52 protein-coding genes (2 of these 52 running past the window's edge) are annotated in these 56,306 nt (G+C 68.8%); 28 read left to right on the top strand and 24 right to left on the bottom strand.

The window, feature by feature from the left end; all coding sequences use genetic code 11:
- Positions 1–319, bottom strand: partial view of an SDR family NAD(P)-dependent oxidoreductase gene (locus tag SGCZBJ_RS09600; RefSeq protein ID WP_101717774.1) — the start only. Its footprint begins 521 nt before the window's first position; only the first 319 of its 840 coding nucleotides appear in the window; its start codon is at positions 317–319; the stop codon falls past the left edge of the window.
- A gap of 2 nt (positions 320–321) precedes the next feature.
- Positions 322–636, bottom strand: a complete 315-nt coding sequence (locus SGCZBJ_RS09595; protein WP_101717773.1) for an REDY-like protein HapK — start codon at positions 634–636, stop codon at positions 322–324.
- 121 nt (positions 637–757) lie between these two features.
- Here SGCZBJ_RS09595 and SGCZBJ_RS09590 point away from each other — a divergent pair, with 121 nt between their 5' ends.
- From SGCZBJ_RS09590 to SGCZBJ_RS09545, 10 genes are all read left to right on the top strand, one after another.
- A complete protein-coding gene (locus SGCZBJ_RS09590; protein WP_101717772.1) occupies positions 758–1,642 on the top strand; it encodes a polysaccharide deacetylase family protein in 885 nt (294 codons plus the stop codon).
- A gap of 5 nt (positions 1,643–1,647) precedes the next feature.
- Complete coding sequence (locus SGCZBJ_RS09585) at positions 1,648–2,454, top strand: HpcH/HpaI aldolase/citrate lyase family protein (protein WP_101717771.1); 807 nt, start codon at positions 1,648–1,650, stop codon at positions 2,452–2,454.
- Positions 2,455–2,465: 11 nt separating this feature from the next.
- Positions 2,466–2,987, top strand: a complete 522-nt coding sequence (locus SGCZBJ_RS09580) for a MaoC family dehydratase (RefSeq protein ID WP_101717770.1) — start codon at positions 2,466–2,468, stop codon at positions 2,985–2,987.
- Between the two features lie 2 nt (positions 2,988–2,989).
- Complete coding sequence (locus SGCZBJ_RS09575; RefSeq protein ID WP_101717769.1) at positions 2,990–4,171, top strand: acyl-CoA dehydrogenase family protein; 1,182 nt, start codon at positions 2,990–2,992, stop codon at positions 4,169–4,171.
- Positions 4,171–5,337 carry a CaiB/BaiF CoA transferase family protein gene (locus SGCZBJ_RS09570; protein WP_240621464.1) on the top strand — a complete coding sequence of 389 codons (1,167 nt, stop codon included), beginning with the start codon at positions 4,171–4,173 and terminating at the stop codon, positions 5,335–5,337. Before SGCZBJ_RS09575 ends, SGCZBJ_RS09570 begins: the two co-directional genes overlap by 1 nt.
- On the top strand, positions 5,334–6,443 hold the full coding sequence (locus tag SGCZBJ_RS09565) for a CaiB/BaiF CoA transferase family protein (RefSeq protein WP_101717768.1): 1,110 nt from the start codon (positions 5,334–5,336) through the stop codon (positions 6,441–6,443). The genes SGCZBJ_RS09570 and SGCZBJ_RS09565 overlap by 4 nt, the downstream gene beginning before the upstream one ends.
- A 362-nt stretch (positions 6,444–6,805) precedes the next feature.
- Complete coding sequence (locus tag SGCZBJ_RS09560) at positions 6,806–8,164, top strand: MmgE/PrpD family protein (RefSeq protein ID WP_101717767.1); 1,359 nt, start codon at positions 6,806–6,808, stop codon at positions 8,162–8,164.
- Between the two features lie 17 nt (positions 8,165–8,181).
- Positions 8,182–9,579: a phenylacetate--CoA ligase family protein gene (locus SGCZBJ_RS09555; protein ID WP_101717766.1), complete on the top strand. Its 1,398-nt coding sequence runs from the start codon at positions 8,182–8,184 to the stop codon at positions 9,577–9,579.
- 1 nt (position 9,580) lies between these two features.
- The gene (locus SGCZBJ_RS09550) at positions 9,581–10,912 is read left to right on the top strand and encodes an amidase (RefSeq protein WP_101717765.1); all 1,332 of its coding nucleotides are present in this window, start codon (positions 9,581–9,583) and stop codon (positions 10,910–10,912) included.
- The gene (locus SGCZBJ_RS09545) at positions 10,909–11,691 is read left to right on the top strand and encodes an enoyl-CoA hydratase/isomerase family protein (RefSeq protein ID WP_101717764.1); all 783 of its coding nucleotides are present in this window, start codon (positions 10,909–10,911) and stop codon (positions 11,689–11,691) included. Before SGCZBJ_RS09550 ends, SGCZBJ_RS09545 begins: the two co-directional genes overlap by 4 nt.
- A gap of 50 nt (positions 11,692–11,741) precedes the next feature.
- On the opposite strand, the gene SGCZBJ_RS09540 is transcribed toward SGCZBJ_RS09545, so the two are convergent.
- A complete protein-coding gene (locus SGCZBJ_RS09540; protein WP_101717763.1) occupies positions 11,742–12,464 on the bottom strand; it encodes a DUF3108 domain-containing protein in 723 nt (240 codons plus the stop codon).
- A gap of 11 nt (positions 12,465–12,475) precedes the next feature.
- Complete coding sequence (locus SGCZBJ_RS09535; RefSeq protein WP_101717762.1) at positions 12,476–13,666, bottom strand: acyl-CoA dehydrogenase; 1,191 nt, start codon at positions 13,664–13,666, stop codon at positions 12,476–12,478.
- A gap of 123 nt (positions 13,667–13,789) precedes the next feature.
- On the opposite strand from SGCZBJ_RS09535, the gene SGCZBJ_RS09530 reads away from it, so the two are divergent.
- The 5 genes from SGCZBJ_RS09530 to SGCZBJ_RS09510 are packed head-to-tail and all read left to right on the top strand — an operon-like array spanning position 13,790 to position 18,261.
- Entirely contained in the window at positions 13,790–15,073 is a 1,284-nt protein-coding gene (locus SGCZBJ_RS09530) for an aconitase/3-isopropylmalate dehydratase large subunit family protein (protein ID WP_205685354.1), read from the top strand.
- Positions 15,073–15,561: a LeuD/DmdB family oxidoreductase small subunit gene (locus SGCZBJ_RS09525; RefSeq protein WP_240621463.1), complete on the top strand. Its 489-nt coding sequence runs from the start codon at positions 15,073–15,075 to the stop codon at positions 15,559–15,561. The genes SGCZBJ_RS09530 and SGCZBJ_RS09525 overlap by 1 nt, the downstream gene beginning before the upstream one ends.
- Positions 15,558–16,418, top strand: a complete 861-nt coding sequence (locus tag SGCZBJ_RS09520; protein ID WP_101717759.1) for an isocitrate lyase/PEP mutase family protein — start codon at positions 15,558–15,560, stop codon at positions 16,416–16,418. The genes SGCZBJ_RS09525 and SGCZBJ_RS09520 overlap by 4 nt, the downstream gene beginning before the upstream one ends.
- 12 nt (positions 16,419–16,430) lie before the next feature.
- Positions 16,431–17,375: a polysaccharide deacetylase family protein gene (locus SGCZBJ_RS09515; RefSeq protein WP_101717758.1), complete on the top strand. Its 945-nt coding sequence runs from the start codon at positions 16,431–16,433 to the stop codon at positions 17,373–17,375.
- Positions 17,362–18,261 (top strand): polysaccharide deacetylase family protein, encoded by a 900-nt coding sequence (locus SGCZBJ_RS09510; protein WP_101717757.1) that lies wholly within the window; start codon positions 17,362–17,364, stop codon positions 18,259–18,261. Before SGCZBJ_RS09515 ends, SGCZBJ_RS09510 begins: the two co-directional genes overlap by 14 nt.
- Here SGCZBJ_RS09510 and SGCZBJ_RS09505 read toward each other — a convergent pair.
- The 7 genes from SGCZBJ_RS09505 to SGCZBJ_RS09475 form a co-directional block, all read right to left on the bottom strand.
- Complete coding sequence (locus tag SGCZBJ_RS09505; RefSeq protein WP_101717756.1) at positions 18,258–18,791, bottom strand: GNAT family N-acetyltransferase; 534 nt, start codon at positions 18,789–18,791, stop codon at positions 18,258–18,260. The two genes, SGCZBJ_RS09510 and SGCZBJ_RS09505, sit on opposite strands and share 4 nt — an antisense overlap.
- On the bottom strand, positions 18,788–20,125 hold the full coding sequence (locus tag SGCZBJ_RS09500) for an N-succinylarginine dihydrolase (protein WP_101717755.1): 1,338 nt from the start codon (positions 20,123–20,125) through the stop codon (positions 18,788–18,790). The genes SGCZBJ_RS09505 and SGCZBJ_RS09500 overlap by 4 nt, the downstream gene beginning before the upstream one ends.
- Complete coding sequence (gene astD, locus SGCZBJ_RS09495) at positions 20,122–21,570, bottom strand: succinylglutamate-semialdehyde dehydrogenase (protein WP_101717754.1); 1,449 nt, start codon at positions 21,568–21,570, stop codon at positions 20,122–20,124. Before astD ends, SGCZBJ_RS09500 begins: the two co-directional genes overlap by 4 nt.
- The gene (locus SGCZBJ_RS09490; RefSeq protein ID WP_101717753.1) at positions 21,567–22,571 is read right to left on the bottom strand and encodes an arginine N-succinyltransferase; all 1,005 of its coding nucleotides are present in this window, start codon (positions 22,569–22,571) and stop codon (positions 21,567–21,569) included. The genes astD and SGCZBJ_RS09490 overlap by 4 nt, the downstream gene beginning before the upstream one ends.
- A complete protein-coding gene (locus SGCZBJ_RS09485) occupies positions 22,572–23,831 on the bottom strand; it encodes a hydrolase (RefSeq protein ID WP_101717752.1) in 1,260 nt (419 codons plus the stop codon).
- A 185-nt stretch (positions 23,832–24,016) separates the two neighbouring features.
- A complete protein-coding gene (locus tag SGCZBJ_RS09480; protein WP_101717751.1) occupies positions 24,017–28,189 on the bottom strand; it encodes a translocation/assembly module TamB domain-containing protein in 4,173 nt (1,390 codons plus the stop codon).
- On the bottom strand, positions 28,186–29,967 hold the full coding sequence (locus tag SGCZBJ_RS09475) for an autotransporter assembly complex protein TamA (RefSeq protein ID WP_476695736.1): 1,782 nt from the start codon (positions 29,965–29,967) through the stop codon (positions 28,186–28,188). The genes SGCZBJ_RS09480 and SGCZBJ_RS09475 overlap by 4 nt, the downstream gene beginning before the upstream one ends.
- A gap of 262 nt (positions 29,968–30,229) precedes the next feature.
- On the opposite strand from SGCZBJ_RS09475, the gene SGCZBJ_RS09470 reads away from it, so the two are divergent.
- From SGCZBJ_RS09470 to SGCZBJ_RS09460, 3 genes are read left to right on the top strand one after another with little or no spacing between them, the layout of a single operon-like run.
- On the top strand, positions 30,230–31,756 hold the full coding sequence (locus tag SGCZBJ_RS09470; RefSeq protein WP_101717927.1) for a circularly permuted type 2 ATP-grasp protein: 1,527 nt from the start codon (positions 30,230–30,232) through the stop codon (positions 31,754–31,756).
- Positions 31,753–32,694, top strand: coding sequence for an alpha-E domain-containing protein (locus SGCZBJ_RS09465; RefSeq protein ID WP_101717749.1), 942 nt, complete (start codon positions 31,753–31,755; stop codon positions 32,692–32,694). Before SGCZBJ_RS09470 ends, SGCZBJ_RS09465 begins: the two co-directional genes overlap by 4 nt.
- 2 nt (positions 32,695–32,696) lie before the next feature.
- Positions 32,697–33,686, top strand: a complete 990-nt coding sequence (locus tag SGCZBJ_RS09460; protein WP_101717748.1) for a transglutaminase family protein — start codon at positions 32,697–32,699, stop codon at positions 33,684–33,686.
- A 127-nt stretch (positions 33,687–33,813) separates the two neighbouring features.
- On the opposite strand, the gene SGCZBJ_RS09455 is transcribed toward SGCZBJ_RS09460, so the two are convergent.
- The 5 genes from SGCZBJ_RS09455 to cysT form a co-directional block, all read right to left on the bottom strand.
- Entirely contained in the window at positions 33,814–34,674 is an 861-nt protein-coding gene (locus tag SGCZBJ_RS09455) for an SPFH domain-containing protein (protein ID WP_101717747.1), read from the bottom strand.
- A gap of 10 nt (positions 34,675–34,684) precedes the next feature.
- The gene (locus tag SGCZBJ_RS09450; protein WP_101717746.1) at positions 34,685–34,876 is read right to left on the bottom strand and encodes a hypothetical protein; all 192 of its coding nucleotides are present in this window, start codon (positions 34,874–34,876) and stop codon (positions 34,685–34,687) included.
- A 159-nt stretch (positions 34,877–35,035) separates the two neighbouring features.
- Positions 35,036–36,055, bottom strand: a complete 1,020-nt coding sequence (locus SGCZBJ_RS09445; RefSeq protein ID WP_101717745.1) for a sulfate/molybdate ABC transporter ATP-binding protein — start codon at positions 36,053–36,055, stop codon at positions 35,036–35,038.
- A 12-nt stretch (positions 36,056–36,067) separates the two neighbouring features.
- Positions 36,068–36,910, bottom strand: coding sequence for a sulfate ABC transporter permease subunit CysW (gene cysW / locus SGCZBJ_RS09440; protein WP_101717744.1), 843 nt, complete (start codon positions 36,908–36,910; stop codon positions 36,068–36,070).
- Positions 36,910–37,779, bottom strand: coding sequence for a sulfate ABC transporter permease subunit CysT (gene cysT / locus SGCZBJ_RS09435; RefSeq protein ID WP_101717743.1), 870 nt, complete (start codon positions 37,777–37,779; stop codon positions 36,910–36,912). Before cysT ends, cysW begins: the two co-directional genes overlap by 1 nt.
- Positions 37,780–38,128: 349 nt before the next feature.
- On the opposite strand from cysT, the gene SGCZBJ_RS09430 reads away from it, so the two are divergent.
- Together SGCZBJ_RS09430 and SGCZBJ_RS09425 are read left to right on the top strand one after the other, a co-directional pair.
- On the top strand, positions 38,129–40,093 hold the full coding sequence (locus SGCZBJ_RS09430) for a rhamnogalacturonan lyase (RefSeq protein WP_165799286.1): 1,965 nt from the start codon (positions 38,129–38,131) through the stop codon (positions 40,091–40,093).
- The gene (locus SGCZBJ_RS09425) at positions 40,090–41,421 is read left to right on the top strand and encodes an oligogalacturonate lyase family protein (RefSeq protein WP_101717742.1); all 1,332 of its coding nucleotides are present in this window, start codon (positions 40,090–40,092) and stop codon (positions 41,419–41,421) included. The genes SGCZBJ_RS09430 and SGCZBJ_RS09425 overlap by 4 nt, the downstream gene beginning before the upstream one ends.
- 45 nt (positions 41,422–41,466) lie before the next feature.
- Here the strand turns inward: SGCZBJ_RS09425 and SGCZBJ_RS09420 are convergent, their stop codons facing one another.
- Positions 41,467–42,438, bottom strand: a complete 972-nt coding sequence (locus SGCZBJ_RS09420; protein WP_101717741.1) for a sterol desaturase family protein — start codon at positions 42,436–42,438, stop codon at positions 41,467–41,469.
- A complete protein-coding gene (locus SGCZBJ_RS09415) occupies positions 42,435–42,821 on the bottom strand; it encodes a hypothetical protein (protein ID WP_101717740.1) in 387 nt (128 codons plus the stop codon). The genes SGCZBJ_RS09420 and SGCZBJ_RS09415 overlap by 4 nt, the downstream gene beginning before the upstream one ends.
- 137 nt (positions 42,822–42,958) lie before the next feature.
- On the opposite strand from SGCZBJ_RS09415, the gene SGCZBJ_RS09410 reads away from it, so the two are divergent.
- Complete coding sequence (locus tag SGCZBJ_RS09410; protein ID WP_101717739.1) at positions 42,959–43,366, top strand: DUF805 domain-containing protein; 408 nt, start codon at positions 42,959–42,961, stop codon at positions 43,364–43,366.
- Positions 43,367–43,439: 73 nt separating this feature from the next.
- Here SGCZBJ_RS09410 and SGCZBJ_RS09405 read toward each other — a convergent pair whose 3' ends face one another.
- On the bottom strand, positions 43,440–43,976 hold the full coding sequence (locus tag SGCZBJ_RS09405; RefSeq protein WP_101717738.1) for a porin family protein: 537 nt from the start codon (positions 43,974–43,976) through the stop codon (positions 43,440–43,442).
- Between the two features lie 309 nt (positions 43,977–44,285).
- Between SGCZBJ_RS09405 and SGCZBJ_RS09400 the strand changes: the two genes are divergently transcribed.
- Positions 44,286–45,401, top strand: coding sequence for a beta-ketoacyl-ACP synthase III (locus tag SGCZBJ_RS09400; protein ID WP_101717737.1), 1,116 nt, complete (start codon positions 44,286–44,288; stop codon positions 45,399–45,401).
- A gap of 49 nt (positions 45,402–45,450) precedes the next feature.
- Here SGCZBJ_RS09400 and SGCZBJ_RS09395 read toward each other — a convergent pair whose 3' ends face one another.
- Positions 45,451–46,944 carry a M48 family metalloprotease gene (locus SGCZBJ_RS09395; protein WP_101717736.1) on the bottom strand — a complete coding sequence of 498 codons (1,494 nt, stop codon included), beginning with the start codon at positions 46,942–46,944 and terminating at the stop codon, positions 45,451–45,453.
- Positions 46,945–47,114: 170 nt separating this feature from the next.
- Here SGCZBJ_RS09395 and tcyJ point away from each other — a divergent pair, with 170 nt between their 5' ends.
- The 4 genes from tcyJ (at position 47,115) to SGCZBJ_RS09375 (ending at position 49,681) form a co-directional block, all read left to right on the top strand.
- Positions 47,115–47,912 carry a cystine ABC transporter substrate-binding protein gene (gene tcyJ / locus SGCZBJ_RS09390; RefSeq protein ID WP_101717735.1) on the top strand — a complete coding sequence of 266 codons (798 nt, stop codon included), beginning with the start codon at positions 47,115–47,117 and terminating at the stop codon, positions 47,910–47,912.
- A 3-nt stretch (positions 47,913–47,915) separates the two neighbouring features.
- Positions 47,916–48,569: a cystine ABC transporter permease gene (gene tcyL / locus SGCZBJ_RS09385; protein WP_101717734.1), complete on the top strand. Its 654-nt coding sequence runs from the start codon at positions 47,916–47,918 to the stop codon at positions 48,567–48,569.
- A complete protein-coding gene (locus SGCZBJ_RS09380; protein ID WP_101717733.1) occupies positions 48,566–49,306 on the top strand; it encodes an amino acid ABC transporter ATP-binding protein in 741 nt (246 codons plus the stop codon). Before tcyL ends, SGCZBJ_RS09380 begins: the two co-directional genes overlap by 4 nt.
- A gap of 63 nt (positions 49,307–49,369) precedes the next feature.
- Positions 49,370–49,681, top strand: coding sequence for a hypothetical protein (locus tag SGCZBJ_RS09375; protein WP_101717732.1), 312 nt, complete (start codon positions 49,370–49,372; stop codon positions 49,679–49,681).
- A gap of 5 nt (positions 49,682–49,686) precedes the next feature.
- Here the strand turns inward: SGCZBJ_RS09375 and SGCZBJ_RS09370 are convergent, their stop codons facing one another.
- Positions 49,687–50,415 carry an alpha/beta fold hydrolase gene (locus SGCZBJ_RS09370; RefSeq protein ID WP_101717731.1) on the bottom strand — a complete coding sequence of 243 codons (729 nt, stop codon included), beginning with the start codon at positions 50,413–50,415 and terminating at the stop codon, positions 49,687–49,689.
- A gap of 100 nt (positions 50,416–50,515) precedes the next feature.
- Here SGCZBJ_RS09370 and recG point away from each other — a divergent pair, with 100 nt between their 5' ends.
- Positions 50,516–52,591 (top strand): ATP-dependent DNA helicase RecG, encoded by a 2,076-nt coding sequence (recG, locus tag SGCZBJ_RS09365; RefSeq protein ID WP_101717730.1) that lies wholly within the window; start codon positions 50,516–50,518, stop codon positions 52,589–52,591.
- A 202-nt stretch (positions 52,592–52,793) separates the two neighbouring features.
- On the opposite strand, the gene clpX is transcribed toward recG, so the two are convergent.
- Positions 52,794–54,056 carry an ATP-dependent Clp protease ATP-binding subunit ClpX gene (gene clpX, locus SGCZBJ_RS09360; RefSeq protein ID WP_101715701.1) on the bottom strand — a complete coding sequence of 421 codons (1,263 nt, stop codon included), beginning with the start codon at positions 54,054–54,056 and terminating at the stop codon, positions 52,794–52,796.
- A gap of 345 nt (positions 54,057–54,401) precedes the next feature.
- Here clpX and SGCZBJ_RS09355 point away from each other — a divergent pair, with 345 nt between their 5' ends.
- The gene (locus SGCZBJ_RS09355) at positions 54,402–55,061 is read left to right on the top strand and encodes an HAD-IB family hydrolase (protein ID WP_101717729.1); all 660 of its coding nucleotides are present in this window, start codon (positions 54,402–54,404) and stop codon (positions 55,059–55,061) included.
- A gap of 27 nt (positions 55,062–55,088) precedes the next feature.
- Here SGCZBJ_RS09355 and SGCZBJ_RS09350 read toward each other — a convergent pair whose 3' ends face one another.
- Entirely contained in the window at positions 55,089–55,622 is a 534-nt protein-coding gene (locus SGCZBJ_RS09350) for a Spy/CpxP family protein refolding chaperone (RefSeq protein ID WP_165799285.1), read from the bottom strand.
- A gap of 178 nt (positions 55,623–55,800) precedes the next feature.
- On the bottom strand, positions 55,801–56,306 hold the 3' portion of the coding sequence (locus SGCZBJ_RS09345) for an ATP-dependent Clp protease proteolytic subunit (RefSeq protein ID WP_101717727.1). Its footprint extends 124 nt past the window's final position; 506 of the gene's 630 nt are visible here — the last part of the coding sequence; its start codon lies off the right edge, out of view; its stop codon occupies positions 55,801–55,803.

Genomic DNA, 56,306 nt, shown 5'->3' with positions numbered 1-56,306 from the left:
TGTTGACCCAGATGTCGAGCGAGCCGTGGGTTTCCTTGGCATGGTCGGCCAGCGCCCGGACCTCGTCCCAGCGACGCACGTCGCAGGGCCGGATGCTGGCCGACCCGCCGTACTGGCGCAGATCGGCGGCGATCGCTTCCATCTCCTCGGTCCCGCCGATCATGCCGGCGGGTGTCGAAGGATCGACGGAGCGACCGATGTCGGAGACGACCACCGCCGCTCCCTCCTGCGCCAGGCGTCGAGCGATGGCCTCCCCCAGGCCTCCGCGCCGACCGGACCCGGTGACGACCGCCGTCTTGCCTTCGAACCGTCCCGCCATGCTCAACCCACCTTCTCGGTAACGATGAAGGTGGTGTCGGCCAGGGCCTGGAACTCGGCGGCGATCGCCTGCATCGTTTCCGTCGCGACATCGGCCCCGAAGGCGTCCATGTCGGCGACGTCGATGATCTCCACGTACTGGTAGGGCGGCGCAGCGTCGGTCCCGAGCAGGGCGGCCGACCGGAAGACCTCGAACTTGTCGATCGACTTCAGGCCGTTGACGGTCGGCAGGTCGCGTTCCTTGGCCCAGGCCTCGTAGTCGGCGACCGAGACGCCGGGCTTCAGGTTGAACAGGGCGACAATCCGCGTGACGGCCATCGGGCGCTCCCTCCGTTGCGGCTCCCATGCCGCCGTGAAGATTTGGAGGCCGCACGCTGGAGCGCCGCACCGAAAGGCGCGAGCGCCGCGAGCGAAGTGACCGCCTACTGGAGAAAGCCCTATGCCCGCACCTGACGACTTCCGCTGGCCGGACGGTTCGCGCCTTGCACTGTCGATCGTCGTCAATGTCGAGGAAGGCGCCGAGCACAACATCCGCGACGGTGACAAAGGGCCCGAGCCGGTCGACGAGCTGGGTGCGGTTCCCAAAAAGCCGATGCGGATGCACGGCAGCGAGAGCAACTATCTCTACGGGATCAAGGCCGGCGCGCCGCGCATCCTGCGGATCCTCGACCAGCACGGGATCGAGGCCACCTGGACAGCCGCCGCGCTCGCCCTGGAACGCGCGCCCGAGCTGGCCGCCGCCATCCGCGCCCGCGGCGACGAGGTGGCCGCCCACGGCTATCGCTGGACCCACCAGTTCTGGATGGACGAGGCCAAGGAGCGCGAGTTCATCACCAATGCCGCCGACTCGATCGAGCGGACGATCGGCACGCGCCCATCGGGCTGGCTGTCGCGCTACCTGCACACCGACAACACCCGCCGCCTGATCACCGAGGCGGGCTTCAGCTATCACATGGACGATTATTCCGACGACTTCCCCTTCTGGGACCGCGTCGAGACGGCGGACGGGCAATCGAAGCCGATGGTCATCCTGCCCTACGCCATGGACTCCAACGACATGAAGTTCTGGCTGGCCCCGTCGCTGACCGCCAAGGACTGGCTGGACTACGCCGTGGCCACCTTCGACGAGTTGCACGCCGAGAGCCAGGAAGTCGGGGCGCGGATGATGAGCCTTGGCCTGCACCTGCGGATCATCGGCCGCCCGGGCCGCATCGGCGCCTTCCGCAAGTTCCTCGACCACGTGACCGCCCAGGAGGGCGTTTGGATCGCCTGTCGGAGAAAAATCGCCCAGGCGTTCGCTGAGGCCGTGCCGATAGGCGATTGACGCCTATGACCTTTCGCTCGCTGCTCTTCGTGCCCGGGACGCGCCCGGATCGCTTCGGCAAGGCGCTGGACGCTGGGGCCGACGCCGTCTGCATCGACATGGAGGACGCCGTGCCGCCGGCCGGCAAAGGCGAAGCACGCGCTTCCGCCCTCGCCTTCCTCGCCGTGCCACGCACTGCCGCCGTTGGCCTGCGGATCAACGGCGTGCGCACGCTGGAGGGCCTGAAGGATCTGGTCGCCCTGGCCGAAAGCCAGGCGCGGCCCGACTTCCTGATGATCCCCAAGGTGGCTGCTCCCGAAGACCTGCTGACCGCCGGCGAAGTGCTGCCGGGCCTGCCCCTGTGGCCGGTGGTCGAGTCGGCCGAGGGTCTGCGCCGCGCCTTCGAGATCTGCGCAGCCCCCGGCGTGGCCGGCGCGCTGTTCGGCGGCGCGGACCTGTCGGCCGACCTGGGCTCGACCATGGACTGGGACGCCCTGCTGCTGGGCCGCGGCACGCTGATCGCCGCCTGCGGCCGGGCGGGCGTGGCCTCACTGGACGTGCCGCACCTGAACATCGCCGATCCGGACGACCTGACCGCCTCGACCCTGCGGGCCAAGGCCCTGGGCTTCACCGGCCGGTCCTGCATCCACCCGGCCCAGGTGGCCGCGGTGAACGCCGCCTACACCCCCTCGCCCGCTGAGATCGAGCGCGCGCAGCGCGTAGTCGAGGCCTTCGACGCCGCCGGCGGGGCCGCCGCCCTGCTGGACGGCAAGCTGATCGAACTGCCGGTCATCCGCACCGCACGGCGCGTGCTCGACCGCGCGCAAGTCTAGGAGACTCCCCCATGTCGCAGAACTGGAAAGAGGTCGGTCCTCAGCGCTACCGCGAGACCTTCGGCCGCTATTTCGAGGACTTCATCGTCGGCGACGTCTACGAGCACCGCCCCGGCAAGACGGTGACCGAGTACGACAACCACCTGTTCACGCTGCTGACGCTGAACACCCACCCCATGCACTTCGACGCCGAGTTCGCCAAGGCCTCGGAGTTCAAGAAGAACCTGGTGGTCAGCCCCTACACCCTGGCCCTGCTGATCGGCATGAGCGTGACCGACGTCTCGCAGAAGGCGATCGCCAACCTCGGCATGGACGAGGTGAAGTTCAGCGCGCCGGTGTTCGCCGGCGACACGATCTATGGCGAGAGCGAAGTGCTGGCCAAGCGCGAGAGCAAGTCGCGCCCCGGCCAGGGCATCGTCACGATCCTGACCACCGGCAAGAACCAGGACGGCACGGTCGTCTGCACCTTCAAGCGCAACATGCTGATCCCGGCGCGCGGCCACGCCGTCGAGGACAAGGTCGGGAACTACTGACGATGAGCGAGATCTCGGAAGCCGACGAACGCGCCATCCTCGACGCCATCGACAAGTGGCTGGAGAAGAAGGTCGCCCCCGTGGCGATGCAGCTCGAGCACGACGACGAGTATCCCCATGCCCTGGTCGAGGACATGAAGGAACTGGGCCTGTTCGGCGCCCTGATCGATCCGGAGTACGGCGGTCTGGGCCTGTCGGCTCTGACCTATTCGCGGATCGTCACCAAGATCAGCGCCGAGTGGATGAGCCTGACGGGCGTCTTCAACTCGCACCTGATGATGGCCATGGTCGTGCAGAAGTTCGGCACGCAGAAGCAGAAGGACTTCTGGCTGCCCCGCTTCGCCAGCGGCGAGCTGCGTGGGTGTCTGGGCCTGACTGAACCAGACGCCGGCACCGACCTGCAAGGCATCCGCACGGTGGCAAGGCGAGACGGCGGCGACTACGTCGTCAACGGCGCCAAGACCTGGATCACCAACGCCATCGAGGGCCACGTCTCGGCCCTGCTGGTGAAGACCGATCCCGAGGCCCAGCCGCGCCACAAGGGAATGAGCATGCTCATCACCCCCAAGATCGATCCCGAGACGCGCGCCCCGATCCCCGGCGTCAGCAACGGCCGCAAGCTCGAGAAGCTGGGCTACAAGGGCATCGACAGCGGCGAGTTCATCTTCGAGGACTATCGCTGCGACGCCGAGCTGTGCCTCGTCGGCGGTGAAGAGGGCCAGGGCTTCGTCATGGCCACCGGCGGCCTGGAGATCGGCCGCATCAACGTCGCCGCCCGCTCGGTCGGCATCGCCAAGCGCGCGCTGGCCGAAAGCGTCAAGTACGCCCAGGTCCGCAAGACCATGGGCAAGCCGATCGCCCAGCACCAGGCGATCCAGCTGAAGCTGGGCGAGATGGGCGCCAAGACCCGCGCCTCGGAGCTCCTCGTGGAAGACGCCGCCAAGGCCTACGACCGCGGCGAGCGCGTCGACATGGAAGCCGGCATGGCCAAGTACTATGCGTCGGAGACGGCGCTGTACGTGGCCACGGAGGCCATGCGCATCCACGGCGCCTACGGCTATTCGAAGGAATATCCGATCGAGCGGCTGTTCCGCGACGCCCCGCTGATGTGCATCGGCGAAGGCACCAACGAGATGCAGCGGATCATCATCGCCCGCCAGCTCGTGGCCCGGAACCCGGTCTGATGCGCGTGCGTCGCCCCCTGGCGGGGATCAAGGTGCTGGCCGTCGAACAATACGGCGCCGGCCCCTACGCCACCCAGTTGATGGCCGAGCTGGGGGCCGAGGTCGTCAAGATCGAGGCTCCGGCCATGGGCGGCGACGTCAGCCGCGCCACCGGTCCGTTCTTTCTGGGACAGGCCGACAGCCAGTTCTTCCAGACCTTCTCGCGGTCGAAGAAGTCCATCGCGCTCGATATCAAGACCCCCGAGGGCCGCGCGGCCTTCGAGGACCTGGTGGCCCAGGCCGACATGGTGGTCGACAACCTGCGCGGCGATCAGCCGGGCAAACTTCGTCTTACCTACGACGACCTGAAGGGCGTCAATCCTGCCATCGTCTGCGGCCACCTTTCCGCTTACGGGCGCGGCAACAGCCGGGCCGGCTGGCCGGGCTACGACTACCTGATGCAGGCCGAGGCCGGGCTGATGAGCCTGACCGGCGAGCCGGACGCACCGCCTGCGCGGCTGGGCGTGTCGATGGTCGACTTCATGACCGGGACCATGCTGGCCTTCGGCGTGGTCAGCGCCCTGCTGTCGGCCCGTACGACCGGCGAAGGCTGCGACGTCGACGTCTCACTGTTCGACGTGGCCCTGCACCAGCTCTCCTATCCCGCCGTCTGGGCGATGAACGAGGGCTACAAGGTCCAGCGCCTGCCGCGCGGCGCCCACCCGTCGATCGCGCCGTCCCAGGCGGTCAAGACGGCCGACGGCTGGGGCCTGGTGATGTGCCAGACCCCCAAGTTCTGGGAAGCGCTGTGCGATCTCGCCGGCGCCGCCGAGCTGAAGGCCGATCCGCGCTTTGCCGACATCCCCAGCCGCCACGCCAACCGCCCGGCGCTGAGCGAGGCGATGGACGTGCTGTTCGGGACGAGGACCACTGCCGAGTGGACTGCTCTTCTAGGCGGCAAGGTGCCCTTCGCCCCGATCCTGGAAATGATGGACGCGCTCGACAATCCGTTCGTGGCCGAGGTCGGCATGCGTGACGTCGTCGACCATCCTGACCGAGCGGAAGGCTTGGCCATGCTGGCCTGCCCCGTGAAGATCGATGGTGAACGGATGCCGGGAGCGCGGGCGCCCAAGCTCGGCGAGCATACCGACGAAGTCTTGAATTCCATTGGGGGAGCAGCCTCGTGAAGCTGGAAGGCGTCCGCGTTCTCGACCTGTCGTTCTTCCTGCCGGGGCCGATGCTGACCCTGATGATGGCCGACCACGGCGCGGACGTGCTGAAGATCGAGCCGCCCGGCGAAGGCGATCCGGCCCGCGAGATCGGCTATCGCAAGAACGGCGCGAGCGTCTGGTTTCGCAACACCAGCCGCGGCAAGCGCAGCATCCAGGTCGACCTCAAGTCGGCCGAGGGCCGCGCCCTACTGCTCGACCTGGCCGCCGAGGCCGACGTGGTGGTCGAGGCCTTCCGGCCCGGCGTCATCCAGCGGCTGGGTTTCGACTACGAGGCCGTGAAGGCGCGCAATCCGGGCATCGTCTATGTGGCAATCTCGGCTTTCGGGCAAACAGGACCCTATCGCGACCGGCCCGCACACGACATCGCGGTGCAGGCCCTGGCCGGCATGGTTTCCTTGAGCGAAGGCTTCGACGGCAAGCCGACCCCGCCGAACATGCCGGTCGCCGACGCCCTGGCCAGCCTTACGGCGCTGTCGGGCGTGCTGATGGCCCTGCTCCGGCGCGAGAAGACCGGCCAAGGCGACTACCTGGACGTGGCCATGTACGACAGCCTGCTGGCCTGGACGCCCAACGTCACCGGCAAGATCTTCGCGACCGGCGAGGCCCACGTTCCGAAAGACGAGCGCTCGTGGGGCGGCAACGCCATGTACGGCCTCTATGAGTGCGCCGATGGCCAGTGGATCTGCCTGGGCGGGTCCGAGGTGAAGTTCGCCCGCAACCTTCTGGCTGGCCTCGACCGCCTCGACCTCCTCCCCTATGCCGAGCTGCAACCCGGCCCCGGCCAGGAGCCTCTGCGCGCTTTCCTGCGCGAAGCCTTCGTCACCAAGACGCGGGCCGAATGGGAGGCCTGGTTCGAGGGCCGCGACGTCTGCTTCGCGCCCGTGCGCACCTTGAAAGAAGCCTTCGAGGATCCAGCCATGGCCGCGCGGGGCATGCTGTCGCGCGACGTCGACGGCAACGAGATCGTCGGCACGCCGATCCTGTTCAGCCATGAACCGGCGATCATCGACCCGGTTCCGCCTGTCCTGGGCGCGGGTCCGGCGGGGTGGCGGGGCCGATAGCCTCCCCCTTCCAAAAGCTTGTCGTCCCAGCCAGAGCGCCAGGACGACGAGCAAGTTGGAAGAGGAAGACGTCAGGAACCCGTCCGCTCGCGCTCCATCTGGGCCAGCAGCATCGGCCCGGCCTCCATCAGCAAGAACGCGCTGGTCAGCAACAACAGAACACGCATCAGCATGGCGGCTCTCCTGCATCGCGGACCGTTCCCCCCGGAAGGTCCGCGAACGGAAGGCTGAACGCGTCCACGCGATGCGTGACGGGGATTTCGCGTTTGCTCGACTGGCGGACAGCCGCGCCGTTGTCCGCTGTGCGCGCAAACCCGAACGCCGCGCCAAAGAGCGGCGGGCGCCGCTGCTAGCGTCGCCGCATGATCGCCGCGCAAGCCCTTGTCGACCACGCCCTTTCCCTGCGCTGGGACGCCCTGCCCGACGCCGTGCAGGCCGACGCCCGCCGGCTGCTGCACGACGCGGTAGCCGTGGGCGCGGCCGGCGCCGGGGCCGCCTACTCCGACGCCATTCTAACGGCCGCGCGCGGCTGGGGAGGAGACATCGGGACCGGTCTCGTTCTCGGCCGCCCGGGCGTGCGCCTGCCGCCGGCCCAGGCGGCCTTCGTCAACGCCTTCCAGCTGCACGGCCAGGAATACGACTCCGTCCACGAGAAGGCCGTTCTGCACCCGCTGCCGACCATCGTGCCGGCCCTGATCGCCGAGCTGGACCGCTCGCCCCCCTACAGCGGCGAGGAAGTGCTGGCGGCCATGGTGGCCGGCGTGGACGTCGCCATCGCGCTGGGGGTCGCTGCAACGACGCCCTTGCGCTTCTTCCGGCCGGCGACCGCGGGAGTATTCGGGGCGACGGCGGCCCTGGCTCGGCTCAAGCGCCTGCCGCGCGAGACGGCGATGGACGCCATGGGCTATGCCCTGGCTTTCAGCAGCGGCACGATGCAGGCCCACACCGAAGGCAAGCCCGCCCTGCCCGTCCAGGTCGCCGCCGCCGCCCGCTCAGCCTTGCAGGCGATCGACGTCGCGCAGGCCGGCCTGCCCGGGCCACGCGACTGGCTGGAGGGACCGTTCGGCTACCTGCCGCTGTTCGAGGCCGGGTTCGACCTCGCGCCCGTGCTGGCCGATCTGAAGGACCGCCGCCGCATCGCCGAGGTCGCCTGCAAGCCCTTCCCCACCGGACGCGCCTGCCACGGCGGACTGGTGGCGGTGCGCACCTTGGCTAACGAGCATGGCGTGGGTCCCGGCGATCTCGACAGCCTGACCTATTCGGCCCCACCGCTGATCCGCCATCTGGTGGGGCGCGTCGCCAAGCCGGAGATGGACACCGCCTACGCCCGCCTGTGCCTGCCCTATCTGGCCGCCGTCATGCTGACCCGCGGCCGCGTCGGCTTGGACGACTACACCAGTGAGCGCCTGAACGAGCCGGACGTGCTGGCCCTGGCCGCCCGCATCGTCGTCGAGAGCGACGGCAATCCCGATCCCGCCGCGTTCGTGCCGGCCCGCGCCGTCGCCCGCCTGAAAGACGGCCGCGAGATCGTGCTCGACGTCACGTCCCAGCTCGGCTCGCCCGACTTCCCGATGAGCCGCGACGAGCACCTGGACAAGGCCCGCTCGTGCTTGGCCTTCGTCGGTATGGAGGCCGTCCACGCCCAGCTGACCGACCTCTTCGACCGCTTCGACACCCTGGCCGACGCCCGCGAGGCCTTCCTCCTCGCCAGCGGCGGCTGAGCTCCCCAAGGTTATCCATGTCCCACCAGACCTACTGGCAGTCGCTCGACTACCCGGCCATCGTCGCCGACCATCCGATCGGCGAGGCCTTCACGCGCTTCGCCACCACCACCAGCCGCGACGAGCTGCGCGCGCGGCAGAACCGCCTTTTCCTGCGCTGCGTCGACCGCGCCTGGAAGACGCCCTTCTACCAGCGCCTGTGGGGCGAGGCCGGGATCCAGCCCGGCGACATCCGCTCGCTGGATGACCTGTCGCGCCTGCCCAGCTTCGACAAATCCGACATCATGGCCTCGCTGGAGCGCAATCCGCCCTTTGGCGACTTCGCCGGCTTCGAGGGCTATCCGGACGGCCAGCGTCCGCCGGTGATGCTGCACACCACCTCGGGCACCACGGGGTCGCCCCAGGTGCTGCTGTTCGGGCCCAAGAGCCGCGAGGTGCAGAACCTGCTGCTGGCCCGCAACTACCAGTTTCAGGGGCTGGCTCCAGACGACGTGGTCCACTCAGTCTACGGCCACGGCATGATCAACGGCGGCCACTATGTGCGCGAGGCGGTCACCCGCTGGACCAGCGCCGTCTTCCTGTCGGCCGGCACCGGGGTCGAGACCCGCTCGGCCCAGCAGGTCGAGGTGATGAAACGCTTCGGCGCCACCGTATTGGTGGGCTTCGGCGACTACCTGAAGAAGCTGGCCGACACGGCCGTCGAGATGGGCATCGAGCCTGGCCGCGACATCCCCGTGCGGCTGATCTCGGCGCACCTGGGCCGCGAGGACCGGGCGGCGATGGAGAAGGCCTGGGGCGGCGCCAAGTGCTTCGACTGGTACGGCGTGGGCGACACCGGCCTGATCGCCGGCGAAGGCCCCGACCGGGACGGCCTCTACGTGCACGAGGACGCCCACTACCTGGAGATCTGCGACATAGACACCGGCGCGGCCGTCGCCCCAGGCGAACTGGGGGACATGGTCGTCACGTGCCTCTTCAAGGACGACCTCTATCCGCTGATCCGCTTCAACACCCACGACGTGACCCGGGCGATCCCCAGGCCGTCTTCGATCGACGTGGTGTTCCAGCGGGTCGAGGGCTTCCTCGGGCGCTCGGACAACATGGTCAAGATCCGCGGGATCAACATCTTCCCGCAGGGCGTGGGAGCGATGCTGGAGCACGCGCCGGCCTTCGCGGGCGAGTTCATCTGCCGCGCGCGCCGCGATGCGACGGGCCGCGACAGCTTCGCCGTCACCGCAGAGACCACGGCCGACACGGCCGAATGGCGCGATATCGCCGCCTTCTACGGCGAAGTCCTCAAGCGCAAGATCGGCATCGAGGTCGAGGTCGAGCTGGCCCCCAAGGGCGCAACGGCGGGCCTCACCCAGATCGACGTGCGCCAGAAGCCGATCCGCCTGATCGACGAGCGCTACTGAGGTGGCGGGCTTTTCCGACCCCATCGTCGCGGCGGGCGTGGCGGGCCTGCCGGCCCTCTATGCGGCCGGCGCCAGCCCGGTCGACGTGACCGAAGCCTACCTGGCCCGGATCGAGCGGCTGAACCCGGCCATCAACGCCGTGGTCGAACTCGATGCGGCCGGCGCCCGCGCCGAGGCCCGGGCCAGCGCCAGACGCTGGACCGCGGGCCAGCCGCTGTCGCCGATCGACGGCGCGCCGATCGCGGTGAAGGCCAACATCGCCGTCGAGGGCCTGGCCCATACCGCCGGGATCAAGGCCTACGCCCGCAACATCGCGCCGGCCGACGCCGCCTGCGTGGCCCGACTGCGGGCCGCCGGCGCGGTGATCCTGGGCACGCTGAACATGCACGAGGCCGCGCTGGGCGCGACCAACGACAACGCCTTCCTGGGCCGCTGCGAGAACCCGCACCGGGCCGGCTTCACCCCCGGCGGATCGTCGGGCGGCTCGGCGGCGGCCGTGGCGGCGGGGCTGTGCGCCGCTGCGCTGGGCACCGACACCATGGGCAGCGTGCGGCTGCCGTCATCCTACTGCGGTGTCGTGGGCTACAAGCCGGCGCTGGGCGCGATCCCGACCGACGGCGTCACGGCCCTGTCCTGGACGCTGGATCACGTCGGCGTCCACGCGCGCTCGGTCGAAGACGCGGCGCTGGTCGCCCAGGCCTGCGGCGTCGCGAACACCGCCGCGCCGGACCAGCGGGCGCTGGCCGTGCTCGATCTCGACGGCCTGGCCACGCTGGAACCGGCGGTGGCCGAGGGCTTCGCCCGAACGCTGGACGGTATGACTGCCGCGGGCTGGCGGCTCGAGCGGGTGCGGATCGACGACCTGGACCTGGGCGCCCTGCGCCGGGCGGGCCTGCTGATCAGCGAGGTCGAAGGCGGGAACGAGCACCGCCGCGCCCTGGCTCTGGATCCCGAAGGCTTCACGCGGGAGCTGCGCTCGCTGCTGGCCTGGGGCGCACGACAGACGCCCGCCAAGCTGGCCGAGGCCTATCGCCTGATTGATGAAACGAAGCGAAAAATCCACGCGTCGACAAATACATATGCCGGATTTCTTACGCCGACCACGCCTCAACAGGCCTTCGCCTTCGGCGCAGCCGTTCCGGCGGGCCAGGCCGACCTGACGGCGCTGGGCAACGTGCTGGGCGCACCGGCCTTCGCCCTGCCCAGCGGCGAGGCCGATGGCTTGCCGCTATCGCTGCAGGTGATCGGTATGACCGACGGCCCTACCCAGGCCCTGGCCAAGCGCCTGAGCGAAACCCTGTCGCCGCCGACCGTTCCCGAGGCCTTCCGATGACAGCCTTCGCCGACGGCGCACTGACCCTGGCCCTCAAGGGCGACATCGCCACCCTGACGTTCGACCGTCCGGCCAAGCGCAATGCGATCTCTCTGGCCGTTTGGCGCGCCTTGCCCGACGCTTGCGCCGCCTTCGCCGCCTCGGACGCCAAGGTCCTGATCGTGACTGGGCGCGGCGGACATTTCGCCGCCGGAGCCGACATCGGCGAGTTCGAGGCGGTCTATGCGACCCCGCAAAGCGCCGCCGACTACAACGCCGCCATCGCCGCTGGGATCGGTGCGATCGCGGGACTGGAAAAGCCGGTGCTGGCCGCCATCGAGGGCGCCTGTGTCGGGGGCGGCCTAGCTGTCGCCCTGGCCTGCGACCTGCGGATTGCCGCTTCGGACGCCCGCCTGGCCATTACGCCCGCCAAGCTCGGCCTGACCTACAGCCTGGAAGACACCAAGCGCCTCGTCGACGCCGTCGGCGCCTCGGCGGCCAAGGACATCCTGTTCACGGGGCGGCTGCTGGGCGCCGAAGAAGCGCTGCGGCTTGGTCTGATCGACGCGGTGGAAGTCGATGTTCCGGCGGCCGCGATCGCCAAGGCGGCCGAGATCGCGGCGGCGTCCCAGGTGACGGTCCGGGCGATCAAGGCGACGATCCGGGCGATCCTGGCCGGCGCCGTCGAGGACGACGCGACGACCCGCGCGGCCTTCGTGGCGTCGGTTTCGGGGCCGGACTTCATCGAGGGGCGCACGGCTTTCCTAGAGAAGCGGAAAGCCGTGTTTCCCGAGCGGTGAGCCCTCCTTCGCCCCTCTCTCATCGAGAGAGGGATTTGGTTTCCAGCCCCCTACCGCTCCAACTCCACCAGCTCGTACCAGGTCTGCATGTAGCCCCCGACACCGCCCTTGACGAACAGCGAGTGTTCGTCGGCTGTGACCCACATGTCGTAGGTCGGGTGCTCGCCGTCCTTGCTGACCATGCCGCCGTCCTCGCCGAGGAAGCGGAAGCGTCGGCAGGCGAAGGTTCCGGCCGGGGTCGTGGTCTCTTCCTCGCCGACATATTCCAGCGTGATGCTGCTCTCGACGATCTGCGGCGGGGTGGCGCCCCGGTGGTCGACGGACGGCAGGAAGATGCGAAGCTTGCGCTTGTGCGGCCCCTTGGCGACGTCCATCACCTTGCAGATATAGGCGTCGCCGATGATCGGGTGGGTGCCGAAACCGTCGAAGAAGCCATTGGTCGGCATCTTCTGTGACAGGCGGCCGATCGACGGGCCGTAGCTTTCGCACTCGATGAAGTCCTCGGTGAACCGGAACCAGCCCGAACCCATGAACCGGTCGCCGACCGTCAGGCGCAGGTGCAGGTCCATCGGCCGGCCGTGCTCGTCCAGCGAATAGATGGCGTCGCGCAGGACGGTGGGATCGGGCTCGTCGATCTCGCACTGGGCGCGGATCGTCACCTTGCCGTCGGTGTGTCGGGTCATGGCGAAGTGCTCGCGGCCCCGCTCCTGCCCTTCGCGACCAGGCTTGCGCGAGGTGTAGAGGATCTTGCCGCGGATGGTGTGGTGCTTCATCGCCCCGCTCCTCAGAAGGCCGCCAGGCCGGTGATCGCCCGGCCCAGGATCAGGGCGTGGACGTCGGCCGCGCCTTCGTAGGTGTTGACCGTCTCGAGGTTGGCGGCGTGGCGCATGACGTGGCTGGCGCCGGAGATGCCGGCTCCGCCGTGGATGTCGCGGGCCTCGCGGGCGATGACCAGGGCCTTGCCGCAGTTGTTGCGCTTCATCAGGCTGATGGCTTCCGGAACCCAGTCGCCGGCGTCGAGGCGACGGCCAAGCGCCAGGGCGCCTTCGAAGCCCAGCGCGATTTCGGTCTGCATGTCGGCCAGCTTCTTCTGGATCAGCTGGCGGGCGGCCAGCGGACGGCCGAAGACGACGCGGTCGGCGACATAGGTCGCGCTGGTCTCCAGGCAGAAGCGCGCCGCGCCCATCGCGCCCCAGGCGATGCCGTAGCGAGCCTTGTTGAGACAAGAGAACGGACCGCGCAGGCCCTTCACGTTCGGCAGGATGGCGTCTTCCGGCACCCGCACGTCCTGCAGCACGATCTCGCCGGTGATCGAGGCGCGCAAGCTGAGCTTGTCGTCGATCTTGGGGGTGGTGAAGCCCTCGGTCCCGCGCTCGACCAGGAAGCCGCGGATCTCGCCGTCGAGCTTGGCCCAGACCAGGGCCACGTCGGAGATCGGGCTGTTGGTGATCCACATCTTGGCGCCGTTGAGCACGTAGCCGCCGTCGACCTTGCGGGCCACGGTGCGCATCGAGCCCGGATCCGACCCCCCGTCGGCCTCTGTCAGACCAAAACAGCCGATCAGTTCGCCGCGGGCCATGCCCGGCAGCCACTCACGCTTCTGTTCTTCCGAGCCGAAGGCGTAGATCGGATACATCACCAGCGACGACTGGACGCTCATGGCCGAGCGATAGCCGCTATCGACGGCTTCGATCTCGGCGGCGATGAGGCCGTAGGCCACGTGGCTGACGGCCGCGCCGCCGTACTCTTCCGGCAGGGTCGAGCCCAGCAGGCCAAGCTCGCCCATTTCCTTCATGATCTCGCGGTCGAACCGGCCGTCGGCATAGGCCGAGACGACGCGCGGCAGAAGTTGTTCCTGAGCATAGGCACGGGCGGCGTCGCGGATCAGGCGCTCGTCCTCGGTCAGGCGGGCGTCGAGGGCGAGCGGGTCTTTCCAGTCAAAACCGGCGGTTTGAGGAGCGGCGTCGAGGGGCATGGAAGGCAAGTCCTCCGGCGGCCGGAAATGACCGCACAGCAATTGATCTGAACTTCCGCCTTTCTAGCCGGGGGCCCCGCGCCTACCCCGGTCGGCGCTGGATTTGACCGGGAGGCGATTAGGTTGGTTGGACGAACTCTCGTCGAGAAGGTGATCGCCAAGGCTGCGGGCCTGCCGGCGTTACGCGCCGGCCACCTCGTGACGGCCAAGGTGGATCTGGCCTTCGCGCACGACAGCAGCGGCCCGCGCCGCTGGCGTCCGCTGCTGGAAGAACTGGGCGTGGGCCTGTGGGACCCGGCCAAGGTGGCCATCGTCTCCGACCACTACGTACCGGCCGTCGATGCGGAATCGGCGGCGATCCTGAAGACCACCCGTGACTTCGCCCGCGATTACGGCGTTTCCAATTTCTTCGACATGGTCGGCATCTGTCACCTGGTGCTGCCCGAGCACGGCCTGATCCGCCCGGGCGCTTTCATCGCCGGCGGCGACAGCCACACGCCCACGGCCGGCGCCTTCGGCGCCTATGCAGCCGGCTACGGTGCCACCGACATGGCCGCCATCGCCGCCACCGGCGAAACCTGGCTGGCCGTGCCCGAGACGATCCGCGTGGAGTGGACCGGCGCCTTCCAGCCGGGTGTCACGGCCAAGGACGTCATGCTGTTCCTGTGCCGGGAACTGGGCATGGACAACGCCTTCAAGGCGGTGGAATTCGCCGGCCCGCTCGTGGAGGCCATGCCGATGGCCGAGCGCATGGTGCTGGCCAACATGGCCGCCGAACTGGGCGCCGAGACCGGCGTCGTGGCGCCGGACGCCGTGACCTTCGCCTATCTCGCAGCGCGCGGCGCACCGGTCGAAGATGAGGCGGGGGCCCTTGCCCTGCATTCAGACGCGGATGCGATCTACGCCACCGTGCACCGTTTCGACGCCGCCGATCTGGTCCCGCAGATCGCCGCCCCGCACTCGCCGGCCAACACCCGCGACGCGACCGAGTTTGGCGAGGTCCGTATCGACCAAGCCTATATCGGCGCCTGCGTCGGAGCCAAGATCGAGGACCTGCGCATGGCGGCCGACGTGCTGAAAGGCCGCCGCGTGGCGCCCGGCGTGCGGCTGCTGGTGGCGCCGGGTTCGGCCCGCACGGCGGAGCTGGCGGCGCGCGAAGGCGTGATGGAGACCCTGCTGGCGGCCGGCGCGGTGCTGATGCCGTCGGGCTGCGGGGCCTGCGCCGGCATGGGCGCCGGGATCCTCGCCGAGGGCGAGACCTGCATCTCGTCGACCAATCGCAACTTCCAGGGCCGCATGGGCCATGCGGGGGCCAACGTCTATCTCGGCTCGCCCTACGCCGTGGCCGCCGCGGCCGCGGCCGGCCACATCGTCGATCCCCGCCCCTTCCTGACGGGAGCCGCCTGATGTCCCGCGCCTTCGTCTTCGGCGACGCTGTCGACACCGACCTGCTGGCTCCCGGCAACCTGATGAAGCTGCCGCCGGCGGAGCTCGCGCAGCATTGCCTGCGGGCCATCGCGCCGGACTTCGCGTCTACCGTCCAGCCCGGCGACGTCGTGTTCGCCGGCGCCAATTTCGGCCTCGGCTCCTCGCGCGAGCAGGCGGCCGTCTCCCTACGACTTCTTGGCGTCTCCGCGGTGCTGGCGACCTCGTTCGCTCGCATCTTCTACCGCAACGCCATCAACCTCGGCTTGCCGGCCTTCGTGTTTCCCCAGGTCGGCGAGGTGAGCGACGGCGATCGGATCCAGTTGGATCCGGTCGCCGGACGTCTCGAGAACATCACCACGGGCAAGACCTATACCCTCACGCCGATACCGCCGCACCTGATGGCGATGATCGACGATGGCGGCCTTATCACCCACCTGAAACGACGCCTGAAAGGAGCCGCCGCATGAGCCTGCGCGACCGCCTCGCCCAAGACACGCCGCTGCTGGCCCCCGGCGCCTATGACGCCCTCTCGGCCTTGCTGATCGAGCAGGCCGGCTTCGAGGCGATCTACCTCTCGGGCGCCTCGATCGCCTACACCCAGCTTGGCCGGCCCGACATCGGCCTGGTGTCGTTCGACCACGTGGCCGACGTCGTGGGTCGCGTGGCCGAGCGCGTGAACCTGCCGCTGATCGTCGACGGCGACACGGGCTTTGGCAACGCCGTCAACGTGCAGCGCACCGTGCGGATCTTCGAGCGGATGGGCGCCAGCGCGATCCAGCTGGAAGACCAGACCTTCCCCAAGAAGTGCGGTCACCTGGCCGACAAGAGCCTGGTTTCGACCGCCGAGATGGCCGGCAAGATCCGCGCGGCGCTCGACGCCCGCGCCAGCGACCAGACCTTGATCATCGCCCGCACCGACGCCATCGGGGTGGAAGGCTTCGAGGCCGCCCTCGACCGCGCCCACGCCTATGTCGAGGCCGGCGCCGACGTGCTGTTCGTCGAGGCCCCGCGCACCATCGGCGAGATGAGCGCCATCGCCCACGCCTTCGCCGGGCGGGTTCCGCTGCTGGCCAACATGGTCGAGGGCGGCAAGACCCCGCTGCTGGACGTCAACGAACTGGGCCGCATCGGCTTCAAGCTGGTGATCTCGCCCGGGGCCCTGGTGCGCGCCCTGGTGCCGACCGCCGAGGCCTTCCTGGCCAGCCTGAAGGCCAATGGCGCCACCCGTCCGTTCGCAGAGCGGATGATCGACATGGGCGGTGTGAACGAGCGCATCGGCCTTGCTGATATGGCGGCGACCGGCGCGGCCTACGCCGCCGGCTGAGTGGAGCGTCAGATGCAGGCCGATCCCAACCTCTACGACCACTGGCCCTACAAGGACCGCCCGAAGATCGTCTGGCCGGGCGGCAAGAAGCTGGCCTTCTGGATCGCGCCGAACATCGAATACTACGAGTTCGATCCGCCCAAGAACCCGCAGCGCCCCGGCTGGCCCAAGCCCTCGCCGGACGTCGTGGGCTACTCGCAGCGCGACTGGGGCAACCGGGTCGGCCACTGGCGACTGATGGAGCTGCTCGACAAGTACGGCATGCGCGGCTCGATCTCGCTGTCGGTGGGCCTCTTGGACCACCACCCGGAGATCATCGAGGCCTGCGTGGCGCGGAACTGGGAGTTCTTCAGCCACGGCATCTACAACACCCGCTTCTCCTACGGCATGGACGAGGCCCAGGAGCGGGCGGTGATCGAGGATTCGATCCGCTCGGTCGAGGCCGCCACCGGCCAGCGCATCCGCGGTTACCTGGCGCCGGCCCTGACCCACACCGAGAAGACCTTCGACCTGCTGGCCGAAAACGACTTCTGGTACACCTGCGACCTCTTCCAGGACGACCAGCCTCAGCCGGTGAAGACCAAAGCGGGCAAGCTGATCTCGATGCCCTATTCGCTGGAGGTCAACGACGTCATCACCTACGGCGCGCTGTCGATGAGCCCCTGGCGCTATGCCGACGTGCTCAAGCGCCACTTCGACCAGCTGCTGGAAGAGGGCGAGAAGTCGGGCACGGTGATGTGCATCCCGCTGCACGCTTACCTGGTCAGCCAGCCGCACCGCATCCGGCCGTTTGAGGACGCCCTGCGCCACATCGCCGGCCACGACGAGGTGTGGATCACCACGGCCCGCGAGATCGCGCAGCACTATCGCGAAAACTACTTCGACCAGACCGTCGCCGACATCGCCGCGCGCGGCCTGGCCACGCCGGGAACGGGGTTTGCCAATGCCGCTACCTGACGAGCACCTGATCTATCCACATCGGTCCTACGGCATGGACCAGGACCGCTACGCCTGGCGGCCCTCGACAGAGCGCGCGTCGATCGCCCTTCCTGGCGGCGCGGCGGTGACGGCGATGATCGTCGTGCCGATCGAGCACCATCCGCTCAATCCGCCGGGCAAGCCGTTCAAGCATCCCGGCGCCATGGTCACGCCCTATCCGGACCTGCGCCACTACACGACGCGCGACTATGGCAACCGCGTGGGCGTCTATCGCATCCTCGAAGCCTTGAAGGCGGCTGGGATGAAGGCGACCTTCCCGATCAACGCCGACCAGCTCACGCGGCTGAAGCCGCTGGTCGAGGCGATCCTCGCAGACGGCCACGAGATCGCCGCCTATGGCCTGTCGACCACCCACATCCACTGGGGCGGCCTTGATCGCGAGACGGAAGCCGCCTGGGTGGCCGAAGTGCGGGCGCGGTTCGACGCGGTGGGGCTGAGGCCTCGCGCCTGGCTGAGCCCGGCCCGGCAGCAGTCGTTCGCCACGCTGGACCTGATCCGCGCCGCCGGCTTCGAGATCTGCCTCGACTGGGAGCAGGACGAGGTTCCCGTGGCGATGAAGACCAACGCCGGCGAGGTGATCGGCCTGCCCCTGTCCAACGAACTCGACGACCGCGCGCTGATGATCGACCGCCGTCAGAGCGAAGACGAATGGGCGATCCAGGTGCTGGAGGCCGCCGACTACCTGACGCAGGACGCCAATCGGTTCGGCGGCCGGGTGCTGGGCTTCACCTTGACGCCTTATGTGACGGGACAACCGTTCAGGATCTCGGCGCTGCGGCGGTTGCTGGCGGGGCTGGGGGAGATGGGCGTGAAGGCGATGATGGCCAGCGAGATCGCGGGCTAGACCCTCCCCCTTAAGGGGGAGGGACTGAGGATCAGCCCCATCGCGATGTCGTCCTCGAACGTCCCGTCGGGGAACCGCCCGCGCCTCTCCAGCCGTCCCTCGACCCGGAACCCCAGCCGCTCGTAGAGACGCAGCGCGCCCGCATTGCCTGCGCCGGCGTTGAGCTCCACCCGTACGATTGCCGGATCCATGGCCCGCGCGGCGGCGAACAGCGCCTGGAACAGGGCCGAGCCGACGCCCCTGCCTCGCCAGTCGGGATGCACGGCCACCGTCAGGTCCGAAAGTACGTGCGAGAACAACCGCACCGGTATGCGCACGGCGTGGATCTCGCCGATAACGACGCCGCCTTCGGCGACCGCCACCAGGCCCACGCCGTCGGCCAGCGCTTCGCCTAGGATCCGGGCGATGTAGGCGTCGGTGATCTCGTCCGGCCGCCGCGCGATACCGCCCGGGATCGCCGCCGTGGCGCGATGGACGGCGGCGACAGCCGCCGCGTCCTCCATCGTGGTCGGCCTGATCGCGAGGCTCATCCGTCCCTCTGGAACGGATAGAAGCCGCCGCCCAGGTCGAGAATGGCCGTCAGTTCGTCCAACGCCTCGCGGCTTTCGACCAGCAGGGCTGGATCGGCCAGATCGGCCGGCGCCAGGCTATCGCGGTAGCGCCGCGTTCCCCAGTCGGCGAGCCGGTCGTGCAGGGCCGCATCGAAGCGCTGGGCGGGATTGGCGGCGGCCAGCTCGTCGTCGGTCAGCACCACCCGCAGCCGCAGGCAGGCCGGCCCGCCGCCGTTGCGCATGCTCTGGCGGACGTCGGCGTATTCGACGCGACCGATCGGGCCGTTGGAGGCCACCAGCCCCTCGGCCACGGCGCGGGCGCGGGGGTTGTCGCGGGTCTCGCCCGGGGCCAGCAGAACCAGCCGGTCCTCGCCAGGCAGGACGAGAAGCTGCGAGTTGAAGAGGTAGCTCTTCACCAGGTCTTCGATCGGCAGCTCGCCTTCGGAGACCTCGACGAACACCGGCTCGAACAGGCCCTCGGCGGCGCGGCGGACCTCGGCTTCCATGCCGGCGCGATCCTCGAAGGCCGCCTCGTGGAAGAACAGGGTCTCACGCGTGCCCACGCACACCACGTCGTTGTGGAAGGCCCCGCCAGCGATGGCGCGACGGCCCTGGCGGGGGAAGACGGCGCGGGCGGCGGCGTGGCGACGCCGGATCGCCTCGAAGGCCTCGCGGGTCTGGCGGGCCGGATAGGCGCCGCTCCAGTGCTCCCAGGCCTCGCGGCCCCACACGAAGAGATTTACCCCGGGCGCGCCGTGCTCGGCGCAGAGCCGTACGTGGTTGGCCGCGCCCTCGTCGGCGAAGTGCGGCTGGCCTGGCAGAGGGTCGTGCACGGCGAAGCGAGACTCGTCCGGGAACAACCGGCGCAGGGCCCGCGTGGTCTGCGGCCCCTCCAGGCTGCGATGCAAATTGGTCAGCAGGTTGGCGGGGGTGAAGTGCACGCGGCCATCGGCGGCGTCGGCGCTGGGCGTGACGGTGGCGGCGTTGGCGGCCCACATCGGCGAGGCCGAGCAGGCGGCGGCGGCCAGGGCCGGCGCGGTCTTCCAGGCGCTATCGATGACGGCGGCGTCGGAGCCCGCGAACCCGATGGACCTCAGGAAGCCCACGGCCGGCCGCTCATGCGGCGGCAGCACGAACTGGGGCGCGCCCCAGTCAGCCAGGCGCCGCATCTTGGCCAGCCCCTCCAGCACGGCCGCGCGGGGGTCCGACACCTGCCCGGCGTTGACCTGGCTGGCGATGTTGCCGGGCGACAGGCCGACATAGGAGTGGGTCGGGCCGACCAGGCCGTCGCAATTGGCCTCGACGGCCTTCACGAACGAAGACCCTTGATGTCGTCCGTCGTGTCGAGCACCGCCCCAGCCTCGAAGCTGGCCACCGGATAGGCGCAGTAGTCGGCGGCGTAGTAGGCGCTGGGTCGATGGTTGCCCGAAGCGCCCAGACCGCCGAACGGCATGGTCCCCGCCGCGCCGGTGGTCGGGCGGTTGAGGTTCACCACCCCGGCCCGGATGCGCGCCAGGAAGCGATCCCACAGCGCCGGGTTTTCGCTGACCAAGCCCGCCGACAGGCCGTAGCGGGTGGCGTTGGCCGCGACGAGCGCCTCATCGAAGGAAGCCACGCGGCGCACCTGCAGGATCGGGGCGAAGATCTCCTCGTCGGGCACGTCGACGCCGGTGACGTCGATCAGGCCGGGCGACACGAACGCGCCCGACAGCCCCTCGACGCGGCCGGGTTCCAGCAGGCGCTTGCCCTCGATACGTCCGGCGGCGGCCAGGGCATGGCCGGCGGCGCGTTCGGAGATCAGCGGCCCCATGAACGGCTCTTCGCCGTTCCACGGACCAATCGACAGGCGCGGCACGAGGTCTAGCACGGCGTCGATGATCGCCTGGCCCTCAGGCCCGTCGGGCACGATCAGGCGGCGAGCGCAGGAACAGCGCTGGCCGGTGGTGATGAAGGCCGACTGGGTCACCAGGGCCGCGACGGCGCCAGGATCCCCGGCCTGCCAGGCGACCAGCGGATTGCTGCCGCCCAGCTCCAGGGCCAGGATCACGTCAGGCCGATCGGCGAAATGGCGGCGGAAGAAGGTTCCCGCCTGGGCCGAGCCGGTGAACAGCAGCCCATCGATTTCCTGGTCGATCAGGGCCTGGCCGACCTCGCGCCCGCCCTGCACCAGGTTGACGACACCGGCCGGAACACCGGCCGCCTCCAGAGCCTCGACCAGCAGCTGGCCGGCCAGGGGGGTCTCTTCCGAGGGCTTGAAGACCACGGTGTCGCCCGCCAGCAGGGCCGGCACGATGTGGCCGTTGGGCAGGTGGCCGGGGAAGTTGAACGGTCCCAGAACCGCCATCACGCCATGCGGCCGGTGCCGCAGCACCGCGCGGCCGAAGGGCATGGCGTTTTCGGCGACGCCGGTGCGCTCGTCATAGGCCTTGATCGAGGCGTCGACCTTGCCGGCCATCGAGGCCAGCTCGGCCTTGGTCTCCCACAGCGCCTTGCCGGTCTCGCGGCTCAGAGCCTCGGCATACGTCGCCGAGCGCTCGACCAGCACCGCCTTGTAGCGGCGCAGGATGGCGATCCGCGCCTCGCGCGGCAGGTCGGCCCACGGATGGAAAGCCCTGCGCGCGGCCGTGACGGCCGCCTCGACATCCGAGGTCGAGGCGGTCGCCTCGCGCCAGACCGCTTCGCCGGTGGCGGGATCAGTGGAAACGGCCTCGGGCCCCTGCCCGCTCTTCCAGACGCCGTCGATGAACACGCCGCTCATGCCTTCACCCGCACGCTGTCGCCTTCGCCGACGCCGAGCGCATCGGCCGTCGCGCGATCCAGGATCGCCGCCTCGCCGTCGATCAGCACCGCCGCCCGCACGGCGCGGAACCGCGAGACCTCGGTTGTCGAAATCAGGGCCTCTTCGCCGAAGGCGTCCTCACCGATCTTCACGCGCAGGCGCCTGGCGTCGCGCACCGTGCGGATGTCGTCCCGCGGCGCGGCCACGGTGGGGCCGGCGTCGAACAGGTCAACCAGCCCCTGGTAGCGGAACCCTTCGCGCTCCAGCATCGCTCGCGCGGCCTCGCCGTCACGATGGACCTTGCCGATTACGTCGCGCGCGGCCGGGGCCAGAAGCTCGGTATAGATCGGGTGGCGGGGCGCCAGGTCGAGGATGAACTGGCCGTTGGTCGAGGCGCTCATCAGGTCGGCCTGGTCGAACTCCAGCCGGAAGAACTTGCTGGCCGCGTGCTCCCAGAACGGACAGCTGCCGTACTCGTCGAACCAGCCGCGCAGCTCGGCCAGCACCATTTCTGAGAAACGCTGCGGCTCGATGCCGATCAGCATGTAGCGCGACTGGGCCAGAAGTCGCCCGGCCCCGCCCTTGCGCTTCTCGGGCCGCAGGAACAGCGAGCCGACCTCCGACCAGCCGGCGCACTCGTTCACCAGTACCAGGGCCTTGTGGTCGAAGCGCATCTCCAGCACCGGCGACGACTGGGCCAGGGTCACGACGCGGAACGAGAAGAACGGCCGCTTGATGCCGACCGCCGCCTTGACCCCCGCGACGCCGTCGACGACCCCGGTTTCCAGGTCTTCCAGCATCAGGGTGTACCAGGCCTCCAGCGGCGCGACGCCGGCCTGGAAGCTGGCTTCCGACAAAGCCAACCGTTCACGCAGGGTCGGCTCGTCCTCGGGCAGGCTGGTGAAGCCCCGCCCCGACAGCACGGCCAGTTCCATCAGGGAGTCGAAATCCGCCGATCCGGCGGGACGCACGACGAGCATTCAGAGGGTCTCCGGCATGGCGGCCATGGCCGCGCGGATGGCGTGGGCGTCAATCTCGCCGCTCGCGAGCTTCATCAGGGTCAGGGCCGACAGCTGGGCGCGCTCGACGAAGCTCGCCGGCCAGGCGTGTTCGGCCTCGCTGTGGATGTCGCCGCCGCGCACGCCCAGGCTGTCGATATTGGGCAGGCCCGAGGCGAAAAGATTGTTGCCCTCACAGACCCCGCCCGACGGCTTCCAGGCGATGTCCTGGCCCAGCAGCGCCCCGATCTCCTTGACCGCGCCGAACAGCTTCTCCTGGGCGGCGTTGAACGGCTTGGCGCCGCGCGTGATGCGGCCGTGCAGGTGGGCGTGCAGGCCGTCGTCCGTGGTGGCAGCCACGATGGCGGCGATCTCGCCCTCCAGCCAGGCGGCGTCGGCGGCCGAGGGAAAGCGGACGTTGAACCGCAGCACCGCCACGTCCGGCACCATGTTCAACGGCGAGCCGCCGTCGATCTTGGCGACGTTGAGGGTGACGCCCTCGCGCCGACCGTTCAGTCCATGCAGGGCCTGGGCCAGCCGCGCGGCCTCCATCACCGCGTTACGGCCCGAGGCGAAGTCGCGGCCGGCGTGGGCGGCGCGACCATGGACAACGACGTGGAAGTTGCCCGAGCCCTTGCGCACGCTGGCCAGGGCGCCGTCGGCCAGGGCCGGCTCGTAGGTCAGGCCCACATGTCCCAGGCGCGCGAAATCGGCCAGGACCGGCGCCGAAGCGATCGAGCCGATCTCTTCATCAGGCGAGATCAGCACGCGATAGCCGAGATTGCCGGCCTTGGGGTGGCGTTCGAACGCCTCCAGCGCGCCGAGCATCACCGAAAGACCGCCCTTCATGTCGGCGATGCCGGGACCATGCAGCGCGCCGTCCGGCCGGGTGCTGACGGTCTGGAAGCCGGAGGTCTCGGGATAGACGGTGTCGTAGTGGCCGGTCAGCACGACCTGCACCGGCGCCTCGGGCCGCACGACGACGGCGATGGCCGGCGGATGCGACTGCTCGACCTGCCGGCCATCGGCGGCGATCTCCGGCGAGGCGGTCAGCGGAACCTCGGCCGGCGCGGACGGCAGGGCCGAGAAGGCCTCGACCAGAACCTGCCTCTGCCGTTCCAGGCCCGCGATGTGGCGGCTGCCCGAGTTGATGGCGCACCAGGCGACGGCCCGGTCGATCATCCGGGGCCCGTCAGCGGCCAAACTCCCCAGGACAGCCCGATCTTCGTCGTCGATCCGCATGGATTCGCTGTCTCCCTTGGCCAAAGCCTAGTCCAGGGAGCGCGGGCAAAACGTTGTTTCCTTTGGCGAGGAAACCGCGCGCCGACGCAAAAGCCTTGCGCTGGAGCCTATCAAATCGACAGGACTCCAGGTCCGATGTCGAGAGCGCGCCAGGGTCAGCCGCCTACACCTGACCCTGGCGCGGTCTACTTATAGTCCTTTCGCCATTTCACCGACAGCTTGGCGTCGCCGTCGCCGCCCAGGCGCGAGACAAGCGAAAGCGCCCGGCGGATGCGCCATTCGACCTGGGCCGCGGGTCCTTCCCTGCCGCCGCCGATGATCTCCACATAGACGTCGTCGGTGACGTACTTGCCGCCAGCCACGGTCATGCCGGTGCTGCTCTCGGCGAAGGCCAGGCGGTCCAGCCGCGCGAAGCTACGCAGGTTGCCGATCACGTCGAAGCCGCCGCCGCCGGCCAGCGAGGCCAGGGCCGAGGCCAGTTGCGCGGCCTCGATCGGCGACAGCTGGGCGGCCGACGATCCGAACAGCACCTGCGACAGCACTTCGTCTTGCGGCAATTCGGGTTTCGAAGTCAGCGTGATCTCCGGCTTGGCCGCCGTGCCCTTCACCTGGATGATCGCGGTCAGGGCGTCATCCTCGCGGGTGGCGGTCAGATCGAGGCGGATGCGTTCCAGCTGGGTGGCCAGGCGCACGACGCCGTCGTCGTCGAACTCGAACCGCTTGCCGGCGAAGTCGTACTCGCCGCGCACCACGCGGGCCACGCCGTCCAGCACGGGGCTGGCCGTGGTGCCGCCGACATGGGCGTCCAGCGACAGCTCGACGTCCAGGCCCCTGCCCTTCACGAAGATCCGGCGCGGGGCCTTGAGGGTGACGTCCAGCGCCATGCCCGAATTGGGCTTGCGGGCCTGCACCTCGACGCCTTGGACCAGGTCCTGCGGCCGGTTGCGCTCGATCACGTCCATGGAGACGACGCCGGCCGGGGTCTTGGACTGGGCCGAGACATCGGCGCGGTCGATGGTCAGGGCGCCCGACAGCTTCACCTTGCCGTCGGCGGCGCGGTTGATCGTCGTCTGGCCGGTGGCCTGGGCCTTGGCCAGTTCGTTGTCGATGACCTGGAAGTTCTTCATGTCCAGGCGGAAGCTGCCGACGCCGTCGCGCGCCAGGCTGATCCGACCCGCGCCCGAGGCCGTGCCGCCACGGCCGTCGCCGGCCAGGGCCTGGCTAACGTCGATGGCGTTGTCTGCCAGGTTGGCGGTGATCGCCACGTCCTGCAGGCGCAGGCCGGTCTGGCCGTCCTCGAAGCGACCGCCCGCCAGCGAGGCGCGGCCAACGAGGCGCGGATCGGCCAGGGTGCCGGCCAGCGTGCCCTCGGCGTCGATCTTGCCCGACAGCCCGCGCTCGGGACCGATCAACAGGTCCCACAGCGGCTTGATCTCGCCCTGGGCTAAGAACCGGCCCTGAACCGCCCGACGGCGATCGATCGCCAAGCGGAAGGGCTTGGCCGAGGCTTCGGTCGGCAGGGTCAGGTCGGCCTCGGCCTTCAGGCCCTGCGGGTTGCTGCCGTTGGCCCGGATGGTCATGACCCTGTCGCGCAGGTCGCCGTGGATGGTGGCGTCCAGCGACTGCTCGGCCTTGGCCCCGCGCTCGCGGGCGCCCGACAGGTTGGCGTCGAGCTCGCCGTCCAGCGCCTCGCCCTGGCCGCGCATTGAGACGCGAGCGTCGATGCGACCGGTCAGGTCCGGATTGAGCGCGGTCAGGCTGACCCCGACCAGGTCGGCGCGCAGATTGGCCTGTTCCCCGCCGACGTCGAGGTCGAGATCGGCCCGGCCGTCGCCGACATTCAGGCGCAGGCGGCCAGACGTGCGCGGACCGCCAAAGCGGATCTGGGCGGCTTCGCGGGTGGACACCTCCGTGCGGGCCATCCGGCCCTGAGCGTCGAGGGTCAGGAGATAGTCGTCGGCCTGTTGCGCCAGCACCCCGCTGCCGCCCAGCCGCCAGCGACCCGAAGGTCCCTCGCCGCGCGCATCGAGCCTCAGCGGCAGGCGGCTCATCGGTCCCGAGGCCTTGATGGCGGCGTTGCGGACCTTCCAGGCGCCGCCCGTGATGTCCTGGGCGGCCAGGTCCAGCGTGGCCGTCGGCCCGCCAGCGGCGTCGACGATCTTCACCGAACCGCGCACCGAGCCCTGAGCCAGGAAGGCGCCCGGACTGACGGCCACGGTCAAGTCGGCCGTAGCCGGCCGACCGTCACGCAGCGAGGCGGCGCCGCCGGCTTTCAGCCCGCCGGCGTCGATGTCGAGGTCGGAAAGCTCCAGCCCGCCAGGCGCGAAGCTGAACGCGGTCTTGCCGCGCGCCGGTCCGTACTGGCTGGTCGCCTCCAGGGCGGCCGCGCCGTCGGCGCCGTCGGCGCGCTTGGCGAAGGTCACCGCCAGCTTGGCGTCCTTCAGCGGCAGGCGCGGCAGGTCGATGCTGTCGAAGGCCGCATGGAGATCGGCCCGCGGCGCGGTCAGCGTGCCGGTGATCGCCCCGGTCCCGGAGGCCTTGCCGCTGACCTCGACAGGACCCGCACCGAACGGCCCTTCGGCCGACCAGCCGAGCTTGAAGGCCAAGGCGCCGCCGGGGTTCATGACCCCGGACGCCTTCGCATGGGCGGCCGCGCCGTCCAGCTTGCCGTCCGCCACCGAGAGCTTGCCGTTGTCCCAGGCCGCGCGAGCCGAGACCCGCGGCGCGGCGCCGAGCAGGCGGTCCAGTTCGGCCAGGCCGCTGGCGAAGCCCGCGCCCCGCGCTTCGGCGTTGAAGTTCCAGGGCTTGTCGCGAGCCTGGCTCGCCGACCACTTGACCGTGGCCGAACCCTTCATGCCAGGACGGATGGGCGCCAGGGACGCCACCTTGGCCGTGCCGTCGAACGACAGGCCGCCCAGCAGGCCGCGCTGCCCCTCGCCCTCGACGACGATGTTGGGCGCGACGATCTTGGCGCGCTTGATCAGGAAGCGGCCGTCCTTCAGGCGCGCGCCCTCGAAGTCGGCCTTCGGCGACCGGCCCAACGGCGCCAGCAGGCCCTCGCCCGCCCCGCCCTCGCCCGTCGCCGAGGCGCGAATGGTCAGCTCGCCCTTGTTCCAGCCGACGAAAACCGGTCCCTTGGCCCGCGCCAGGCGGTAGCCGAACAGCTCCAGATTGGCCACGTCGCCCGGCCCCTCGACCGAGAAACCGCCGTCGCCGACCTTGAAGATCCCCTGCGCCTTCGCCGCGCCCATCTTCGGAATCGGCGTGATCTTGGAGAGATCCTTCACCGCCGCCGAAAAGGTCACGCCCTCGGGCGCTGTCCTGCGCTTGGTCAGGTCGGCCGGTCCCCGGGCGTCCAGCGACAGGTTGGGCGCGCGGAGCTTCAGCGACAGGTCGGTCAGCGTCCCAGCCTTGCGGCCGACGACATCGACGTCGACCGCCGCGCCGAACATGCGCTCGTAGAGATCGGTGTGGGTGGAGGCCGAGAGATCGACATGGCCGCTGGCCGAACCGCCCTGGGCGTTCCAGGCGCCGCCGGCGCGAAGCGGCACGTCCTGGCCGCTCTGGGCCTTGACGGTGAAGGCGCCGACTTCGGTCGTGCCATTGGCCTTGGCGTCGAGCATGAAGGGACGGTCGCCCGGCAGGCCCAGGCTCCCTGCCAGGGCGCCGCCCTTGGCCTCACGGCCCACCGCGGTCAGCAGCATGGTCTTGTCGCGACCTAGGTCGAAGACAAGGTCGAGATGGTCGCCAGGATGCAACCGGCTGGCCGCCGACAGCCGTCCGGCCTGGCCGCCCATCCGCGCCATTTCGTAGGCGCCCGACAGGTCGAAATCGCCGGCGACGTTGCTGAACGCCGGCCGGGTGACCAGGCGCAGCTTGAAGGCGTCGAGATCGGCCGAGATCGGCGCGGCGCCAGACTTGCCCTTCGGACCCAAGGTCGGGCGGCGCACCAGCGTCACCTGCCGCGCCTCGATGCTTTCGGCATGGAAGCGCCGCCACCAAAGCTCACGCGGCTTCCAGACGACACGCAGGTCCGCGCCCTCCAGCCAGACGCCCTTCTCGTCCGAGATCGTCAGCCGGCGGACGCCGAAGTCGCGCCAGATGTCGCCGGACAGGCCTTCGATCTTCAGCGTGCCGATCCGCCCCAGCTTCAGGCCGCTGGTCCGGGCTTCGAGGAAGGCCCGGCCCTGGGGCGTGATGACGCCGTAGCGCACGACGCCGAGGACGAGCGCGACGATGGCCACCAGGGTGACCGCGATGATGATCAGCAAGCCGGGCCCGCCGACGCGACGCGCGACCTTGGCCGCGGCTTCGGCGACTTGCTCGACAGGTTCTGGCGGCGGCGCGGCGTCGGTCAAAAGCTCTGCCCGATGCTGAGATAGATCTGGAATGCCGAGTCGCCCTCGCGCTTCTCGAGCGGGAAGGCGATGTCGGCGCGGATCGGCCCGAAGCCGAGGTCGTAGCGGACGCCGAAGCCGGCGCCGACGCTGAAGTCGCGGGTGTTGGGGGTCGGCTCGGTCCCCACCGCGCCGGCGTCGATGAACACCACCCCGCCCCACTGCTGGGTGAAGCGGTGGCGCAGCTCGATGGAGCCCTCGAACAGCGAGAGGCCGCCTTGCGGCGTGTTGTCCGACAGGCGCGGGCCGATGGCCTGGTAGGAATAGCCGCGCACCGAACCACCGCCCCCCGAATAGAAGCGCCGCGACGCCGGCACCTCGGGCATGGTGCCGCCCAGCATGGCGCCAAGCTTCAGCCGCCCCGCCAGCACGGTGTCGGCCTCCTTGCCGAACGGGATGTAGGCCGAGCCCTGGGCCTGGGTGCGGATGTAGACCAGGCTGGTCTCGCCGGTGATGGCGGTGGGCTCGGCCCGCGCCTCCACCCGCCAGCCACGCCGCGGATCCAGGATGTTGTCCGAATAGTCCCAGGCATAGGCGCCCAGCGCCGTGAAGGTGGCGAGGTTCAGCCGCTGGCCCACCGGCAGGCCGTTGGCGGTTGTCCGTTCCTGGGTCTGCGACAGGTCGACCGAGAGCCCGTAGGTACGGTAGCGCGTCGTCTGCAGGCGTCGTGTCAGGTCCGCGCTCAATGTGGCGCCGGTTTCGTCGTAGGCGTCGGTGGTGTCGGCGAACACGCGGCTGGTCAGCTTCAGCGTCTGCTGCGGGCGCCCCCAGTGCGGCAGCGCCACCGAGCCCTCCAGGCTCTTCTCCAGCTTGGCGACGCGGGTGGTGATCGTCGTGGTGTCGGCGCGACGCAGGCGGTTGTAGCGGATCCACTTGGCGTCGACGCCCGGGCCTTCGCTGGTCGAGTAGCCGGCCCCGAGTTCCAGGGTCCGCGAGGCGCGATCGGACAGGGTGACCTGGATCGGGCGAAGCCCTTCGGGCGTGGCCTTGTCCTTGGGCGCCAGGGCCACGGAAACCGTGTCGTAGACGCCGGTGTCACGCAGGCGACGCTCAAGTTCGGCGATGTCCTCGGGGTCGTAGACGTCGCCTTCCTTCCAAGGGGCCAGGCGCTGGAGCCACTCGATACGCGTGCGGCCCTTGGTCGACAGATCGACGCCGTCGACCTTCACCAGGTCGCCAGCGGCGATGACGAAGGTCGGGCGGACCGTATGGTCGGCGTGGTCGACGATCACCTGGCGCGGATCGGCGGCTGCGTCGGCGTATCCCAGCTTCTGCACCTGCGCGACCGCGCGGCCTTCGGCGCCGAGAATCTCGGCAGCGCGGCCGGCGGCTCCCTCGGTGAGGCCCAGCACCGAGAAGGCGCGCTCGCGGACGCCCTCGTCGGGCGGCGCGCCCGACCAGTCGATGCGCGGATCGGCGATGACGAACAACTGGCCGGGCGTAACCTTCACCGTGCCGCGCGGCGGGTCGGTCTCGGTGACGTCCGGATCGACGACATAGGCGTAGTAGCCCTCGGCGCGCAGCACGGCCACGGCGTCGTCGGCGGCGTCGCGGGCGCGGCGGCGCGCCTCGGAACGGCTGGCCGGCGGACCGTCGGATTGGGTCAGGGCGCGCTGAATGGCTTCGCGCAGGGCGCGATCCTCGACGCCGGTGATGGTCGCCGATGGTTCGTCCGCTTTAGCCTGAGCCGCCACGGCCGCGATGGCGGCCGCCAAGCCCAGAACTGTCGTCTTACGCACCAAGCCAAGTCCCCGCACGGAGCGCCCCCACGACCTCGTGTAGTCGGGCGCTTCACGGCTGTCACCCGACGAAATGCTGCGGGAGCGAACGATCTCGACTTCTCAGGCCCGGCAATCGGCGCCCAAATGCTAGGCAGTCATGCGCAACCGCGCGGCGAGGGTCGAAATCCGCCGCGAACCTTTTCGAGGCGTTCTAGGTTTCCATCGACCAGCGCCGCTTCGGCGCGGGTCCAAGAGACGGACAATCAACGTGGACACCGGCGTGGCGGCAAAATTACAGAGCCTGGACGAGGCCCCAACCCTGCCGATGACGGGCGCGGCCTATCTGCCAGGCATAGCTTACGACGAGATGTTCGCCGCCGGCGGCGACGTGCGGGCCCACTACGCCCCATTGCAGTCGCGGATGGCGACCCTGGGCGCCTCGGCCCTGGCCGACCGGCAGAAGACGCTGGAGCGCTCGTTCCTGCTGCAAGGCATCACCTTCACGGTCTACGGCGCGGGCAGCGCCACCGAGCGGATCATCCCCACCGACCTTTTTCCGAGAATCATCCCGGCCGCCGAGTGGGCCCGCATCGAATCGGGCCTGACCCAGCGCCTGCAGGCGCTGAACATGTTCCTCGCCGACATCTACGGCGAGCAGAAGATCCTGATGGACGGCGTGGTGCCGCGCGAGCTGGTGCTGGGCGCGCCCTCTTACCGGCGCGAGATGCAGAACCTCTACGTGCCGCACAAGTCGTACGCCAATGTCTGCGGCAGCGACCTGATCCGCGGCCAGGACGGCGAGTTCGCCGTGCTCGAGGACAACCTGCGCGTCCCCTCGGGCGTCTCCTACATGCTGGCCAACCGCGATGCGGCCAAGCGCACCTTCCCGGGCACCTATCGCGAGGCCGGGGTGCGGCCGGTCGAACGCTATCCCGACCTGCTGCTGGCCACGCTCAAGAGCATGAGCGCCGACTGGCGGTCGGACCCGCAGGTCGTGGTGCTGACCCCCGGCGTCTACAACAGCGCCTATTACGAGCACGCCTATCTGGCCCGCCTGATGGGCGTGCCGCTGGTCGAGGGCCGTGACCTCGTTGTCCACGACAACATGGTCTACATGCGCACCACCACCGGCCTGCGCCGGGTGGACGTGATCTATCGCCGGGTCGACGACGACTTCATCGACCCCCTCACCTTCCGCCGGGATTCGTCGCTGGGGGCCGCGGGCCTGTTCAACGCCTATCGCGCCGGCAACGTGGTGATCTGCAACGCCCCGGGCACCGGCGTGGCCGACGACAAGGCCGTCTACGCCTTCGTGCCGGACATCATCCGCTACTACCTGGGCGAAGACACGATCCTGCCCAACATCGAGACCTATCTCTGCCGCGAGAAGAGCCAGCTCAGCCACGTGCTCGACAATCTCGACAAGCTGGTGGTCAAGGCCGTCGGCGCCTCCGGCGGCTACGGCATGCTGGTCGGCCCTCACGCAAGCGCCCAGGAACGCGCCGACTTCGCCGACGCCCTGAAGGCGGACCCCGCCAACTACATCGCCCAGCCGACCATCCAGCTGTCGACCGCCCCCTGCCTCGTGGACGGCCGCATCGAACCGCGCCACGTCGACCTGCGCCCGTTCATCCTGTGCGGCGAGAAGACCATCGTCACGCCCGGCGCCCTCACCCGAGTGGCGCTCAAGCGCGGCTCGCTGGTCGTGAACTCCAGCCAGGGCGGCGGCTCCAAGGACACCTGGGTGCTGGCCGAGGAGAACGGTCACCACAACGGCAATGGCCACGGCAAGGGAGGCCCGCAATGATGCTGGCTCGGGTCGCCGACAGCCTCTACTGGCTGGGCCGCTATATCGAGCGCGCCGAACACCTGTCGCGCCTGTCGAGCGTGATGCTGAACGCCACGCTGGACCAGACCGATTCCGGCATGCAGGCGGTGTGGATAGCCCTGTCGGCCGTCGGCGACGACGGGGCCGGCAAGGTCTCTCCCTTCGAGGCCGCCCGCGCGCTGGTGCTGGATCGCTCGGACCCCAACTCGGTGGTCTCGTCCCTGACCATGGCCCGCGAGAACGCCCGCCAGGTGCGCGACCAGATCACCACCGAAACCTGGGAACGGCTGAACGTCCTCTACCTGCGGGTCACCGATCCTGGGGCCGAGGCCGAGTTCGCCGACAACTCGGTGTCGTACCTGCACGACGTCATCGCCGACGTTCACCTGTTCAAAGGCGCGGCCGACGCCACCATGAGCCACGGCGAAAGCTGGCGCTTCATGATGCTGGGCATGTACCTGGAGCGCGCGCAGCTGGTCTCCAGCCTGCTGGAGGTGTGCTTCGCCCAGGCCCCCAGCCGCGAGATCCACGACCATCTGGCGCTGGTCAGCCTGCTGCGCATGGCCTGCGCCCTGGAACCGTACCTGCGCGTCTACACCGCCGAGATCGAGCCTCGGCACATCCTGGAGTTCCTGGTCTTCGACGAGGACTTCCCGCGCTCGATCCGCTTCGCCACCTCGCGCATCGAGGAGCACCTGACGGCGCTGGCCCGCCACGTCGAGGCCGCCGGTCGTGCGGCCCCCGAGCGCCTGGCCGGCAAGCTGAAGGCGCGCCTGCAATACGCCGATGTCGACGAACTGGAGACCATCGGCGCCGGAGCGCTGCTGACCACCGTGGTCAACGAGTGCGCCCGCATCCACGAAGCCATCTACGAGACCTTCGTCTCCTACCCCCTCGAACTCAGACTGCCGGCCTGACCATGCTGCTCGAAATCCGCCACGTCACCCAGTACCACTACGAGCGCCCTGTCCGCGAAAGCCTGATGGAGCTTTGGATGCAGCCCCAAAAGGGCGCGCGCCAGCGGCTGGTCAGCTTCGAGCTGGACGTCGAGCCGGCCGCCCAGCTGTTCTCCTATCCCGACAGCTTCGGCAACGCCGTCTATCACTTCGACGTCCCCCACCCGCATGACCGTCTGACCATCATCGCCCGCTCTGCGGTGGAGACCGAGCACGCGGCCGAACTGCCCGACAAGCTCGACATCGGCGAATGGGACCGTCTGCGCAGCGAGTTCGTGCGCGGGGAATGCTTCGACTTTCTGCGCCCGCACGGCTTCGTGCAGACGACCGAGCGCCTTTCGGCCTTCATCGCCCAGCACGACCTGGAGGCCCTGCGCCGCCAGGATCCGCTGACCGCCCTGCGGCGCCTGAACGAGACGCTCTACCAGTCGTTCGGCTACCAGCCGGGGCTTACCGACGCCGACAGCCCCATCGATCTGGCGCTGGAAGCCGGCAGCGGCGTCTGCCAGGACTTCGCCCACATCATGCTGGCCATCTGCCGCAGCTGGGGCCTGCCGGCGCGCTATGTGTCGGGCTACCTGTTCACCGACCGTGACGCGGGGGACCGCTCGGATCCCGACGCCACACACGCCTGGATCGAGGTGTTCCTGCCGAGCCTGCGTTGGGTGGGTTTCGACCCGACCAACAACTGCCTGACCGGCGAGCGCCACGTGGCCGTGGCCGTGGGTCGCGACTATGCCGACGTCACGCCCTCGCGCGGAGTCTACAAGGGCGACGCCGAGAGCCATCTGGCAGTCGGCGTCACGGTCCGCCGGGCCCGCGCGGCCCTGGCCGAGCCGGAATTCCTGCGCCTGGCCAAGCCTGCCTCGTTCGGCGCCCGCCGGCGCAACGGCGACGCCGCCGTCCACCAGGACCAGCAGCGTCAGCAGCAGCAACAACAGCAGCAGCAGTAGGACAGCCGCCTTGCCGAAAACCTCGTCCTTCGACACGCTCAGGATGAGGTTTTTCAGGCGCCGACGCCTAGCATGGTCCTCACCCTGAGCCCGTCGAAGGGCGAGGACCACGCACTGGGCTCAGAAACTAGTCGATCTTCACGAACGGCGTCGCGCCGCTGGTCACCTTGGGCAGTTCGCCATTCCACTTCTCGATGGCCTGCTGCTGCAGGACCTGGGGATTGGCGCGGATCGCCTCGCCCTTGATGCGGATCGCCTCGGCCTCGCCGCGCGCCTTGGCGATGGCGGCGTTGGCGAGCGCCGTCTCCTTGGCCTCCAGCGCCTTGGCCGCCAGGGCCTCCTGTTCCAGCTTGGTCTTCTCCTGCATGCGGTCAACCACGGCGCTCGGGTAGCGGATCGAACCGATCCAATCCATCTGCGACACGCTCACGCCGTGGCGGGCCCACTTGCCCGACACCCGCGCCAGCGCCTTCTGGACGACCATCTGGCGACCGCCGCTGTAGAGCGTCTCGACCGACACCCGCTCGGTCTCGGCGGCGATGGCCGAACGCACGTCGTTGCGGATCGGGCCATCCAGCAGTTGGTCGAAGGTCAGGCGGTAGGTCTGGTACAGCATGGGCGCCGAAGCCGGATTGACCTGCAACGTCACCGACACGTCGGCCGTCATCGGAAGGCCGGTGTTGTCGCTGAACGACAGCTCCTCGTTCTCGTTGCCACGCTCGTCACGGTCGCGGGTGTAGCTGTAGGTGCGCTGGATCACCGGGAACTGGACGATCTTCTCGCCAATCCCCCGGAAGTACCAGCGCGCCGGCAAGGCCTCGGGCGCTACGCCCGCGCCCGAGCCCAGGGTCCTGATCTTGACCCCGACATTGCCCGGCTCGACCGTCGTGCCCTGCGAGATCACCGAGCACGAGCCGAGCACCAGCACGGCGCCGGCTATAACGACGAGCGTGATCGCCCGCGAGTTCAGCGGCGAATGAATGGACATGGATTTTCCCTCAATGCGCCTTGGGCGCGCGTTTCGAAGCGGTCGGCGGGCGGGTCGCGATGGCGATGAACCGCGAGGCCAGGAAGATCAGTCCGGCCGCGCCGAGCGCGAAGGCGAGCGGCGCCGCGATCAGTCCCAGGTCCGTGCCCGAGCCCCACAAAGGACCCACGACGACGCGAACCAGGACGACCGCGAGGAGCACCCAGATCGTAAGAAGTGCGACAGCTTTCCCCAACATCCCCTCAGCCCTCATGGACCGGCGATATTCAATAGCTAGGCAGGGTAAGGCGCCCCTTCAATCAGAGCGCCCAGAAATTGCCGCGATTTAATCTTCGTCGAAATAGCCGGAAAGGGGCGGCGCTCAGGCCGCGTAGACGTAGCTCTTGCCGACGGCCAGCTTCACCACGCCAGTGAAGCGATCGGCGTCGGCGCGCGAGGCGGCGATTTCGATCCGAGCGCCGTCGGCCAGCACGGCGTCGACCCGCGCTAGCGCGCCCTGGGCGTTGACGCGCTCGACCTTGGCCTCCACACCGTCATCGGCCAGCACGAAGTCGTGCGGCCGCACGAAGGCCACAGCCGCGCCGTCCGCGACGCCCGCCGCCGGCAGCACCAGAGGACCGGCGATGAACTTGCCGCCCTCGACCTTCCCCTCGAAACGATTGGATTCGCCGACAAAGCCGCAGACGAAGGCCGAGGCCGGATTGTCATGCACCTCGCGCGGGGTGCCGATCTGCTCGATCTGGCCCTTGTTGAGGATCGCCACGCGGTCGGCCAGTTCCAGGGCCTCTTCCTGGTCGTGGGTCACGAAGATGGTGGTCACGCCGGTGGCGTCGTGCACGCGGCGCAACTCCTTGCGCAGCGACTTGCGCACCGTGGCGTCCAGTGCGCCGAACGGCTCGTCGAGCAGCAGCACGCTGGGCTGCACGGCCAGGGCGCGCGACAGGGCCACCCGTTGACGTTGCCCGCCCGACAGCTGCGAGGGATAGCGGCCGCCCAGGCCATCCAGCTCGACCAGTTTCAGAAGCTCGTCGACGCGCTTGGCGATCTCGGCCTTCGGCGGCTTGTCCTTGCCCTTCCGCACGTCCAGGCCGAACGCGATGTTCTTGGCGACGGTCATGTGCTTGAACAGCGCGTATTGCTGGAAGACGAAGCCGACCCGGCGCGCGGCGGCCGAGGCGTAGGTGACGTCCTTGTCGTGGAACAGCACTTGGCCCGCGTCAGGGAACTCCAGGCCCGCGATAGCGCGCAGCAAGGTGGTCTTGCCCGAGCCCGACGGACCCAGCAGCGCCAGCAGCTCGCCGTCGGCGATCTCGAGGTCGACATTGTTCAGCGCCGGATAGCGGCCGAACTGCTTCTGGACGGAACGGATGGAGATGGTCATGAGGCGTTCCGTTTAGTGGCCGCCCCGGCGCACGGCCGGTTGGGCGACTTCGAGGGCGGTCTTCAGCACGAGGGTGACGATGGCGAGCAGGCACAGCAGGGCCGCCACCGCGAACGCCCCCACGAAGTCGTACTCGTTGTAGAGGATCTCGACATGCAGCGGCATGGTGTTGGTCAGGCCGCGGATGTGGCCGCTGACCACCGACACGGCGCCGAACTCGCCCATGGCGCGGGCGTTGCACAGCAGCACGCCGTACAGCAGGCCCCAGCGTACGTTGGGCGTGGTCACCCGCCAGAAAGTGTAGAGACCCGAGGCGCCCATAGAGATGGCCGCCTCTTCCTCACTGGTGCCCTGCTCCTGCATCAGCGGGATCAGTTCACGGGCGACGAACGGAAAAGTCACGAACACCGTGGCCAGCACGATACCCGGCACGGCGAAGATGACCTTCAGGTCGTTGTCGAGCAGCCATTCGCCCAGCCAGCCCTGCATGCCGAACACCAGCACGTAGATCAGGCCGGCGACCACCGGCGACACCGAGAACGGCAGGTCGATCAGGGTGATCAGGAAGGCCTTGCCCGGGAAGTCGTGCTTGGCCACGGCCCAGGAAGCGCAAAGGCCGAATATGGCGTTGAACGGCACGGCGATGGCCGCCGTCAGCAGGGTCAGCTTCACCGCCGCCAGCGCGTCCGCGTGCAGCACGGCTTCAACGGCCGCCGGCACGCCCTTGCGCAGGGCCTCGGCGAACACGGCCACCAGCGGCAGGATCAGCACCAGCGCCAGGAAGACCATGACGACGCCGATGACCAGCGCCTTGACCCAGGTCGGATCCTCGGTGGGGTGACGGGCGCGCGCCATCAGACGAACCTCCGCGAAAAGGCCTGGATGGCGTTGATGACGAACAGCATCACGAACGAGACCACCAGCATGACCACCGCGATCGAGGCGGCCTGGGCGTACTGGAACTGCTCGAGCTGGATGATGATCAGCAGCGGCGCGATCTCGGACTTGTAGGGCATGTTGCCGGCGATGAAGATCACCGAGCCGTATTCGCCCACCCCTCTGGCGAAAGCCATGGCGAAGCCGGTCAGCCAGGCCGGGCCCAGCGCCGGCAGGATCACCCGCCAGATCGTCTGCAGACGGCCCGCGCCCAGACTGGCCGAAGCCTCCTCGACGTCGGCCGACAGGTCGCGCATCACCGGCTCGATCGTGCGGACCACGAACGGCAGGCCGATGAAGATCAGGGCGATGGTGACGCCGACCGGATTGTAGGCGGCCTTGATCCCCAGCGGCGTCAGGAACTGGCCGATCCAGCCATTGGGCGCGTAGAGGGTGGCCAGGGCGATGCCGGCCACCGCCGTCGGCAGGGCGAACGGCAGGTCGACCAGGGCGTTGATGACGGTCTTGCCCGGAAACTCGTAGCGGACCAGGGCCCAGGTGGTCAGCACGCCGAACACGCCGTTGGCGATGGCGGCGACCAGGGCCGCGCCGAAGGTCAGGCGATAGGCCGCCAGGGCCCGCTCGGAAAAGGCGGCGGCCACGAACTCGGACGGCGACAGCTCGGCCGCCTTCAGCGCCACGGCCGACAGCGGGATCAGCACGACCAGCGACAGGATCGACAGCGTGACGCCCAGGGTCAGGCCGAACCCGGGAATCGCAGACCGACGGCGAAACAGCGGACGACGCGCCACGGCGGGACGTTGCGCGGCAGGGGATTCGGCGGTCATGTCCTGATCGTCGTCCTGGTTCCGGCTGCGGCTCGCGGCCTCAAAGTGAACAAACGCGCGGGCTGCGCCTCGACGTCGAAGCGGCGCCAAGTTGGTGCGCTTAAATCTCCACTGCGCCGATGGGGTCAATTGAGATTTCTCGGGCGAGCCCCGTAGAAAAACTGTCCCTTCCGCAACCTGCCCCGCGCAAGCCAAACCGCGAAGCGAAATCGCAGGTCGAACTCAACCCGCAAAGTACAAGTTTCATAATATGAAACAACAGTGCAATTTATGGGAAACTTGTTGCGACTTTCGGTCGGCATGCGAAGATCGCACCAACAACGCGCATAATCCCTCGGGGGGAAGCCCAATGCCTCTTCGCCTTCACAAGGCCGCCATGCTGGCCTCGGCCGCCGCTTCGTTGCTGGCCCTGCCCGCTCTCGCCGCCCCGCGCCAGGTCGAACATCTCGATCGCGGCCTCGTCGCCGCCCCTGCCATAGATGGCGGTGTGCTGGTCGCCTGGCGCTACACTGGCGAGGACGCCCTGGGCCTGGCCTTCAATGTCTATCGCGACGGCAAGAAGCTGAACGCCAAGCCGCTCGCCTTCGCCACCAACTTCGTCGACAAGGCCGGCGTCGCCGGCGCGCGCTACACGCTCAAGGCGGTGACCAAGGGCAAGGAAGGCCCGGTCGAGGGCGAGACCATCGCCCTGAAGGACGGCTTCCTGACCATCCCGCTCGACAAGCCGAAGGGCGGCGTGACGCCAGACGGCGTGGCCTACGAATACACCGCCAACGACGCCAGCGTCGGCGACCTCGACGGCGACGGCCGCTACGAGATCGTCCTGAAGTGGGATCCGACCAACTCCAAGGACAACGCCTTCTCGGGCTACACCGGGCCGGTGCTGCTGGACGCCTACCCCCTGGACGGCAAGCGCCTGTGGCGCATCGACCTGGGTCGCAACATCCGCGCCGGCGCTCACTACACCCAGTTCCAGGTCTTCGACTTCGACGGCGACGGCCGCGCCGAGATCGCCGTGCGCACTTCGGACGGCACGGTCGACGGCGCGGGCAAGGTGCTGGGCGACGCCAACGCCGACTGGCGCGAAGGGCCCGAAGAGCGCCCGACCAATGACAGGACCGGCGCCGAGATCAAGCCGGACGGCACGAAGGTGGCCAAGCTCACCGGCCGCATTCTCAAGGGCCCCGAGTTCCTGACCGTGTTCGACGGCCGCACCGGCGCGGCGCTCGACTCGGTTCCCTTCTCGGCCCCGCGCGCGCCGGACACCGACGCGCCCAGCGCCGAGCAGATGACCAAGCTCTGGGGCGACGGCTACGCCAACCGCTCCGACCGCTTCCTGGCGGGCACGGCCTATCTGGACGGCGAGCATCCCAGCATCATCATGGGCCGCGGCTACTACGCCCGCACCACGGTCAGCGCATGGGACTTCCGCAACGGCAAGATCACCCAGCGCTGGCTGTTCGACAGCGCCGCGCCCGGCGTGCCCGAAGGCTTCGGCGGCCAGGGCAACCACCAGCTGTCGATCGGCGACGTCAACGGCGACGGCCGCGACGAGATCGTCTACGGCTCGATGGCGCTGGACGCCGACGGCAAACCGCTGTGGACCGCCAAGCTCTATCACGGCGACGCCCTGCACCTGGGCGACCTGGACCCGGAACGCCCGGGCCTTGAGCGCTTCGGCGTCAACGAGAGCCCGAAGATGAACGGCGGCATCGGCTCGGCCATGGTCGACGCCAAGACCGGCGAGGTTCTCTGGACCACCCCCACCGAGAGCGACACCGGCCGCGGCGTGGCCTTCGACATCGATCCCCGCTTCCCGGGCGCCGAAGCCTGGGCCAGCAATTCCAGCACGCTCTACACCGTCAAGGGCAAGCCGATCGAAGGCGTCAAGCATCCGCCGCAGATGAACTTCGGCGTCTGGTGGGACGGCGACGAACTGCGCGAGCTGCTCGACCGCAACAAGATCTTCAAGTGGGACTGGCTCAAGGGTGAGAGCAAGGTGCTGCTGAACGCCGAGGGCATGACCTCGAACAACGGCACCAAGGCCACCCCCACCCTGTCGGCCGACATCCTGGGCGACTGGCGCGAGGAGGTGATCCTGCGCTCGGAGGACAATACCTTCCTGCGCATCTACGTGACGCCCTACCCGACCGACCGCCGCCTGGTCAGCCTGATGCACGATCCGGTCTATCGCGCCGGCGTCGCCTGGCAGAACACCGCCTACAACCAGCCGCCGCACACCAGCTTCTACCTGGGGCACGGCATGAAGAATCCCGCGCGTCCGAACGTCGTCGCCGTGAAGGTGAAGCCATGAGAAACGTCCTGATCGGCCTGGCGACCGCCTTCGCCGTCGCCCTGCCCGCCCTCGCCCCCTGCGCTTTCGCCCAGGCCCCGGCTGCGCCCGCGGCCGCCCCGCCGCGCGAATGGATCGACAAGGACACCGGCCACCGCGTCGTGCGCCTGTCGGACGAGCCGGGCTCGAGCAGCCTCTACTTCAACTACAACGGCTACACGCCCCAGGGCGACAAGCTGGTCATCGCCACGCCCAAGGGCCTGAGCACGGTCGAACTGGCCAACCGCAAGCTGGCCCCGCTGGTCGAGGAGAACGGCAAGTTCCTGTTCGTCGGCCGCAAGACGCGCTCGGCCTACTACATCGTCACCGAAGGCCAGACCCGGGTGGTCAAGGCCGTCGACATCGACAGCAAGAAGGTCCGCGTCGTCGCCCGGTTCGACCGCGGCGACATCCAGACGATCAACGCCGACGAGACCCTGCTGGGCGGCGTGGTCGTGACCAAGCCCGAGATCGAGACCCGCCCCGACGGCATGCTCAAGCGCGACAACCGCTTCGACCAGGCCGACTACGCAGCCAACGGCCCGGACGGCAAGCCGCTGTCCTTCGCCGAGGCCAAGGAGGTGCGCCTGAACGAGCGGCTCGAGTCGAAGATCCCCATGGAGATGTTCGTCATCGACACCCGCACCGGTGAAAAGCGCGTGGTGCACGCGGCCACCGACTGGCTGAACCACCTGCAGTTCTCGCCGACCGACCCGAACCTCCTGATGTTCTGCCACGAGGGTCCCTGGCACAAGGTCGACCGCCTGTGGTTGCTGCGCACCGACCAGGCGAACGCCAAGCCGGTGAAGATCCACACGCGCACCATGAACATGGAGATCGCCGGCCACGAGTGGTTCAGCGCCGACGGCAAGACCGTCTGGTACGACCTGCAAACCCCGCGCGGCGAAGACTTCTGGGTCGCCGGCTACGAGATCGCGACCGGCAAGCGCACCTGGTACCACGTCCAGCGCAACGCGTGGTCGGTGCACTTCAACACCAGCCCGGACGGCAAGCTGTTCGCCGGCGACGGCGGCGACAGCGAGATGGTCGCCCACGCGCCGGACGGAAAGTGGCTGTACCTGATGCACCCGCGCGGCATTCCGGACGTCGCCGGCATCCATGCCCCCGACGCCGAGCACCTTATCCGCCCAGGCGTCATCGACGCCGAGAAGCTGGTCAACATGAGCGGCCACGACTACCGCCTGGAGCCCAACGTCAACTTCACGCCCGACGGCAAGTGGCTGGTGTTCCGCTCCAACATGCACGGCGCCAACCACGTCTATGCGGTGGAGTTGGCGAAGGCGAATTAGACACCGGGATTAAGCCCTCGTCCTTCGACAAGCTCAGGATGAGGGCTAATTCCGGCCTTGCAGTAAATCCTCGCCCTGAGCCTGCCGAAGGGCGGGGATTTCCCCCTTGAGCTCGGCTGCCGCCCTCTCCTCCCGCACCCGCCACTTGGCCTTGAGCTTATGGGAGGTCTCTCTTGACCCGTCGGGGCTCCACCCCGGCGGGCCGAAGAGATAGCCGATAACCTCGCGCGGCGAGCGGCTTCCCGCCAGGTCCTTCCCGATGCCGATCCACTCGTGGAAGACGTTGGCCAGGAGATTGAAGTTCGGCAGGTTCCGCACGATGCCGTATCGACAGGGCTCGGCGTCGTCTTCGGCGATGAAGGTGCCGAACATCCGGTCCCAGATGATCAGGATCCCCGCGTAGTTGGCGTCGAGATAGCGCGGGTTGCGGGCGTGGTGTACGCGATGGTGCGAGGGCGTGTTGAATACCGCCTCGAACCAGGCCGGCATGCGCCGCACGGCCTCGGTATGGATCCAGAACTGGTAGACGAGGCTGATCCCCTTCTGGATCGCCACCATGGCCGGCGGAAAGCCCAGGAACGACAGCGGCAGCCACAAGAGCCAGGTCCCAGCTACCCCTCCCGTCCAGGTTTGCCGCAGGGCCGTGGTCAGATTGTAGTGGGTCGAGCTGTGATGGTTGACGTGGCTGGCCCACCAGAAGCGCCGCTCGTGGCTCAGGCGGTGGAACCAGTAGTAGGTCAGGTCCTCGGCGAAGAAAAGCACGACCCAGGCCCAGATCGCCGTCATCGGGATCGTGAACAGCCGATGCTGGTAGACCCACAGGCTTGCGGCGAACACCGCGCCGCCGGTCAGCAGCCCGGCGATCGTGCTGCCTAGTCCCATCAGCAGCGAGGTCGCCGCGTCGCGCGGCTCGTAATTGGCCCTGGCCTTGCCGAAACGGGCGAGCAGGACCTCCAGCACGATCGCGATCACGAAGAACGGGATGGCGAGTTGGACAGGATCGAAGGCGGGTTTCATGCGGCGGCCTCCAGGGGCGGCCAGGGGCGCTCGCCCAGGCGAAGACGCGGCGCGCCGTCGACGGCCGCCAGGCGCACGCGCCCATCGGCCGGACTGGCCGCCACGACGTCGCGCCAGGCCGCAGAGCGGGCCACGTAGCCGTCGCCCTTGCGCCAGAGCACCAGCGCCAGGTCTCCCGCGCGAGCCACAACGGCGGCGGCGTCGCCGGCGATCCAGACCGCCTCGGCACGGTGATCCGGGAACTCTTCGGCCAGCAGAGCCCGCGCCGCGACCTCGTCCAGCGGCGGCGACGGCCGGGCGATCCTCGCCCAGGCCGACAGCCCCACCAGCAGGGCCACGGCCAGCGCCGAGCCCAGCAATTGTATGAGCAGCGCGTTGTTCATCGCCGCCTCCTCCCCCGTGTTGGTCGAAGGTCTGGCCGACCAGCGATCACGTCAAGCGGCAGAACGGGGGTTTACGCGACTGGATTCGCCGCTCAAGTTGCGAATCGCACGCATCACGCGGGGTAAGGGAAACGGGTATGTCTTTGATGTTCGAACCGCTGCGCAAATATGCGCAGTTCTCCGGCCGGGCTCGCCGTTCGGAATACTGGCTCTTCGCGCTGTTCACCTTCGCCGTCAGCATCGCCATCACGATCCTGCGGCTGATCGTCAGCGGCCCTCAAAGCCTGGAGAGCGGCAGCTTCGACGCCCTGGGCCTGGTCAGCCTGGCCTTCTCGCTGGCGATGTTCATTCCCAGCCTCGCGGTCTCGTTCCGCCGCCTGCACGACACCGACCGTTCGGCCTGGTGGATCCTGATCGGCCTGATCCCGCTGATCGGCGCGATCGTGCTGCTGGTCTTCTACATCCTGCCCGGCACGACGGGCCCGAACAAGTTCGGCCCGGACCCGAAGCAGACCCACACGGACGCCGCCGAAACCTTCGCCTGAGGCTTCGACGAGGCAAGCCAAAGCGCGCCGCCCTCGCAGGGAGAGCGGCGCGCTTTTTCTTTGCGGCAAGCCCTTAGAACTTGCGGGCGTAGCCCACCGACACGACGTTGGCGTCATCGGCGTCGTTGTCGCGGAACTGCTGACGCGTGTAGTCGACGCGCACGCCGTTCTTGTCGTCGAACTTGTACTGGGCGCCGACGCCATAGTTGACGCTGTCGGCGTCGAACTTGTTCTCCACGCCGGCCAGCTTCTGCTTGAACTGCGTGTTGCCGTAGCCGACGCGACCGATCAGGTCGATGTTCGGGGTCACCGGCAGGAAGCCGACGCCATAGACCGCGGCCGAGTGGGTCTGCTCGATACTGGAGCGGACGCCGGCGCGGTCGATGTTGTCGTCCTTCACGCCGCCGGACAGTTCGCCCTCGACGCCGAAGTGCGGGGTCAGCTTCGCGCCCAGGCGGCCCTGGATGGCGCCCGTGTCGGCGCCTTCGGCGCGCGAGCTGTTGTAACCGAGATTGCCGTAGATCTCCGGCGAGCTCGATTGAGCATGGGCCAGGACCGGAACAGCAGCGACCGACATGGCGGCCACGGCCGCAGACATGAGAACCTTCATTATTTTTACTCCTGGTACTGGGATTTCTTGTGCTCCCTCAGCCTCCTTTGGGTATTGGGGCAACGAGGCCCGTATTTGACCGCACCCTGACCTGTTTGGGGCCATTGCGTGACGTTTCCGACATTTGGACCGGTGATTATGGCCGCCTGCCGAAAGTTCCGCTGCGGCAGGTCGAATAGCCGCAACCGATGCAGGCAGGACACGCCCGCTTGGCAGGTGACGGCGGCGCGGGGCGTGCTATTGATCGCGTCCAAACAGTGATCAGATCGGCGCGCCCATGTCGCGCGCCGGCCCATCGGGACCGCCGCCTTGCATCAAGCCGTCATCGCCGCCACGGGGCTCTACACCCCGCCGTTCAGCATCTCGAACGTAGAACTGGTCGACGCCTTCAACGCCTATGTCGAACGCTTCAACGCCGCCAACGCCGAGGCCATCGCCGCCGGCGAGGTCACGGCCCTCGCCCCCTCCTCGCCGGAGTTCATCGAGAAAGCTTCGGGCATCAAGGCCCGCTACGTGATGAACAAGGACAGCATCATCGACCCCGAGGTCATGCGTCCGAACCTGCCCGAGCGACCCAACGACCAGATCTCGATCCTGGCCGAGATGGCCGTTAAGGCCGCACAAGCGGCCATCGACGCCTGGGGCAAGCCGGTCAGCGAGATCGGCGCGGTGATCTGCGCGGCCTCGAACATGCAGCGCGCCTATCCGGCCATGGCCATCGAGGTGCAGCAAGCGCTGGGCATCGAGGGCTTCGCCTTCGACATGAATGTCGCCTGCTCGTCTGCCACCTTCGGCATCAAGACCGCCGCCGACTTCATCGCCACCGGCAGCGCCAAGGCCGTGCTGATGGTCAATCCTGAGATCTGCTCGGGCCACCTGAACTTCAAGGACCGCGACAGCCACTTCATCTTCGGCGACGTGGCCACGGCCGTGATCCTGGAAGAGGCCTCGCAGGCGACGGGCGGCTGGGAGATCCTCGGCACGCGCCTGAAGACCCAGTTCTCGAACAACATCCGCAACAACTTCGGCTTCCTGAACAACGCCGCCCCGGAAGGCGTGGGCGCCAGGGACAAGCTGTTCGTGCAGGAAGGCCGCAAGGTGTTCCGCGAGGTGGTGCCGATGGTCAGCGAGATGATCGTCGAGCACGCCGGCGACATCGGCCTGGACGCCACGGCCCTCAAGCGCCTGTGGCTGCACCAGGCCAACATCAACATGAACGACCTGATCGCCCGCAAGGTGCTGGGCCGCGATCCCGAGGCCGGCGAGAACGTCATCATCCTCGACGAGTACGCCAACACCAGCTCGGCCGGCTCGATCATCGCCTTCCACAGCGCCAACGACGATTTCGCCCCCGGCGACACGGGCCTGATCTGCAGCTTCGGCGCCGGCTATTCGGCCGGCACGGTGTTCGTCAGGAAGCGCTAGCCGCGAGCCGCCCGATCGAAGGCCATCCCCGATGGATGGCCTTCGTCCCTTATCCGGGCGAGGCCGAGGCTCGCATGCGCTCCAGCGCCACGGCCACGGGCGCGCCGGCGCCCTGGGCCAGCGTCCAGCCGTCGCGCGTCCGGCCGATGGCGTAGCAGCGGCGCGACCCGCGCTCCTCGTCCAGACACAGCTTTCCGCCGGCGACGGCGTAGCGCCCCTTCGACCAGCCGAAGTCGTGCCGCTCGAACCACGTCCCGTCGGCCTTCAGCGCGATGCCGTCCATCCCGACCGGCAGGTTCGGAAAGACCACGATACGGTCGGCGAAAGCCGCCTTGGCCACGGCGTCAGGCGCCGCCTGCGAAACGGGCTTGGGATGCGCAGCCTTCCATTCCATGGCTCGCCGGATGCGGCGACCGACAGCCGGATGGTCGTAGAACATGACCTCCTCCAGCCTCCCGGGCATAGGCGCGCGATACTCGACCGTCTTAATCAACGCCTTGGCCAGGCCGTCCGGCTCGTCGAAGTGGACCAGGCTGTAGCGGTCGGCGTCGCTCTCGATGATGCGGATCAGGCTGTTGGTCACCGGCGTCGCCAGAAGCAGCAGCACGGCCAGCACCGCGCTCAGCACCGGCAGGCCGGCTGGATCGGACAGCCCCCTGATCCCCTCGCCGCCCATCAGGCGGCACGCCGGCGCGAACAGCCGGTCGACGAGGAAGAAGGCCAGGATCGCCAGCAGGCTCGTCACGCCCACGATCCACAAGGCGTGCTGATGGGCGTAGTGGCCTATCTCGTGCCCGACCACCCCGCGCACCTCGGCGATGTCCGCGCCCTTCTTGAACATGGTGTCGCTCATCGCCACGCGAGCCGAGCCGAACAGGCCCGAGACGTTGGCGGTATAGGCGTTTGACTGCTTGGAGCCGTCGTAGATGAAGATTTTGTCCGACGGCACGCCGACCTGACGCGCCATGGCGACGACCTCGTCACGGACCGGTCCGGCCGGCGCGGGCGTGTATTTGTTGAAGATCGGCTCGATGTAAGGCGGCCCGAGCAGCATGCCGATGGCGATGAAGACCGCGGTCAGTCCGCCGCCCCACAGCCACCAGGTGCGCGGCGCCTTGCGGATCAGGGCGTATAGGAAGGCGAAGAACAGACCGCCGATCAGGCCGGTGAGAACCAGCAAGATCGTGCTTTCCGTCAACCAGCCGATGAAGCTCTGGCTGGTCAGGCCGTACTGCCTGGGCCGCCACCAGTCGCTGTAGATGCTCCAGGGCAGCGACAGCACGGCGTCGAAGACGATGTAGAGTCCGCCGATCCAGTAGCTGACCAGCAGCGGGCGGTTTCGCCGTCCCTCGAACCTGCGCCTCAGCACGACGAGCACGCCGCTGCGTACGATCAGGAACGCGACCAGCAAGGCGACCAGCGCGCCCCATAACAGCAGCCAGTGGCCGCCGTGCGTATAGGCGACCGCCTTGGCGTGCGCCTCTGGCGAAATCTGCGCCAGATAGGCCGCCGTGGCCGCGGCCGGATCGAAGGTGTGGGCCATCCGCGCTTCCCCCGAAAAGCAAACAGTCGGCAGCAAGCCAGAGCGAACGGACCACGTCAGGTTAAATCGCCGTCAGGTCGTGCTTGAACGCCCATGCAGCCGCCTTGCCCCTGGCGGCGCCGGCGCAGCGGTATAGAACTGGACCGATGACCTTTGCTTCGAGGCCCGCCATGCGATTCCCCGCTCGCCGTGACATCCTGCTCGGCCTCGGGGCCGGGAGCGCGCTGGCCCTGGCCGGCTGCGGCGGCAAGGAGTCAGCCGGCGGCCAGAGCGGCGCGGCCCGCGTGGAGGCGACCAAGACCCTGCGGATCGGCCTGGAAGGCACCTACCCGCCGTTCAACTTCCAAGGCCCGGACGGCCAGCTGACCGGCTTCGACGTCGAGTTCGGCAAGGCCCTGGCCGACCAGATGAAGGTGAAGCCGCAGTTCGTCGCCGCCCCGTTCGCGGGCCTGCTGGGCGCGCTGGAATCGGGCCGCACCGATGTCGTCATCAACCAGATCACCATCACGCCCGAACGGGCGGCCAAGTACGACTTCTCCAAGCCCTATACGGTCTCGGGCATCCTGATCATCGTACCCAAGGGCAAGGCTGGCATCACCGGCCCCGCCGACCTCGCCGGCAAGAAGGTCGGCGTGGGCTTGGGCACCCATTACGAGCAGTGGCTGCGCCAGAACCAGCCCAAGGCCGAGGTCCGCACCTACGACGACGACCCGACCAAGTACCAGGACCTGCGGGCCGGCCGCATCGACGCGGTGCTGAACGACCGTCTGGTGGCCGCCGACTTCCTGAAGACCGCGCCGGACCTGGTCGCGGCCGGCCCGCCCTTCGCCCAGCAGAGCCAGGGCGTGGTGATGAAGCGCGACCCGGCCCTGAAGGTCCTGATCGACGAGGCCATCGACGCCCTGCGGGCCGACGGACGCCTGGCCGCCATTTCGCAGAAGTGGTTCGGCCTGGACGTGACCCACTAGCCGATGGACGCCGCCGAACTCATAGCCCAGTCGGTTCCGCTGCTGCTGAAAGGCGCGGGCTATACCGTGCTGCTCAGCCTGATCGGCATGGGCCTTGGCCTCGTGCTCGGCTTTGGCCTGGCGCTGATGCGGCTGTCACGCTCGCCGTTCCTTCGCTGGCCGGCGGCGATCTATGTCTCGGCGTTCCGGGGCACGCCGCTCCTGGTGCAGCTGTTCCTGATCTATTACGGCCTGCCCCAGTTCGGCGTCGAGCTGCCGCCGCTGGCGGCGGCCGGTATCGGCTTTTCCCTGAACGTGGCCGCATACGCCGGCGAGATCCTGCGCAGCGCCATCGCCGCCGTCGACAAGGGCCAACGGGAGGCGGCCGCAGTTCTGGGGCTGTCGCCGAGCCAGGCCATGCGCCGGATCATCCTGCCCCAGGCCGCCCGCACCGCCGTGGCGCCGCTGTCCAACAGCTTCATCAGCCTGGTGAAGGACACCTCGCTGGCCGCGACCATCCAGGTGCCCGAACTGTTCCGCCAGGCCCAGCTGATCACCGCCCGGACGTACGAGATCTTCGCCATGTATCTCAGCGCCGCGGCCATCTACTGGATCGTCTCCAGCCTGCTGGCGCTGGGCCAGGGGTGGCTGGAACGCCGCGCGGAGGCCCGCCGATGAGCGCCATCGAGGCCAAGGGCCTGTCCAAGCGCTTCGGCGACACGGCCGTGCTGAACGGCGTCGACCTGGCGGTGGCGCCCGGCGAGGTGGTGGCCGTCATCGGCCCCAGCGGCTCGGGCAAGAGCACCCTGCTGCGCTGCCTGGCGGGCCTGGAGACGCTGAACGGCGGAACCCTGTCGATCGCCGGCGTCGCGTCCGGCGGCAAGGTCCCCCTGGCCCGCGCCCTGAAGGGGCGGGTCGGGTTCGTGTTCCAGAACTTCAATCTCTTCCCGCACAAGACCGCGGTCGAGAACGTCGCCGAGGCGCCGATTGTCGTGCGCGGCGATCCGCCCGCCAAGGCCCGGGAACAGGCCCTGGCGCTGCTGACCAAGGTGGGCCTGGCCCATCGGGCCGACGCCTATCCGGGCGCCCTCTCCGGCGGCCAGCAGCAGCGCTGCGCCATCGCCCGGGCCCTGGCCATGGATCCGGAGGTCATTTTGTTCGACGAACCGACCTCGGCGCTCGATCCAGAGCTCGTGGGCGAGGTGCTGGCGGTCATTCGCGACCTGGCGGCCGAGAAGCGGACCATGGTCATCGTCACCCACCAGATGGACTTCGCCCGCGAGGTCGCCGACCGAACGATCTTCATGGATGAGGGCGCGATCCTGGAGGAAGGCCCGTCGGCGATCCTGTTCGCCGAACCCCGCGAAGAGCGAACACAAAGGTTTCTCAGCAAATTGCGAAGCTTGCAGCCATAATTTAGCCTCTGGCGCCCCGCACCCCTCCCGGGCTACGCCGCGTGTGTCTAGAGGCGAGGATTCGTGAAACCCTATATCGACCTGAAAGGCGCTTCGGGCGCCGTCTATCGCTACAAGCTGGCCGAGGATCGCGACCCGCGCACCACGATCGCCGGCAACTACCTCTATGTGAACGCCGAAGGCGTCGTGGTGTTCGCCGGCGAGGCCAACAATCTGCACGACTCGACCCGCGGCTTCGCCGAGGCGGCCGAGAAACACAGCGCCGAGCATCTCTACATCCGCCTGAATGTCTCGGGCGCCGCGCGCGCCGACGAACTGGCCGACCTGCTGGCCGAACTGTCGCCGGTGGGCAACCCCGTGCAAGCGGAAGACTGATCGCGTCAGGCCTCGGCGAAGAACTCGCCGAGCCTCGCGACCACTTCGGCCTGGGGCGACAGGATCGCCTGCAGGTGGTCGCCTGGCGTCGACAGGAACGGCAGGTCGTTGGCCGCCGCGAAGGCTTGGGACGGCGCGTGATAGGGATCCGCCGTCCCGTCCCACAACAGCACCGGAACGCCAGCGCCCAGCACCGCCTGCGCCGCGCCGTCCAACACGTTCAGCGCCTCGAAGCAGGCCTGCATGGCCGGCAGGACCTCCGGCGTCACCCAACTGACCAGCGCCGGCGCGACCTGCTGGCTGAAACCCCAGAAGATGTCGAACCGGATCGGCCCGGCCGGTCCCTTGGGCACGCCGCCCGCCAGGTCCCAGCCGCCGATCGTCAGCGACGCCAGGCGCTGGGGATAGTATTTGGCGACGCCAACCGCCATCCAGCCGCCCATCGAGTAGCCGACCAGGTGCGCCTTCTCCGCGCCCAGGGCGTCGAGCACCGCCACGATGTCGCCCGCCCGCTGGTCCTGGGCGTAAAGGGCCGGATCGGCCGGCTTGTCGCTGAGGCCATGCCCCAGGGAGTCGATGCAGGCCACGGTGAAGCGATCGGCCAGGGCGGCCAAAAGGCCGTTAGCCCGCCAGCTATCGGCGTCCATGAACAGGCCGTGCTGCAGCACCACGAGCGGCCCCCGCCCCTCCACCGTGTAGTGGATCTTATGGCCGCGATGGGTGGCGAAGGGCATGAGCGAGTCTCCGATAAGCGGGGCCGTTAGTCAGTCCGGTCCACAAATTCGCGCAAGGCGAACGGGACGAGAACACCTTGCCTTGGCTATCCTCCCGCCGATGCGTCCCGAGTCGCTCTTTCCTCTGTTCGCCGACATCTCGACCCTCAAGGGGGTCGGACCCCGCGTCGCGCCCCTGGTCGAGAAGCTGGCCGGGCCGATCGTGCGCGACGTGCTGTTCACGCCGCCGCAAAGCCTGATCCGCCGCACGGCGACGACGGCCGCCTTGGCCCAGGACGGCCAGGTCCAGACCTTCGTCGTCACCATCGACGCCCACCTGCCGCCGCAGCGTTCGGGCCAGCCCTGGCGGATCCGCGGCTGGGATGAGACAGGTTTCGTCACACTGGTCTGGTTCAAGGGCCACGGCCCGCACCTGGAGCGCCAGCATCCGGTCGGAACGCGACGGGCCGTCAGCGGCAAGGTCGAGCGGTTCGGCTCCGAGATCCAGGTCGCCCACCCTGACTACATGCTCGAGGCCGAGCGGATCGACGAAATCCCGCCGATCGAGCCGGTCTATCCGGCCACGGCCGGCCTGCCCTCGCGCACCTTCCGCAAGTTCGCGCTGGAGGCCCTGTCGCGCGCCCAGGACCTGCCTGAATGGCAGGATTCGGCCTGGATGGCCCGCGAGGGCCTACCGCCCTGGCGGGAGGCCTTCGAGCGCCTGCACGGGCCCGAAGGCGAGATCGACCTGTCGCCTATGTCGGCGGCGCGCCGGCGCCTGGCCTATGACGAGCTGCTGGCCCACCAGTTGGCCCTGGCGCAGCGCAAGGCCGGCAAGCGCGCCCAGCCTGGGCCGCGCATCGCCTCCGGACCACTGGCCGAGGCGGCCGAGAAGGCCCTGCCCTTCCGCCTGACCGGCGCCCAGGTGCGGGCCCTGTCGGAAGTGCGCGGGGATCTCGCTCGCGGCGAGCGGATGAGTCGCCTGCTGCAAGGCGACGTCGGCTCAGGCAAGACGGTGGTGGCCATGCTGGCCATGGCCGACGCGGCCGGCGCCGGCTTCCAGTCGGCCCTGATGGCCCCGACCGAGATCCTGGCCCGCCAGCACTACGAGACCCTGGCCCCGCCGCTTGAGGCGCAAGGCCTCGCCGTCGTGCTGCTGACCGGCCGCGACAAGGGCGCGGCTCGCGCCGCCAAGCTGCAAAAGCTGGCCGACGGCTCGGCGGCCGTGGCGGTGGGCACCCATGCCCTGTTCCAGGACGACGTGGCCTTCCAGAACCTGGCCCTGACCATCATCGACGAGCAGCACCGCTTCGGCGTCAACGAGCGTCGGCGGTTGCAGGAGAAGGGCGAAGGCGTGCACCTCCTGGCCATGTCGGCCACCCCGATCCCTCGGACGCTGGAACTGACCGTGTTCGGCGACCTGGACGTCTCGCGCATCGACGAGAAGCCGCCAGGCCGCACGCCAGTAGCCACGCGCGCCGCGCCGACGCCGCGCGTGCCCGAGATCGTCGATCGCCTGCGGGCCGCCATCGAGGGTGGCGCACAGGCGTTCTGGATCTGCCCGCTGGTCTCGGAGTCCGAGAAGGTAGATCTGCGCGCCGCCGAGGATCGCGCCGCCGATCTGCGGAAGATGCTGGGGCCGCGCGTCGGCCTGGTGCACGGCCAGATGCCGGCGGCCGAAAAGGACGCGGTCATGCAGGCCTTCGTCGACGGCGAGGTCGGCGTTCTGGTGGCCACCACCGTGGTCGAGGTGGGCGTCAACGTGCCCAACGCCAGCATCATGGTCATCGAGCATGCCGACCGGTTCGGCCTGGCGCAGCTTCATCAGCTTCGCGGGAGAGTGGGTCGCGGGATGCGCGAAAGCTCCTGCGTGCTGCTCTACGATCCGCCGCTGTCGGAGGTGGCGCAACAGCGGTTGGACATCCTGCGGCGCTCCGACGACGGCTTCGAGATCGCCGAGAAGGACCTGGAACTGCGCGGCGGCGGCGATCCGCTGGGCCTCAAGCAGAGCGGTTTCCCGGCCTACCGCCTGGCCGACCCGGTGGCGCACCGCGACCTGATCGCCGTCGCCGCCGACGACGCCCGCCTGATCCTGGCCCGCGATCCGGCCCTGACCTCGCCGCGCGGCGAGGCGGTGCGGACGTTGCAGGCCCTGTTCGACTGGAAGCCGGCGTCCGGACTGAACGACGCGGGGTGACTCCCTGTGGAACCTCCCCCCCGTGGGGAAGGCGATCGCGTAGCTATCGCTGGGGGGAGTGGCGATGACCTCCGAGCATAGCGGAAGCTGAAAACATCCCCCTCCGGCCTTGGGCCGCCCCCCCCACAGGGGGAGGTTCCAAACGAAAAACGGCGGGCCCTTTGGGACCCGCCGTTCTCGTTTCAGCTTGCGTCGCCGGCGGTTAGGCCGAGGCGGCGCCGCCCTTCTTTTCCGCGTAGATCAGCAGCGGCTGGGCCCGGCCTTCGACGACCTCGGCGTTGACCACCACTTCCTCGACGCCCTCGTAGTTGGGCAGTTCGAACATGGTCTCCAGCAGGATGCCTTCCATGATCGAGCGCAGGCCGCGGGCGCCGGTCTTGCGGGCGATGGCCTTCTTGGCGACCTGGTGCAGGGCGTCCTCGGTGAAGGTCAGGCCGATGTTCTCCATCTCGAACAGGCGCTGGTACTGCTTGACGAAGGCGTTCTTCGGCTCGGTCAGGATCTTCACCAGGGCGGCCTCGTCGAGGTCCTCCAGGGTGGCGATCACCGGCAGACGGCCGATGAATTCCGGGATCAGGCCGAAACGCTGCAGGTCGTCGGGCTCGACGCCACGCAGGATCTCGCCGGTGCGACGGTCTTCCGGATCGGCGACCTTGGCGCCGAAGCCGATCGACTTGGCCGAGCCGCGGGCCGAGATGATGCGTTCGAGACCCGCGAAGGCACCGCCGCAGATGAACAGGATGTTCGTCGTGTCGACCTGCAGGAACTCTTGCTGGGGATGCTTGCGCCCGCCTTGCGGCGGCACGGAGGCGACGGTGCCTTCCATGATCTTCAGCAGGGCCTGCTGCACGCCTTCGCCCGACACGTCGCGGGTGATCGACGGGTTGTCGGACTTGCGGCTGATCTTGTCGATTTCGTCGATGTAGACGATGCCGCGCTGGGCGCGCTCGACGTTGTAGTCGGCGGCTTGCAGCAGCTTGAGCACGATGTTCTCGACGTCCTCACCCACGTAACCGGCTTCGGTCAGGGTGGTGGCGTCGGCCATCGTGAACGGCACGTCGATGATTCGAGCCAGCGTCTGGGCCAGCAGGGTCTTACCCGTACCGGTCGGACCGACCAGCAGGATGTTCGACTTGGCCAGTTCCACGTCGTTGTTCTTCGAGGCGTGGTTCAGGCGCTTGTAGTGGTTGTGCACCGCGACCGCGAGCACCTTCTTGGCGTGACCTTGGCCGATCACGTAGTCGTCCAGGACTTCGCAGATCTCGCGCGGCGTCGGGACGCCGTCCTTGGACTTCACGAAGGCGATCTTGTGCTCTTCACGGATGATATCCATGCAAAGCTCGACGCATTCATCGCAGATGAACACGGTGGGTCCGGCGATGAGCTTGCGCACTTCATGTTGGCTCTTTCCGCAAAAAGAACAGTACAGGGTGCTCTTGGCGTCGCCGCTGGCGGCTTTCGTCATGGTCGCTTCTCACGCTAGGGCGGATACGGCGAAAGCCGCTACCGCCGACTCCCAACGCGTATCCCGCCACCGAAGCAACAGGATACCCAACGGGAGTTGTCTAATCCTTGACATTCCCCGATCCGAACGCGCGGCACAAGCCTTGGAGCCCGTTTCCGGCGCCAAGTTCGTGGATGTTTCGGTTCTGACCATGGGATTCCATCCCTAGATGGGACGACTGTAGGCCAAAGCAAGCGATCAGTGGGCTGCGGAACATCGCCGCAGGCTCTAATCTTTCTGCAAGCGACCGGAATCGTGCTGCAAGCGGCGCCGCAAAAAGGAGTTCGCCCGGTGGGCGGAGACGAGATGTCCGAGATTCACGAGGCGTCGGAAGACGCTCACGCCCCGACGCACACCGAAGCCAGCCCCCCGCTGGTAGCCTTCGACTTCGACGGCACGCTGACGGTGCGCGACAGCTTCACCGCCTTCCTGAAATGGCGGGTCAGCGGCGGCCGCTGGACGATGGGCATGATCCGCCTGGCGCCGGCCGCCCTCTCCTACCTGTTCCACCGTGATCGCGGCCGCATCAAGGCCGCGGCCATCCGCGAGTTCCTCAAGGGCGTGCCGCAGGAGCGGCTGGAGGCCCAGGCGCGCACCTTCGCCGAGACCCACGCCCAGAGCCTGTTTCGCCCCGACGCCCTGGCGGTGTGGCGGCGCTGGCGAGCCCAGGGCGCCCGGATGGTGATCGTCACCGCCTCGCCCGACACGGTGGTCGCCCCGTTCGCCCGCGGCATCGGCGCCGACCTGCTGATCGGCACCAAGCTGGCCTACGACCTGAACGGCAAGGTGACAGGCGGCCTTTCGGGCCCCAACTGCCGGGGACCGGAAAAGGTGGTGCGCCTGCGCGAGACCTTCGGCGAGCGCGTGAAGCTGGCGGCCGCCTATGGCGACACCTCTGGCGACACCGAGATGCTGGCCATCGCCCAGGAGCGCGGCTACCGCATCTTCAAGGGCAAGCCGGTCTGATAGACCCTCCCCTTCAGGGAGAGGGTTCTATTCGACGCTCGCCCCGGCCGACGTCAGGCCCGTCGCCTGGGTCGACACCGACAGGCTGCCGATCGCCGAATAGGCCTGGTCGAAGACGGCGCGCTGGTCGCCGTCCAGGGCCTTGTAGAGCCGCGCCATCGCCTTGACCCGTCGCTGCTCGACGGCCAGCTGCTCGCGCTGGAGAGCGAGGCCCGCACGGGCCTGGGCCAGGGGCGTCTCGTCCTCCGGCGCGGCCACGGCCAGGACCACGCCTGCCGGCCGGGCGCTGGAAGCCAGGATGAAGTCGCGCCAGCGGTCCTGCTGGGCCGGCGTCAGGGCCAGGTTCTGGCGCAGGGTGGCCAGGCCCGCCGTCACGCCGTCCTGCAACAGGCGGTCGGAAACGATCTGCTGCACCTGCTCGGGGCTGACCCCGACGCGCATGGTGGCGACGCCGTGGCGCGGCGCGGGGTCGGAGAAGTCCTGGGCGTTGGCGGCCGCGCCGGCCAGGCTCAGGAAGGCCGCGAGGGCCGAAAGCAGCGAAAGGCGACGGCGGGCGGTCATGGCCAGGCTCCGGGGCTCAGGGATCGTCATGGATCCTTGTCACCGCCCCGCCCGGCCGATCTGGGGCCGGTTTGTTTCGCTCGCTCGCATGACGTGGCGAAAGCGGGACCATTGAGACAGCAAAGAAAAAGCCGCCGACCTGTAGGTCGGCGGCCTCGCCTCGCGAACTCAGCGACGCTTACGCGCCGGCTTCGGAGGTTTCGCGGTTCTCGTTGATCTGGTCTATCAGGCCCCAGGCCTTGGCTTCCTCGGCGCTCATGAAGTTGTCGCGATCCAGGTCGCGCTCGACTTCGTCATAGGTGCGGCCGCAGTGCTTGACGTAGATCTCGTTCAGGCGACGCTTGGTCTTCGAGATGTCCTCGGCGTGACGCATGATGTCCGAGGCCTGGCCGCGGAAGCCGCCCGAGGGCTGGTGGACCATGATGCGGGCGTTCGGCAGGGCGATGCGCTGGCCGGGCGCGCCGGCGCACAGAAGCAGGCTGCCCATCGAGGCGGCCATGCCCATGCACACCGTCGTCACCGGGCTCTTGATGTATTGCATGGTGTCGTAGATCGCCAGGCCCGACGTCACCACGCCGCCCGGCGAGTTGATGTACATGGCGATTTCCTTCTTGGGGTTCTCCGACTCCAGGAAGAGCAGCTGGGCGCAGATCAGCGAGGCCATGCCGTCCTCGACGGGGCCGG

The organism is Caulobacter zeae, assembly GCF_002858925.1.
In the GTDB taxonomy this organism is placed as follows: Bacteria; Pseudomonadota; Alphaproteobacteria; order Caulobacterales; family Caulobacteraceae; genus Caulobacter; species Caulobacter zeae.
Note: the sequence above shows the minus strand (reverse complement) of the source record. Positions and strands in the feature narration are given on the sequence as shown.

Bases quoted from the DNA above. Each gene is read 5' to 3' on its own strand.
- SGCZBJ_RS09560 (WP_101717767.1), top strand. From the start codon at position 6,806: ATGATCGCCGCGCAAGCCCTTGTCGACCACGCCCTTTCCCTGCGCTGG.
- SGCZBJ_RS09580 (WP_101717770.1), top strand. From the start codon at position 2,466: ATGTCGCAGAACTGGAAAGAGGTCGGTCCTCAGCGCTACCGCGAGACC.
- SGCZBJ_RS09395 (WP_101717736.1), bottom strand. From the start codon at position 46,944: ATGGCCCACACCTTCGATCCGGCCGCGGCCACGGCGGCCTATCTGGCG.
- SGCZBJ_RS09370 (WP_101717731.1), bottom strand. From the start codon at position 50,415: ATGCCCTTCGCCACCCATCGCGGCCATAAGATCCACTACACGGTGGAG.
- tcyJ (WP_101717735.1), top strand. From the start codon at position 47,115: ATGCGATTCCCCGCTCGCCGTGACATCCTGCTCGGCCTCGGGGCCGGG.
- SGCZBJ_RS09355 (WP_101717729.1), top strand. From the start codon at position 54,402: ATGTCCGAGATTCACGAGGCGTCGGAAGACGCTCACGCCCCGACGCAC.
- clpX (WP_101715701.1), bottom strand. From the start codon at position 54,056: ATGACGAAAGCCGCCAGCGGCGACGCCAAGAGCACCCTGTACTGTTCT.
- SGCZBJ_RS09415 (WP_101717740.1), bottom strand. From the start codon at position 42,821: ATGAACAACGCGCTGCTCATACAATTGCTGGGCTCGGCGCTGGCCGTG.
- SGCZBJ_RS09510 (WP_101717757.1), top strand. From the start codon at position 17,362: ATGCCGCTACCTGACGAGCACCTGATCTATCCACATCGGTCCTACGGC.
- SGCZBJ_RS09460 (WP_101717748.1), top strand. From the start codon at position 32,697: ATGCTGCTCGAAATCCGCCACGTCACCCAGTACCACTACGAGCGCCCT.
- SGCZBJ_RS09350 (WP_165799285.1), bottom strand. From the start codon at position 55,622: ATGACCGCCCGCCGTCGCCTTTCGCTGCTTTCGGCCCTCGCGGCCTTC.
- SGCZBJ_RS09380 (WP_101717733.1), top strand. From the start codon at position 48,566: ATGAGCGCCATCGAGGCCAAGGGCCTGTCCAAGCGCTTCGGCGACACG.
- SGCZBJ_RS09490 (WP_101717753.1), bottom strand. From the start codon at position 22,571: ATGCTCGTCGTGCGTCCCGCCGGATCGGCGGATTTCGACTCCCTGATG.
- SGCZBJ_RS09535 (WP_101717762.1), bottom strand. From the start codon at position 13,666: ATGCCCCTCGACGCCGCTCCTCAAACCGCCGGTTTTGACTGGAAAGAC.
- SGCZBJ_RS09485 (WP_101717752.1), bottom strand. From the start codon at position 23,831: ATGCGGATCGACGACGAAGATCGGGCTGTCCTGGGGAGTTTGGCCGCT.
- SGCZBJ_RS09545 (WP_101717764.1), top strand. From the start codon at position 10,909: ATGACAGCCTTCGCCGACGGCGCACTGACCCTGGCCCTCAAGGGCGAC.
- recG (WP_101717730.1), top strand. From the start codon at position 50,516: ATGCGTCCCGAGTCGCTCTTTCCTCTGTTCGCCGACATCTCGACCCTC.
- SGCZBJ_RS09540 (WP_101717763.1), bottom strand. From the start codon at position 12,464: ATGAAGCACCACACCATCCGCGGCAAGATCCTCTACACCTCGCGCAAG.
- cysT (WP_101717743.1), bottom strand. From the start codon at position 37,779: ATGACCGCCGAATCCCCTGCCGCGCAACGTCCCGCCGTGGCGCGTCGT.
- SGCZBJ_RS09505 (WP_101717756.1), bottom strand. From the start codon at position 18,791: ATGAGCCTCGCGATCAGGCCGACCACGATGGAGGACGCGGCGGCTGTC.
- SGCZBJ_RS09525 (WP_240621463.1), top strand. From the start codon at position 15,073: ATGTCCCGCGCCTTCGTCTTCGGCGACGCTGTCGACACCGACCTGCTG.
- SGCZBJ_RS09420 (WP_101717741.1), bottom strand. From the start codon at position 42,438: ATGAAACCCGCCTTCGATCCTGTCCAACTCGCCATCCCGTTCTTCGTG.
- SGCZBJ_RS09430 (WP_165799286.1), top strand. From the start codon at position 38,129: ATGCCTCTTCGCCTTCACAAGGCCGCCATGCTGGCCTCGGCCGCCGCT.
- SGCZBJ_RS09455 (WP_101717747.1), bottom strand. From the start codon at position 34,674: ATGTCCATTCATTCGCCGCTGAACTCGCGGGCGATCACGCTCGTCGTT.
- SGCZBJ_RS09410 (WP_101717739.1), top strand. From the start codon at position 42,959: ATGTCTTTGATGTTCGAACCGCTGCGCAAATATGCGCAGTTCTCCGGC.
- astD (WP_101717754.1), bottom strand. From the start codon at position 21,570: ATGAGCGGCGTGTTCATCGACGGCGTCTGGAAGAGCGGGCAGGGGCCC.
- SGCZBJ_RS09465 (WP_101717749.1), top strand. From the start codon at position 31,753: ATGATGCTGGCTCGGGTCGCCGACAGCCTCTACTGGCTGGGCCGCTAT.
- SGCZBJ_RS09590 (WP_101717772.1), top strand. From the start codon at position 758: ATGCCCGCACCTGACGACTTCCGCTGGCCGGACGGTTCGCGCCTTGCA.
- SGCZBJ_RS09595 (WP_101717773.1), bottom strand. From the start codon at position 636: ATGGCCGTCACGCGGATTGTCGCCCTGTTCAACCTGAAGCCCGGCGTC.
- SGCZBJ_RS09445 (WP_101717745.1), bottom strand. From the start codon at position 36,055: ATGACCATCTCCATCCGTTCCGTCCAGAAGCAGTTCGGCCGCTATCCG.
- cysW (WP_101717744.1), bottom strand. From the start codon at position 36,910: ATGGCGCGCGCCCGTCACCCCACCGAGGATCCGACCTGGGTCAAGGCG.
- tcyL (WP_101717734.1), top strand. From the start codon at position 47,916: ATGGACGCCGCCGAACTCATAGCCCAGTCGGTTCCGCTGCTGCTGAAA.
- SGCZBJ_RS09515 (WP_101717758.1), top strand. From the start codon at position 16,431: ATGCAGGCCGATCCCAACCTCTACGACCACTGGCCCTACAAGGACCGC.
- SGCZBJ_RS09520 (WP_101717759.1), top strand. From the start codon at position 15,558: ATGAGCCTGCGCGACCGCCTCGCCCAAGACACGCCGCTGCTGGCCCCC.
- SGCZBJ_RS09555 (WP_101717766.1), top strand. From the start codon at position 8,182: ATGTCCCACCAGACCTACTGGCAGTCGCTCGACTACCCGGCCATCGTC.
- SGCZBJ_RS09405 (WP_101717738.1), bottom strand. From the start codon at position 43,976: ATGAAGGTTCTCATGTCTGCGGCCGTGGCCGCCATGTCGGTCGCTGCT.
- SGCZBJ_RS09575 (WP_101717769.1), top strand. From the start codon at position 2,990: ATGAGCGAGATCTCGGAAGCCGACGAACGCGCCATCCTCGACGCCATC.
- SGCZBJ_RS09570 (WP_240621464.1), top strand. From the start codon at position 4,171: ATGCGCGTGCGTCGCCCCCTGGCGGGGATCAAGGTGCTGGCCGTCGAA.
- SGCZBJ_RS09425 (WP_101717742.1), top strand. From the start codon at position 40,090: ATGAGAAACGTCCTGATCGGCCTGGCGACCGCCTTCGCCGTCGCCCTG.
- SGCZBJ_RS09585 (WP_101717771.1), top strand. From the start codon at position 1,648: ATGACCTTTCGCTCGCTGCTCTTCGTGCCCGGGACGCGCCCGGATCGC.